The sequence below is a fragment of the Pseudomonas sp. 43mfcvi1.1 genome (genome assembly GCF_900115935.1).
Lineage (GTDB): Bacteria > Pseudomonadota > Gammaproteobacteria > Pseudomonadales > Pseudomonadaceae > Aquipseudomonas > Aquipseudomonas bijieensis.
In genome coordinates, this window is record NZ_UETT01000012.1 from 170,020 (window position 1) to 216,797 (window position 46,778).

Sequence of the window (46,778 nt, forward strand, 5' to 3'; positions counted from 1 at the left end):
CCTGCCCTGCGCCGATCACTTCGCCAGCGCATTGGCCAGACTGGGCGTCGGAGCCAATAGCCACATCGTGATTTATGACCGCACCGACGGCTTCTGGGCCGCGCGTCTGTGGTGGATGCTACGCAGCGTGGGCATTGCGGCTCAGGTGCTGGACGGCGGTTTCAATGCCTGGCGTGCTGCCGGTTTGCCTCAGCGCCAGGGCAATGAATCACCCGTGCCAATGGCCGAACTGCGGTTGCAGCAAAGCCCGGGGTTCTGGATTGACCGTCAAGGCGTGCAGGCAGTGCTGGCCGGCGAGCGTCCCGGGGTACTGGTCTGCGCCTTGTCCTCAGCCTTGTTCAGCGGTACCGCCCCAAGCCGCTACGCCCGACGCGGGCATATTCCCGGTAGCCTCAATCTGCCGGCCCGTAACCTGCTGGACCCACAGGGCAAATACCTGCCGAGCACGCAACTGAAAGACCAACTGGGTGACGAGCTGCTCAAGACGCCAGCCCCTCTGGTGCTCTATTGCGGCGGCGGTATTTCAGCTGCCGCAGTGGCCCTGGCGATGACACTGGTCGGACGTGACAACGTCCTCTTGTATGATGGCTCGCTTCAAGAGTGGGCCGCGGATTCAAACTTGCCAATGACCACCGGAGCAACTCCGGCCTGACGCCCCCAGGGCACACATCGCTTTTTCCTGTATTAACAGCACGGCTCGTTCCTGGAGCGCGCCTGGGCACCTGTGCCCGGTGTTCGCCTGTCTCGGGATCGCAATCGTCGAGGAGTATTCATGGATATGCTTTACCGGACGTCCCGCGAGGGAGTATCCGCCCCACGATTCACGCTCAATCTTCTGACCCTGAGCCTGCTGCTGGCCAACACGGTGCATACCGCGCAGGCCGCCGACACCGAACTTCCGGCGGTGACCGTAACGGGCGAGGACACCTCTGGCTATCAGGTCAAAAGCGCTTCAGTTGGCGGTTTCGATGCCACGCCATTGCTGGATACACCGGCGTCGATTTCGGTGATCAACGAGACCTTGATCAACGACCAACAGGCTCGCCTGCTCAGTGAAGTTCTGAAGAACGATGCCTCGGTGGGTGAAAGCTACGCGCCGGTTGGCTACTACGAAAACTTCGTCGTACGTGGCTTCTCCCTGAACTCCGCCAGCAGCTACAAGATCAACGGCCGCACCATCACCGGCGAGCAAAACGTCGGGCTGGAAAACAAGCAACAGGTTGAAGTACTCAAGGGGCTTTCCGGCTTGCAGAGCGGCGTCACCGAGCCTGGTGGACTGGTCAATTACGTGACCAAACGGCCGACCGATGTGCGTTCGGTCACGGTGGCCACTGACGATCGCGGCAGCGGCTACCTGGCGACAGACGTGGGAGGATTCTTCGGCAGCGAACAGCAGTTCGGGCTGCGTGCCAACGTGGCTCATGAAGACCTGCATTCCTACGTCGAACATACCAATGGTCAGCGCGACTTCGCCTCCCTGGCCTTTGACTGGAACATCAGCCCCGATGCCCTGCTGCAACTGGATGCCGAGTACCAGACCAAGGAACAACGCTCGGCACCGGGATATCAATTGCTCGGCGGCTCCAGCCTGCCACACCATGCCTCACCGAAAAAACTGCTGGCACACCAGAGCGGCTCGAAGCCCGTTACCACCGATGCACTGAACCTCAACGGCAGCTTCGAATATCGTTTCAGCGACACTTGGAAAGGCAACATCAGTGCAGCGCGCAGCCGTGTGGTGATCGATGACTACAGCTCGTTCGCCTGGGGCTGCTACGGCTCCGCCAGTTGCGCCGGCGCGGCTGTGCCCAACTACTTCAGCCCGGAAGGCGACTACGACATTTACGACTTCCGCAGCCCTGACGATACCCGCCGCAATGACGAGGTACAGGCTGTCCTCAATGGCGCCTTCGACGCCGGTGGCCTTGGTCACGAACTGAGCGTAGGCACCAGCGCGTTTCGTCGCGTGGTGGATAAACGCGACGCCATCAACGTGATGATCGGCAGCGCCAATATCGATAGCGAGCCGGCAGATTTCGCACGCTACGACGGTCCGCTCAACGACTCTTATCGACGCCTGGACAGCCGCCAGTACGGGCTGTTCTTCAATGACCGGATCAGCTTCAACGAACAATGGCAGACCGTGCTCGGCGGGCGCGAAGTGCGTCTGGATGAGGAGACATTCGACAGCCAGGGCGATACCACCCGACACACTCAACGCTACGTGTTCCTGCCCCAGGCTGCACTGATCTACAAGCCGGTGCAGAACCTGTCGCTGTATACCCGCTACAGCAAGGGCCTGTCACTGGGCGGTGAAGCGGCGTGGTTCACCACCAACGCCTATGAAATCCTCGCGCCCACCGTATCCCGGCAGATCGAGGCGGGCATCAAGTATGACTGGCAACGTATCAGCCTGACCGCAGCGCTGTACCAGATCCGCCAGGCATACCAGTACTCCCGGCCGAATGACGACGGCACGTTCACCTTCACCCAGCAGGGTGAACAGAAAAACACCGGACTGGAACTCTCGGCCAATGGCTGGGCCAGTCAGCGCCTGCAGATTTCGGCCAGTGTCGCGGCGATCCGTGCACGGGTCAGCGACAGCGGCACACCGGCCTATGAAGGTCACCAAGCGATCAACGTGCCGACACTGCGCGCCAGTCTCTACGGTGACTACGCCCTGCCCTGGGTCGAGGGGCTTGCCCTGCTCGGCGGTGTGCAATACAGCGGCAGCAAATACGCCAATCGCCAGGGCGAGGTCGAGACTGGCGCCTATGCCATCTTCAACGTTGGCAGCCGCTACAGCACCCGTATCGACGGTTACGACACCGTGTTTCGACTGACCGTCGACAACCTGTTCGACAAACGCTACTGGCGTGACGCCGGTGAATACATGGGCGATGGCTACCTGTTTCAGGGCGCACCACTGACCGCCCGCTTGAGTGCCTCGATCAACATCTGATAGCTCCCCTTATCGCTTCAGTTGAGGAACACGTTATGTCCGATCTTGAAATCATCGCCGTCGTGCTCAACATCCTCGGCGTCTGGTTGACCGCCCGACGCATCCGCTGGTGCTGGCCTGTCAGTGTGCTGGCGGTGTTGCTGTATGCCTGGATTTTCTATCAGGCCAAGCTCTACTCCGACACGCTGTTGCAGGGCATCTTCGCCCTGCTGCAAGGCTACGGCTGGTGGCGCTGGAGCCAGGGCGGCCTGACCCATGGCAAGGTCCGGGTGGCCAGGCTGCCCTTGCGTGAGGGATTGCTCGGCCTGCTTTTCGGCGCGCTCGGTGCCGTGTTGCTCGGCGCCCTGATGTACGGCTTCACCGACGCCGCAGTGCCCTGGCTCGACGCGCTGCTGACCGCCTTCAGCCTGGTGGCGAGTGTCTGGGCGGCACGCAAGTACGTGGTCAGTTGGTGGCTGTGGATCGTCCTCGACTGCCTGTATGTCGGCCTGTTCCTGTTCAAGGACTTGCGCCTGACGGCCGCGCTGTACGCAGGCTTTGTGCTGCTGGCGGTGTATGGTCTGCGGACCTGGCAACGGGATCTGGCGCGCCAGGGGCTGCAACCGGATGCCGGTGACAGTGTGCTCGCAGACAGCTCGACGGCTGGCGAGCCGATTCGTTAGTGTAAGCAGCTTATCGATGGCGTCCACGGACGCCCTCCCTCATCGATCCGCCAACGGACGCACTACCGAATGCCTTTCGATCCTCTTTCACCACACTACCAGCGGATTCGCGAGCAGATCGCCTACGACATCGCCACAGGTACGCCCCAGGCCGATGAAAAATTTCCCTCCGAGCGGGAAATGATCGAACGCTTCGGTTGTACCCGGGTGACCTTGCGCCAGGCGCTGCAACAGCTGGAAGCCGAAGGTTTGGTGTACCGGGAAAACCGTCGCGGCTGGTTCGTCAGCCCGCGGCGAATACGATACGACCCCACGCGAATCAGCGGCTTCATGGACTATGTCAGTGCCCAAGGCCGTACACCGCGAACCGAATGTCTGCAGGCCGAACTGCGCCCTGCCGGCGCCTGGCTGGCCAGACGCATGAGCCTGAGTTCGGAAGATGAGCCGGTATTTTTCCTCCAACGTCGACGCTGGATTGATCGGCGCCCGGTGCTGCTGGAGTTCAACGCACTGCTGGCGAGCTGGTGTCCGGGCTTGCTCGACGCTGATTTGAACACCTCCCTGACTCGGGTCCTGCGCGAGCGCTTTTCGCGGGTGCAATCACGCTGCGAGCTGGAGATGCACATTGGCACCGTCAACGAGGATCAGGCAGAACTGCTGCAACTTTCCCCAGGCTCGACCAGCGTCTACCTGGAACGCCTGAACTTCGGCGAAGAGGACCAGGCCGTGGAGTTCGACCAGGAATTCTGGCGCCCCGACGCACTGTCGATCGTGATGGAGACCCGTTATCCAGGGAAGACTTGACTCAACAGGCAAGCCGCACGGCCAGGAATGCGCGCGGGATCGCCCTGATTGATCGCGGCACGCGCGTTCCTGTGGTGCAACCTACGAAGGTCCACTTCGATGTAGTGAACACGGTGAGGGACTTTCGCAGCGTCAGCGCCTGACAGGGAATGCCTAGCGAGCCAGGTATTCGGGGGGGATGATCTCGACACTCGCTGTCATACCTGCCGCCAGCTCAACGCCTGGTGGCACCCTATCGATGTGGATACGAACCGGAATCCGTTGCGCAAGACGCCCCCAGGTAAATGTCGCCGCCAAAGCTACCCGAGGAGTGCTGCACGCTGTCCATCTCCCCAATGATCCGGGAAATGGTTAACCGGTTGGCTCGTGAGCCTGCCGATTATCCTTCGGTTGGCCATGCCGCCAGGCTTGCACGAGTGATCCTCGACGAACTGGTCGAAATGCCGCGTGAGCGCTTCAACCTACCCATCTCCGGCAATCCTAAAATTCGTGCGATAGCAAATGCACTGACGCTCGAGCCTTCCGACCGCAGTACGTCAGCCGAATGGGCGAAACGCGTGGCGATGAGCGAAAGGTCGCTGTCGCGATTGATGATTCGTGAGACGGGCCTCACGTTTGGACGCTGGCGGCAGCAGTTGCACCTTGTCGTTGCACTGCGAGAATTGGCCAGTGGTGCGAAGGTGCAGAACGTTGCGGCCGAGCTGGGCTATAGCTCGGTCAACGCCTTTATCACAATGTTCAAAAAAGGCACTAGGGAACACGCCCGCACGGTTGAGCAACTGCACTGCAACTAGTAGCGGAGTCGTACCACCTTAACTGAGAGGCTCGAGGAAAGCGTCTGCCCGTTGTTGCACCGACTCTTTCTGCCTGAACATTTGCTGCCAGGCGAGCTGCGCCTGGACAATGGCGACCGCCTCCAGGACTTTCTGCGTCCAGCGGTCATCCTCCGGATGCACCACGACAACGCGAAACCCATGATCGTTTCCTTCAATCTGCACACCCTCGGAATCATCGACATGCAAATCGATATCGAACGCCGGCGGATATTTCGAAGGCGCATTCAACATCCCATGCACCGTCAGGGCACGGTTGTGCAGCACGCTGTTGACCACGCCGTCGACGCGGATGCCATACAGCAATAACCAACGCCGGATATAGGACGGCGTGCGCCCGGACGACGTGTAGACCCAGATACTGCAGCCCTGGCGGCGCAGCTCTCGGATCAGGGAGCGTGTGCCCATGCGCAACGGCTCACCCAACCAACGATGAACACAGGCCGGCAGCCTGCTCTGCTCGACGGCACAATGGTGAAGTTGGCAGGCGAGCGTGTCATCGATATCGAATGAAATTCGTATGCGTTGCCGCTTGAACAACCGCGTCGGCATAACGCGGCGGATGGCCCGCCCTACCCGGCTGCCGAAGGTTTTGCACCTGGCGAACGCTGGATACCCGCTCATCAATGGCCACCTTGATAAATGGGCAAGGACTTGTCCTTGAGAAAAAACTTCATGGGATCGGGCGCCTGTTCTTCTAAAAAAGCTGCGTATTTTTTCTTGATCTTGGGCAATTCGTACAATGCCTTGACGCCGTGCTTGGCGGAGTTGCGTATGACTGATGACGGATTGAAGTAGCCCTTTGCGTTTTCCAGCGTCAACACGAAAGGAGGCAAACCCGCACGCATGAGCAAATAGCTGACGATGAGCGAGCCACTGCGGTTGTTACCTTCGATGAACAGCTGCGGCTTGCTGAGAATGCGTACATAGACGCCGGCCGCACGCTTCCAGACTGATTCGCTGCGATACGCGCAGTACCAGTTGTACAAGTCCTTGATGCCTCCCTCAACATTGTTGAAGAAATGCGCCTCGGTGGCTGCCAGGTGCTGGGCGTATTCCAACCGGCGCGCCGGATCTCGGCCACACAGCACCGTGGCATTGATCTCCAGCATCAGGTTCAGTTGCTGAAGATCGAACAGGTCGACGCCGCGGGCAACATAGTCGTCAACCAACGCATAACCTTCAAGCACATTCTGCAGCACTTCGTCAGTCAAGGGGTCGCGTGGCTCGGTGAAGTACCGGCTCAGCTCGACGAAGCGGCCCTGAACTTCACGCAGTGCGCGTTCAATTGCAGGTAAATCAAGGCGGTGCGTAACAGGCATTGGTGCTCCTTGAAAACGTTTGGCAAATGTCTACCGGATGCCGCCAAATCCGTTTGGCTTCTGCAGGTATGCGGCCTTGACCGGATGTGATGCTTAGCTGAACTTGCCGCTGATGTAGTCTCCCGTCATCTGTTCACGCGGGTTGTCGAAAATCTGCGTGGTCGGGCCCATTTCCACCAGATAGCCGGTTCGCGTGCCCTGGGAAATGTCCACCGAGAAGAAAGCCGTGGTGTCGGCGACGCGGATGGCTTGCTGCATGTTGTGGGTGACCAGCGCGATGGTGTAGTCCTTCTTCAACTCCACCATCAGTTCCTCGACCCTCCGGGTAGCGATCGGGTCGAGCGCCGAACACGGCTCATCCAGCAGCAGGACTTCCGGCTCGGTGGCGATGGCGCGGGCAATGCACAGTCGTTGTTGCTGGCCACCGGAGAGCGACAGGCCGCTGACCTTGAGCTTGTCCTTGACTTCGTCCCACAGCGCGGCGCCTTGCAGCGCATGCTTGACCCGGTCGCCGATGTCGCCTTTGTAGCGATTGAGGCGCAGACCAAACGCGACGTTGTCGAAAATGCTCATCGAAAACGGGTTCGGCTGCTGAAACACCATGCCGATGTAGCGGCGCACGACCACCGGATCAACGCCCTTGCCGTAGACGTCCTGTCCGAGAAAATGCACGTGGCCCTCGAAACGGAACCCCTTCACCAGGTCATTCATCCGGTTGAGGCTACGCAACACGGTGCTCTTGCCACAGCCGGAAGGACCGATGAACCCGGTGATCTTGTTTTTTTCGATCGGCACATGGCTGTCACGTACCGCCATGAAGTTGCCATAGAAAATCTTGTCCAGTTTGCAGTCCATGACTACAGGCGCCTGGGTGACAAACGGAGCGGCTATTTGCGCAGTGGATACGTTCAAGATCAGATGCTCCCGTTCTTAATATTTGGGCTTGCCGAAAATACGGCTGATGATGTTCACGAACAGCACGATCATCACCAGCACCAGTGAGGCCGCCCACGCGAGTTCAAGTTGGTTGTCGAAAGGCATCCCGGAGAAGTTGTAGATCAGCACCGCCAGCGAGGCGGTCGGGTTCATGACCTCGAGATTGCCTTGGTGGTAAATCCAATAGTTGCTGAACAGCGCGGTAAACAGCAGCGGCGCCGTCTCGCCCGCGGCACGTGCCACAGCGAGCATGACCCCGGTCAGGATGGCCGGCATGCCGGTCGGCAAGATGATTTTCCAGATCACCTGCGAACGGGTGCAGCCCATGCCATAGGCGGCATCCTTCATGATCTTGGGCACCATCCGCATCGACTCTTCCGCCGTCAGCACGACGATTGGCAGCATCAGGACCGCCAGCGCCACGCCACCCGCCGGCGCCGAATACGTACCGGTGGTCATCACCACCAGGGCGTAGGCAAACACCCCGGCCAGGATCGACGGCAGGCCCGTGAGCATCTTGGCGGCAAAACGCGCTGCGTTCCCCAGCTTGCTGTCCGGTCCCAGCTCAGCCAGGAAGATTGCCGCCATGATGCCGACCGGCACCGCGATCGCCGCCGCGATACCGACCATCACGAAGGTCCCTGCCATCGCGTTGCCGAAACCGCCACCCATCTCGAAGCCCGTCGGCGGCAGTTCGGTAAAGACTTCCAGGTTGAGACGCGCGCCGCCGCGGGTAATCAGCATGTAGAGCACGGAGATCAGCGGCACACTGGCCAGTAGCGCACCAGCCCAGACCAGGGTGGTCAAGATCAGGCTTCGCAGGGCACGGCCTTCGAACTTGCGCTGCAGGCTGGGCATCGCGCCTGCTGGAGACGTCAGGTCTGTTGCAGCAGTGAGATCAGTCATCACTTATTACCCCGTTGGGCGTACATCATGATCATCGAACCGAAAATGTTCACGATCAGCGTAATCAACATCAACACCAGGGCGGCATACATCAACACCTCGATCTCGTTCGGCCCGGCTTCGGGGAAGTTCAACGCCAGTAGGGCGGCGAGCGTGTTGGCCGGTGCAAACAGCGAGAGGGAAATGTTGTTGGCATTGCCGACCAGCATGGCCAGCGCCATCGTTTCACCCAGGGCGCGCCCCAGGCCCAGCACCAGAGAACCGAAGATGCCAGTGGCGGCGGAAGGCACCATCACCTTGAGAATCGCTTCCCAATGAGTAGTCCCCATGCCATAGGCGGCCTGCTTGGTTTTCATCGGCACAGCCGTGAGCGCGTCCTGCGAAACGGCGGCAATGGTCGGCAGAATCATGATGGCGAGTACCAGCGCCGCGGGTAACAGGCCTGGACCGCTCAGGGTCGTGCCGAAAAAGGGTACCCAGCCGAGTTCGCTGTTCAACCAGGTTGTCAGCGGCCGAATCGCCGGGATCACCACGTAGATCCCCCACAGGCCATAAACCACGCTGGGAATGGCCGCGAGCAGTTCGACGATGGTACGGAAGATGGCGGCGAGCTTGGGCGGCAGGAAATCCTGGGTCAGGAAAATCGCCATGCTGACGCCGAAAAAACCAGCGATCAGCAATGCGATAAAGGCGCTGTAGAGCGTGCCCCAGATAGCCGGCAGGATGCCGTATTTGCCTTGGTTAACGTCCCAGACGCTGCCCAAAAGCACATCAAAGCCGTGCTTCTCCATGCCGGGAAGTGCCTTGCGTCCCACCTCGAACACCAGCGCAAATACCAACGCCAGAATCAGTACCACGCCGATACGCGCAAGCGCACGAAAGGTGCGATCAACCAGGAAATCCTTCCTCGAAGGTGGTTGGCAGGCAGAGTCCGGATTAACCGGTACGACAAAAGGTTTGTTCATGGGCTGAGTCCGGAACAAGGGGGAAAACTCTCCCGGCGTGGCGCAGACGCACACTCCGAGAGAGACCTCACGGCGTTACTGGATGTTGGCGGACGCTTTGCGAACCTGTTCGACGACCGATTGCGGCAATGGGATATAACCCATCGAATCGGCAATCTTCTGTCCCTCGGCCAGGCTGTATTCGACCATTTCACGCATGGCCTTGGCCTTGGCCGGATTGCCGTTGTCCTTGCGGAAAATCATCCAGGTGTAGGACGTGATCGGGTAGGACTTGGCACCGTCCGGATCAGGCAACCAGGCCACCAGGTTTTCCGGCATCTTCACCGCCGCCAGGGCCTCGGCACCGCTTTCGGCGTTTGGCACGACGTACTGACCGGCCTTGTTCTGCAGTTGAGCGAAGTCAACCTTGGCGAGCTTGGCGAAGCCGTATTCGATATACCCGATCGCGCCCGGGGTTTGGCGCACAGTGGCCGTGACACCATCGTTCTTCGGCGACTTGATGAACTTGTCGCTCGCCGGCCAGTTGACGGTATTGCCCTCTCCCAACGCCTGCTTGAACTCCGGATTGATTGTCGCCAGGTGCTTAGTGAATACCGCAGTCGTGCCGCTGGAGTCTGCACGCACAACAACCGTGATCGGCGTATCGGAGAGTTTCAGATCCGGGTTGGCGGCGACGATCTTCGGATCGTTCCAGCGGGTGATTTTGCCCAGAAAAATGTTGGAATACACATCTCGGGGCAGTTTGAGCCCCTTCGGATTGCCCGGCAGGTTATAAGCCAGCACGATTTCACCTGCGGTCATCGGCAACAACTGCACGCCTTCGGCGACCTTGGCGATATCTTCCTCTTTCATCGCCGAGTCACTGGCGGCGAAATCAACCGTTTTGTTCAGAAAGTCCTGTACACCCGCGCCACTACCCTTGGATTGGTAATCCACAGTGACACCGTCAGATTTCTTGCTGAAATCCTTGAACCAAGTGAGGTAGATCGGTGCAGGGAAACTCGCCCCGGACCCCGTCAGACGGACACTCTCTGCAGCGTAGGACGCCGAGGTGGCACAAAGAGAAACCGCAATGGCGAGCGCAGCAGACTTCATCAAACTTTTCATTAGGGGAACACCTTGTGATTACGGGCTCCCGAACTCTGCACCAGTTTTGTTACGCTCTCGTGAAAGTTGAATGGCAGCAGCACGCTCATTCTCTATATGGCCCAGCACAGGATTTAATGTAATTGGTTCGTAACAAATTACGCCTAACACTTTGCCATCCACCCTCGCGCGAGCCTCCCTCCTATGTCTCCCAGAGAAGCCACCTTAATCCAGCGCGTCCACCGTGAACTGCTTGATCACAGTGATGAAGAGCTGGAATTGGAATTATCCGAAGACGGTCATGACCTGAACGCGCTGTTCGATGAGCACGTAGAGGAAGGTACCGAGAAGGATGCTCGCAGGACCTATTTCAGCGAACTGTTCCGCCTGCAAGGCGAACTGGTAAAGCTGCAAAGCTGGGTGGTCAAGACGGGCCACAAAGTCGTGATCCTGTTCGAAGGGCGTGATGCAGCCGGAAAAGGCGGTGTGATCAAACGTATCACCCAACGCCTGAATCCCAGGGTCTGCCGGGTCGCCGCCCTACCCGCCCCCAACGACCGGGAACGTACTCAGTGGTACTTCCAGCGCTATGTCTCGCACCTGCCGGCGGCGGGCGAAATCGTGCTGTTTGACCGTAGTTGGTACAACCGTGCCGGGGTGGAACAAGTGATGGGGTTTTGCAACGAAGATCAGTACGAGGAGTTCTTCCGTACTGTACCGGAGTTCGAACGTATGCTCGCCCGCTCCGGCATCCAGTTGATCAAATACTGGTTCTCCATTTCCGACCAGGAACAGCATCTGCGCTTTCTCAGTCGCATCCATGATCCGCTCAAGCAATGGAAACTCAGCCCCATGGATCTGGAGTCCCGTCGGCGTTGGGAAGCCTATACCAAGGCCAAGGAAATCATGCTTGAACGCACCCACATCGCCGAAGCGCCGTGGTGGGTGGTACAAGCTGATGACAAAAAGAAAGCCAGGCTCAACTGCATCCATCACCTTCTCGGGCAGATGCCCTACGAAGAGGTGGAAATGCCGGTAATCGAACTGCCGCAACGCGTCAGGCAGGAGGATTATTCCCGCAGCCCCACGCCGCCGGAACTCATCGTGCCTCAGGTCTATTAAGGTCAGCCAAATGGGGGCACGCCGTTAAGGGCTTACGTGCGACTCACAAAACCCAAAGGCGCGATGAGGGGCCCGAAGAGCTGCCGATCTGCTGGACCGGCCTGGACGAGCAGAACCCAACCGGGCGGAATCAGTTATTTAAATTAACCATTGCTCCATGAATCAAATCGACATCTGCTCGCTAGGAGAAAAGTCACCGAGCAACTCAATGAAGGACTGACGCAACCAACGATTAGCCGGGTCATGATGAAAGCGCGTATGCCAATACAGGTGTATGTCATATCCGCAGATAGCCCAAGGCAGCGGGACCAGGCGCACATTGGTAATTTCGGAGAACCGCCGGCCGACTGCCAGTGGGACGGTGGCGATCATGTCGGACTCGGCCACCAGGAACGGCACGCCCATGAACCGTGGCAGGCTGAACCGCACCCGTCGCGTTACGCCGTGGGAGGCCAGCTCCTTATCCAGCACACCCATGCCGCGCCCCTCGGCCTGGACGGCGACATGCACGGCAGCCTGGTATTGCTCGGCGCTTATGGTGTCGCCGATGGTGGGATGATCGCTGCGCACTATGCACACGAAAGAGTGGCTGTACAGCGCCCGATGCCGGATCGAGGTGTTGAGCAAACGAGGGAAATAGCCAATGGCCGCGTCGACCTCGCCAGCGTCCAAGCCCTCTTCCAATTGCTCGGAGGACAACGCCTGAGTGCGAATTCTCAGCTTCGGCGCCGTTTTGTCGAGCATGCGCATCAGCCGTGGCAGGAACACCATTTCACCGATATCCGACATGCACAACACTAACTGGCGATCCGAGTGTTCGGCGACGAATCCCGTGGACGGCAGTACCTCGCTGCTGACCATCTCCAGAATGCGTTGCACCGGCTCGGCGATCTGCAAGGCTCTCGCGGTGGGCTGCATACCATGGGAGGTACGGATGAACAAAGGATCGTCGAATAGCGTTCGTAACTTGCCCAGGGCGAAACTCATGGCAGGTTGACTGAGCCCCATGAGATCCCCGGCCAGGGTCACGCTTTGCTTTTTGCGCAACGCATCGAAGACTTTCAACAGGTTGAGGTCGACGTCCTTGATATCCATATTTTGGATTTTATCTATAAGTGAAATAAGGTTTTCGGATTCTAGGCCGACGCCTAGACTCGGTACAAGATGGTTAACGCGATTAACCGGATTGGCATTCTTATAACAATAACGGAGCACCCCATGCCCAAGAAGCTGCGCAGCAATTTCCCTTACGGGTCCTATTTGTGGGCTGTGCGCGCCGCCCAGTGGCGCGCCTTGGGGATCGATGAGAGCGAGCTGGAGAAACCCAAGATCGCTATCGTGAACTCGTCGTCCAACCTGGCGATCTGTTTCAGCCATCTGGATGGCATCGCCAATGCCCTCAAGCAATCGATACGCGATGCCGGCGCCCTGCCCTTCGAAATTCGTACTGCCGCTCCCAGTGACTTCATCACCGGCGCTGGTGCCGGGGGTGCCTATATGCTCGCTGCCCGCGACCTCATCACCAATGATATCGAAGTCGCGGTCGAAGGCGCTCAACTCGACGGCATGATCTGCCTGGCCTCCTGCGACAAGACCGTACCCGGCCAACTGATGGCCGCCGCCCGCCTGAACATTCCGACGCTGGTGGTGGTCTGTGGCTACCAGCCGAGTGGCGAATACAACGGTAAGCATGTCGATATCGAAGACGTGTTCATCAGTTCCATGCACGTGGTCACAGGCAAGCTACCGGTCGAGGAGTTGGCCGGCATGGCCCGCAATGCCATCAAAGGCCCTGGGGTCTGCTCGGGGATGGGCACCGCCAACTCGATGCACCTGGTGTGTGAAGCCCTTGGCATGGCTTTGCCCGGCAGCGCGCCCATCGCGGCCAACAGCCGGCAGATGTTCGACTTCGTGCACCAAGCCGGCCAACGCATTGTGGAAATGGTCGAAGAAGACCTCAAACCTCGCGATATCCTCACCCCAGAGGCCTTCGCCAATGCAGTGGCGACCATTCTCGCCGCGGGCGGCTCCGTCAATACCATCAAGCATATGCAGGCGGTGGCAGCCGAAGGCGGAGTCGACGTGGACGTCTACCAGCTCTTCAGGGACCTGGGCAAACAGGTGCCTGTGCTGGTTGGCGTACGGCCGGTGGGTGAACATAGCATCGAGCAAATGGAAGCCGCAGGCGGTGGGCGTGGGCTGCTCAAGCGCCTGGAGCCCTTGCTGCATGGCGATGCATTGACGGTCACCGGCAAAACCCTGAGGCAGAACCTGCACGGGGTGATCGTCAGCGACGATGCAGTGATCCGCCCGCTGGACAACCCCTTCGCCACCCAGCCAGCCATCGTGATGCTGCGCGGCAATATCGCGCCCCAGGCAGGCATCGTCAAATACGGCATTGACCCGCAGAAGATGCGCCGCTTCGAGGGGCCTGCGATCTGTTTCGAACGCTCCGCCGATGCCATCGAAGCCTTGCAGGACGGGCGCATCCAGCCCGGCCATGTAGTGGTCATGCGCGGTGCCGGCGTGCGCGGCGGGCCGGCCATGGGCGGCGGCGCCTCGAAAGTGGTGTTCGCCATTGACGGCGCCGGGTTGGGCGACCACGTGGCCATGCTGACTGACGGTCATCTTTCAGGGTTGGTGTGCAAGGGCCTGGTCGTGGCTGAAGTCGCTCCTGAAGCGGCCGTCGGCGGACCTTTGGCGCTGGTCGAGGACGGCGACATTGTCACCATCGACCTGGACCTCAACACCCTCGATGCCAATATCAGCGAAACCGAGATGCAAGCACGGCGGGCCCGCTGGCGGCCTTTGGCGCCACAGTTCGGCGGCGGCTGGCTGGACATCTACCGCAATAACGTGTCGTCCATGGAGCACGGTGCGGTCCTGATCAAACCGCTCGACATCAGCCGTTCGGGAGAACAGCCGCAATGAGATTGCGCGACGACGAGAAAGCCATGCTCGCCGGCGACCAAGGTCCGGCGGTGCAAAAAGCCATGGATTTGCTGGTGCGTTATGGCGAGGCCCTGGACGCAGAATGTCTGGTGGACACGCGCAATGTGGCCGGAACCATCGGTGCCACCACCCCGTTCCTGCGTCAGTACGCCGAGCGCGAGGGTGGCATGGACGCGGTGTTCAGCGAGTTCAATCTCGACAGCGCCGAGGTGGTCAAAATCCCCAAGGTCAAGGTCTTCAGCAGTCACCTGCAGCAAGGCATCGACCCTCGGCATGCCGAACGCCAAGGCATCTCGCCGGATGTGGTGCGCATTTATGAAACCGGCCAGGCCTACAGCAGCGGCCTGGGTGTGCAACCGTTGAATACCTGCACGCCCTATCAAGTCGGCAACGTACCGGTGAAAGGCGAGCACTGCGCGTGGATGGAATCCTCCGCCGTGATCTACATCAACTCGGTACTCGGCGCGCGCACCAATGCCGAGGGCCGCGAAAGCACCGGCGCAGCGATGCTGACCGGCAAGATTCCCTATTGGGGACTGCACCTGGACGAGAACCGTCGCGGTACCCACCTGATCCAGTTGGATATAGACGTGAGCACCACGGCCGACTGGGGACTGCTCGGCTACTGGGTCGGTGAACAGGTGCAGGATTGCATCCCGGTCATCGAAGGCGTGAGCCATCAGCCCAACCTGGCGCGTCTCAAGCACTTTGGCGCGGCGGCGGCTTCCAGCGGTGGCGTGGAAATGTACCACCTGGTCGGGGTCACACCTGAGGCCCGCACTCGCGAGCAAGCGTTCGGCGCCTCCCGGCCTTCAGCCACGTTGCGCTTTGGTGAAGCCGAACGGCGCTGGGCCTACGAGCAAGTCAACGTCACGGCGCGCGATGCACAAGTCGATTTCGTCATGCTCGGCTGCCCGCATTACAGCCTCGAACAAATCTGGGAAGTCTGCCAACTGCTGGAAGGCCAGCGCCTGAGTGCGAACACCGAGCTCTGGATATTTACCGCCGCGTCGATCAAGCAACTGGCAGACGTGGCCGGTTACACCCACATCATTGAGCAGGCAGGTGGGCATGTGATGACCGATACCTGCTCGGCAATCGGCAAGGTGCTGCCCAAGGGCACGCGCGTGGCGGCCGTGGACTCGGCCAAGCAGGCCCATTACCTGCCGGCGATCATGGGCATCCAGGCGTGGTTCGGCACCACCGCAGAATGCGTCCAGGCGGCCATCGATGGCCGTTGGAAAGGAGTACTGAAATGAGCGCAACCTTTACGCTCCGAGGCCGCAAGGTTGTCGGCGGCTGCTTCGAAGGCGAAGCCTTGGTGACCCGTGACCGCATCTCCGGCTGGGGTGGCATCGACCCGCGCAGCGGCACTGTCATCGAGACGCGCCACGAGCTCAAGGGCATCAGTTTCGCCGGCAAGGTCCTCGTGTTTCCCGGCGCCAAGGGGTCTTCCGGCTGGTCCTCGCAGTTCCATGTCGCCCGTCTCGCTGGCGTCGCGCCTGGCGCCATGTTGTTCAATGAAATGACGGCGAAAATGGGCCTTGGTGCCGTTGTCGTCCATGCACCAGCCATGACCGACTTCAACGAGGACCCGCTGAACCGGATTCGCACCGGGGATTGGGTCCGCGTCGATGCCGACGCCGGGACCGTCGAAGTGATCCCGCGTCAATCGCGTACCGATCTATCCACACAGCCACGGCCGCCCGGCCTGGAACGAACGCGAAACCCGTCGTAACCCGAATATGACTGCCGAAACACCTGCTCCCGTGGCCCTCGGTCAACGGGCTCGGGCTCGGCTACCCTGTTGACACCTCAAAGGTAGTTTTATGGCTCATGTTATTCGCACGGTACGCCGTACCAGCGCCCCCACCGCCCAACGCTTGCAGGCCGACGTCTGCATCGCCGGGGCCGGTATCTCCGGTATTTCAGCCGCCCTCGAGGCCGCCGCGCTCGGCAAGCGCGTGGTGCTGTTCGACGCCCTGCCGATGCTCGGCGGCCAAGCGGTCGGCTCGATCATCGGCACCTTCTGCGGACTGTTCTCCAATGGTCCGAACCGCCAACTGCTGACCCATGGCATTGCCGACGGTATCCTTCGCGACCTGGGTGCCTCGGGAGACTTGCACCAGGCCATCGGGCCATTGACCACAGTGGTTTACTACGACGAAGTCGCCCTCGGTCGCTGGATTGGCCAAAAGGTGCTCGACGCAGGCATCACCGTAGTGCTCGGTGCGGTGTTACGTGATGTAGTGCGCGAAGGCACGCGGGTCCAGGAAGTGGAGTTGGCCACACGCTATGGCGACGTGCGCGTGGCGGCCAACGGTTTCATCGATGCCAGTGGTGATGCGGCACTGGTGTGGAACGCGGGACTCGCCTGTCGCGAGCCGGATACGCCAATCTATGGCACCCAAATGTTCGTCCTTGAACATATCAACGAAGCCCACTTGCCCACCCGTGCGCAATTCACCGAACGGGTCAAGCAAAAGGCCAAGAGCTACGGGATCGAACGCGATGACGGCTTGTTCTTCCAATTTCCTGGACGCGGCACGGCGGCCTTCAACATGACACACATCGAAACGCCCCTGGACCCCGTCGCCGCCTCTCACGTCGCCATCGCCGGGCGCCAGCAGGTGGACCAAGTGATCCACTTCCTCCAATCGGAGTACCCCGAGGCTTATGGCAAGGCCAAAGTGCGGGCGTATGCGTTGCCAGGCATTCGCCAGACTCGCTGGATCGTCGGACACCACCATCTGACAACTGACGAAGTGCGGGCTGCGACGATATTCCCGGATGCGGTAGCACGTACCTCCTGGCCGGTGGAATTACACGGCAATACCAGCGGTTACCAGTGGGAGCCCTTTGGTGACGATCACATCCACAGCGTGCCGCTGCGCAGCATGCTTCCCCAAGGCAGCGATAACCTGGTCGTCGCCGGCCGCTGCATAGACGCCGATGCAGCCGCGCTGTCGAGCGTCCGCGTGATGGGGCCGTGTATCGCGATGGGGGCCGCCGCCGCTCATGCGCTGGATCTCGCAGGCCCCGACGGCAGGTTGAGTGACATACCCGCCCAGGCATTGCATGAGAGGCTGGCGTTCAATCTGGAATAGTTTCAAGCGGTTCGACGCGCCCGCCGTGCAGAGCGGGCGCCACTCCAACAACAATAAAAAATGCAGTGGAGAACGCACATGTCACAGCCCCGTACCCTGGATGTCGCGGCACTTATAGAAGGCCGCAAGTTGTCACGCTTCAACTACGTGGTGATTCTGGTCTCGGTATTGATCACCTTCCTCGACGGCTTCGATTTGCTGGTGCTCTCGCACACCGCCTCCTACATCGCCGATGAGGTCGGCCTGGACAAGATCCAACTGGGTGAAATCTTCTCCATCGGCCTGTTGGGCATGATGCTGGGCGGTTTTTTCTTCGGTTATCTGGGTGATCGCATCGGACGGCGTCCCACGATTCTGTTCTCCACGTGCTCGTTCGGCCTGTTGACGCTGCTGTTTGTCATGGCCGACAGCTACGAATCGCTGATGGTCCTGCGTTTTTTCAATGGCTTCGCCCTGGGCGCCATGCTGCCATTGTGCTGGGCCCTGAACATCGAGTTCGTCCCCAAGCGTTATCGCTCCACAGTGGTCACTGTCATCATGGTCGGGTTCAGCCTCGGCAGCGCGATGGCCGGCCCGCTGACGGTGTGGCTGGCGCCGCATATCGGCTGGCAGGGCGTGTTCGTGTTCGGCGGCGTGGTCACGCTGTTCGCCTGGGTGCTGTTGTGGTTCACCCTGCCTGAATCAGTTCGTTTCCTGGCCAGCAAGCGTAAGGCACCGGAGAAAATCGCGGCGATTCTCAAGCGCATGGATCCGCAGCTGGATGTGCGCCCCACTGACCAGTTCGTCCTGTTGGACGAGCCGGATATCGGTCGCCAGGCATTTCGAGTCAGCCAGTTGTTCATCGGTCGCTTGAAATGGATCACACCCATGATCTGGCTAGGCTACTCCGCCAGTTCCATGGCCATGTACTTCCTCGCCTCCTGGAGCCCTCTGGTCTATCAATACGCCGGATTCGATCGCGCGACAGCGTCGTGGGTCAGCTCCATAGCCTCGTTCAGCGGCGCGATGGCGGGCCTGGCGATGATGCGCTTCGTCGATACCCGTGGACCGTACATGGTGATGATCTATCCGCTGCTGGCCTTGCCCTTCCTGCTGGTACTGGGCATCACCGGCATGCAGGGCACCGCGTTCCTGATGCTGAGCCTGGTCGGCGGCGTGTTCGTCAAAGGCTCCCACTATGGAATCCTCAGCATTGCCGGGATCTTCTACCCCAGTGCCATTCGCGCCAATGGCGCCGGCTGGGCCACCTCCATCGCCAAAATCGGCTCGATCCTAGGTCCATTGCTGGGCGCTTATGTACTTAACAGCGGCCTGCCGGTGGTCAAGAGTTTCCTGGTCCTGGCGATCTGCCCTGCCGTGCTGGCAGCCTGCGCGTTTGTCATCGGTCACCTGACTCGCCGCCACCCGGCAGCAGCCCCGTTGCCCGCCTCATCACAAACCTGAACGTCCCCGGCTGATTCACAACGCCTGAAGCAGGCAGCCCTTACCGCGTCGTCATCGGCGCGGTCAGGCAACGCTCGTCCTGAATAAACCTACTTATCCTGAGACCAATAAAAATGAACAGGAATCTCGCCCTCGCCACAGCCCTGATGCTCTGCGGCCAAGTCACCTACGCCCATGCGGATTTCATCAAAGACAGCAGCGCGACGCTGACGACGCGCAACTTTTATCTGAATCGCGACTTCCGCCAGAGCGGTGCCCCTCAGGCCAAGGCCGAAGAATGGACTCAGGGCTTCATCGCCGAACTTCAGTCTGGATACACCGACGGCACCGTTGGCTTCGGGCTCGATGCCCTGGGTGAACTGGGGATCAAGCTCGACTCCGGCCCGGGCCGTCGCGGCACCGGTCTGCTGCCCTATGGCCCTGATAGCAACCAACCCGTGGACGATTACAGCGAACTGGGCCTGACGGCAAAAATGCGCGCGTCAAAGACCCAGCTCAAAGTGGGGACCCTGATGCCGATTCATCCGCTGGCGTATTACAGCGATACCCGACTGTTGCCCTCGACCTTCACTGGCGCCTACCTGACGTCCGGTGAACTCGACAACCTGACTGTCACCGCAGCGAGACTGACCAAAGCCAACGGCCGCGACTCAGCCGGTAACGACGACATCGGCTATTCCGGCCAAAGCAGCGATCACCTGGACCTGCTCGGCGGCGATTACACCATTGGCAAACAGCTGACCCTGCGCTACCACCACGGCGAGCTGCAGGACATCTACCGTCAGCAGTTCGCTGGCCTGATACATGTACTGCCCCTGGGCGAGGGCGTAAGCCTGCGCTCCGACCTGCGCTATGTCGACAGCAATGACATTGGCGTCGGGAAAGCCGGGAAGATCGACAACCGCAACTTCAACGGCCTGTTCACCTTGACCGTCGGGGCCCAGCGCTTCTCCGCAGCGTTCCAGCGCCTGTCGGGCGAAAGTGCGTTTCCTGTCATCGATACCGGCACCCCCTATGTGGTGAACCTGGTCACCTACAACTCTTTCATCAAGGCCAACGAGAAATCCTGGCAGTTGCGTTACGAATATGACTTCGCCGCACTCGGCATACCCGGCCTGACGTTCATGACCCGTTACGTGAAAGGCGACGATATCCGCACGCGCGCCGTCACTGACGGCAGTGAATGGGAACGTGACACCGACCTGACTTACGTCTTCCAGAGCGGTGCCCTGGAAGGCCTGAACGTGCGTTGGCGCAACCTCACCTTCCGCTCCGGAGATGGCCTGACCCAGCAGCTCGACGAGAATCGCCTCATCGTGGCTTACACCTGGAAACTGTGGTGAGTCCCATCCTTGGGAGCCTGCTCGCTTGCGTCTTACTGTGTGGAGATCACTCATGACTTCGTCACGCGCAATTGATGTCGCCGCCCTGATCGAGGGGCGCAAACTGTCGAGTTTCAACTATCTGATTATCTGTGTGTCAGTGCTGATCACGTTCCTCGATGGCTTTGATTTGTTGATGCTATCCCATACCGCCGCCTATATGGCCGACGAAATCGGCCTGGACAAACTGCAACTGGGCAACATTTTTTCCATCGGGTTGTTCGGCATGATGCTGGGGGGATTCTTTTTCGGTTATCTCGGCGACCGGATCGGCCGCCGCCCAACCATCATTCTGTCCACCAGTGCCTTTGGTGTACTGACGCTGCTGTTCACCTTTGCCGACAGCTACGCCTCGCTGCTGGTGCTGCGTTTTCTCAACGGCTTTGCCCTGGGCGCCATGCTGCCGTTGTGTTGGGCACTGAACATCGAATTCGTGCCCAAGCGCTACCGTGCCAGCGTGATCACCATCATCATGGTCGGCTTCAGCCTGGGGGGCGCGGCAGCCGGTCCACTGACCGTATGGCTCGCACCTCAGTACGGCTGGGCCAGTGTGTTCGTACTGGGCGGCATCGCCACGCTGTTGTCCAGCGCCCTGTTGTTTTTCACCCTGCCGGAATCAGTGCGGTTTCTGGTGAGCAAGCAGAAGCAACCGAAAACCGTGGTGCGAATCCTCAGGCGTCTGGATCCCGACATCGATTGGCGTGCTGGGGACCGCTATTTTCTGGCCGATGAAATCGACATCGGCCGCCAACCATTTCGGGTCGGACAGCTGTTCATCGGCAAACTGAAATGGATCACGCCCATGATCTGGATCGGCTTTGGTGCAAGCTCCATGGCCATGTACTTCCTCGCCTCATGGAGCCCTCTGGTGTATCAGTATGCGGGCTTCGACCGGGCTACCGCGTCCTGGGTGAGTTCCTTCGCGTCCTTCAGCGGCGCCATGGCCGGGCTTGTGTTGATGCGAGTGGTCGACACCCGGGGGCCTTATGCGGTGATGATTTATCCCCTGCTTTCATTACCCTTCCTGCTGGTGCTGGGCATTGGCGACCCGCAGGGCAACGTCTTCATTGTACTGAGCATGGTCGGCGCCATTTTCGTCAAGGGCAGTCACTACGGCATCACCAGCATCGCCGGGATTTTCTACCCCAGTGCCATTCGCGGCAACGGCGCTGGCTGGGCGGCCTCCATGGGCAAGTTCGGGTCGATTTGCGGGCCGCTACTGGGTGCCTATGTGCTCAACAGCGGGATGCCCGTAGTGAAGAGCTTTGCGGTATTGGCCTTGTGCCCGGCGGTGCTTGGAGTATGTGCCTTTACCGTAGCGCGCATCGATAAGCACGCGACCCGCGCCGGGACGCTCAATGCTGATGAGGATGTCTGCGAGTTTTCGGGCACAAAAAAACCACTCATCTGAGTGGCTTTTTTGTAAATCCTGGAGAGGGAGACGAGACGAGCGATCCGGGCTTCCAACTTTTGGTCATGGACACCTCAAGGCTGCTACACGATATCGCCATCATCCTGAGCAGGCGGACGCGCGGGCGCTGAGGACGATGCTTGACCCTGCGTAACCGCGAGCGGCTGCATGGGCATGCTCTGACCATGAGCGGTTTGGCTTTGAGAGGTGGCCGCGGCGCGTTGCCTCAGGGCTCCAATGCTTTTGTCCCAGGCCGATTGGGAGGTGCTGCCAATGGCACCGGCAACGCTAATGACGCCATCCCCTGCCGCTTGAGCTGCACTTTTTGTGTGATGGGTCGCTGAAACAGCTGTCTCTTTGACAAATCTGGCACCGGTGAGCGATGTCTTGAGTGCAAGCTCACCGCCCTTGACCGCCACCCTGCCAGCGGCATCTGCGCCCCCTTCGACTGCTTTTGGTACATGGGCATCGACAGCAGCGATGGCTTTTTTCGGCACTGACCCACCTAGCGAGGCGCCAGCTGCCCATAGCCCGAAAGCCAGGGTACCCAATACGTTTTTTACACCCTCCGAGGCAGCGGTAGCCGCCATTTTTCCCAGCTCCTTAGACTTGGCCAAGTTAGCTGTGGCGGTTGTAGCCGCGCCCATTGCAGAAAAACCGCCAATCAGGAGGCCATTTCCTACAACACTGACCGGGTCCAGTATCTCTTTCAAGGCGTCGCCGCTGATGACCGCATTCAGAGCCGTAGCCGCGCCTTCACCAAGCCGCGCGGAAACCATCTTAACCAGGGCAGTGGCATCGAGATCCTTCAAAGTCTCGAAGTCATCCAGCCATTCGGTATCTTGATCAATAGGCTTATGAGGCTGCCCTTGCGGTACAGCATCCCGACGACCATAGAGCATTGCAGGGTCAGCTAAATGGTTAGTGCGATCGCGGCTTACATTGTAATGCTCAATTGCTATACCCACGATGATAGCCGTGACCGGTCGTAAAGCGGGTTGCAGGATTGCATCCAGGTTCTCTTTGCCAGCAGCCGTCATGGCAAGCGTTGATGCGTACATTGCCGTATTACGCACGGCAAACCCGGTGAGCCACTTATTGGCTTCGTCGAAGGCATTACGCAATGGCCCCTTGTCCAACGCCAGCAGCTTTTCCGCCACTGATGCTTGAAGCGCCGGGTGCAGTGTATCGCTCTCGGGTTTGAGGTAATAACCAGGCTTAAAGCCTGCAATCATCTTGTTACCGGCAGCATCCGCCATACCGGCATACAAGCATGACATGGCGTTCTCTATCGCCGCTTCGCGCACTGTATTGCCATGCTTGCCCGCGACCTGAAGGATGGACGGCTCGAAATTACCGGCCTCGGTAAGCGCCGCAAAGGGCGTCCCGCCCATTCCTGACTTTATCGACGCAAACAGTCTGTCGGCTCTGGCTGCGTTTTTTTCCGCCTTCTCCATGTCATGGACGTTATAGCCCCCCGCCTCTAACCGTTGAGCACGGTCATCGCGAATGGCGTTCAGCTCCGCGTTGCGGGCGCTTGAAGCAGAGGCAGCGGGTTGATCGGAGCCAGCCTCTGTTTCAAGGTGAGCCTCGAAATGGTTTTGAAGCCGCACGCTCATCGCTAACCCGATAGCGCCGAGGTCAGGCGAGTGAGAGGCCTGTTGCGTTGCTTCCTGCTGTATCTCATCAGGTACACGAGTCAGCTCGCGGCTTGCACGTACATTAGGCGTATCCATGGCGTTATCACTCTTAGTGATCGGCAGATAGAAGAATGCAAATGACCCCGCTATGAGCGGCGACATCCTTGCACCTGAGTGGCCGTGCCGGAAAAAGCGTTCCAAAGGATTTGATAAAAATGAACACTAAGCGGCTACTGGATAACACGCGCACTCGCCGTGCGTACCAAAATGACCTGCAAGACTTTTGAAATCTGTCGGCCCCCTGACTTGGCGCCCCCAAACGAGGAACAGGATCTTGCGGTTTTCCAATCTGGACCTCAGCCGTTTTATCCACTGATACAGACCGTCAACCCATCATGCCTTAGATCAGCGCCCCGCCTGACACTCATCCCAAACACCACGCATCAGTTCCTTCAGCATCAGCGCCTCGCCCCAGCGATCCGTTATATCGCGCCCATCACTCCCCGTGATCGCATAGGGTGGCGGCCCAAGCTCGCAGGTGAAGGACAGGCTCGCGGGTGTGTTCGGTCGCGCCAGCCAATCCTTGATTCCGTAACGCCACCAGCCCAGAAACCGGTCCAACCAAGGGCGATGCTGGGCGAAGGTCAAGGGCACCTGGACCTGTTCACTATTAGCGACCCGCCCGTGAAAACCCCAACTGTGTCGCAAGATGGTGTGAATCTGTTCGTCGTCTTCGGCAGTGGCCGACTCAGGCAGTTCGCGGCCCACAACGTAATGGGACAAGTCAGCCAACAATTTGAGGTCGGGCATCTGCGCGAGCAAGTCGAGGGTGAACAACAGGTCACTGGTGAGACGATAGCGGTGGGTTTCCAGCAGGATCGGAAAGTCCACCTGCTCGGCCAGACGCTGCCAGCCCTCGATCAGAGTGATCGCCTGAGCCAGCGTGCGCGGCCGGACGTCGGCTTGCAGCGTGAGGTGGTGGCAGCCGTAGCGGGAGGCAACCTCAAGCGCTTGCGCCAAGTCACTCACGGTGCGGGGAAACAGTTGACCTTCGATTTGCAGGCCTTGCGCCTTGGCAGCGGCATGCAGACGTTCGGCCTGTGGCGCAATCCAGAAGTGGTCGGTGATCCCATCGAAGCCAGCGGCGGCAATCTTCTCCACCTGCGCCTCAAGGGAAAGATCACATTGACCACGGTGATCTTGCATGGCCCACAGGGACTGAAATACCAGGAATTCACGCATGTCAGGGCCTTAGCAGATGTTTGAGCGACACATCGGCGTCGGCCAATGCGTCCACAGAGAGTGGGGTCAAGTTGGCAATCAGCCGTTCACACAACTTGATGTCCTTGGCAACGCTGTTGCCCTGCCCCCAACCGCAGGCGCCTTGCAAACGTTGCTCGGTATCCAGGTAGAACAGCAGCAGACCACCGTCCGCCAGGGTGCGAATGGCCGAAGGTGGTGTCGGTGAGATCACGCCCACCGTCTGCAAGCCCCAGTCGTACTGATCAGACCAGAAGCCGGGAACTCCCTCGAACGGCAACTCGCCGCCCAACAGATTCAATGCCGCGTGACGGCCCTGGGTCTCGGCATTGCGCCAGGTTTCCTGGCGTTGGAATAACGCGTCGGCGTGCAGGCGAAACTCGCACACATCGCCGGCGGCAAAGATGTCTGGCGCGCTGGTGCGCAACTGGGCATCGACTCGAATTCCCTGGTCCACCTCAAGCCCCGCCGCCGCGGCCAATTCGATGTTGGGTTGCATGCCGATACCGACCACCACCCAGTCACAGGGCAGCACCTGGCCGTCCACCAATTGCACCGCCTCAGCGCGTTCAATGCCTTGTACAAATTCGAGCGCTACGTTCAGCCGCACGTCCACGCCCTGTTGCCGATGCAACTCCAACAAGGCCTGGGATATGGCTTCAGGCAAGACTCGCCCGGCCAGTCGTGGCCCGGCCTCCAGCAACGTCACCTGACAGCCCAGGGTTCGAGCCGTTGCCGCGACTTCGAGGCCGATAAAGCCACCGCCGACAATCACCAGGCGCGTGCCGGGCCTCAATGCGCTGCGCAGGGCCAGGGCTTCGTCATGGGTGCGCAGGTAAAGCACGTTGGCCAGAGATTCAGGCACCTGGGGCAAGCGACGCGCTCTCCCTCCGGTCGCCAGCAGTAATCGGCTGTAGGACAGCCAACGTCCGTCGCTCAATTGCAGGCGGTGGTGCTGCGGATCCAGACTTTTTACCGGGTTGCCCGCCAGGTGTTCGATGTTCAGTTCAGTGAGCCGGCTCTCCTCCCACAGGCTGCAATCGTCCAGGTCCATCGTGCCCTGCAGCAAGCCCTTGGACAGCGGAGGACGCTCGTACGGCCGATGGCGTTCATCGCCGATCAGGATCAGCCGACCGGTATAACCCTGCTCGCGCAAGGTCAGCGCCGCGCGGCCACCGGCATGGCCGGCGCCGACGATAATCAGTGGAGCATTCATGGCGTGCACTCCTGGCGGTCAAGCCGAAATGGCGAGCAGAACCCGTCCCGCGTCGACCCGTACCGGATAGGTCTTGAGATTGACGCACACTGGCGCCCCCAAGGCTTTGCCGTTGCGATAGTCAAAGCGCCCGTTGTGCTTGGGGCACTCGATGACGTGGTCCATCACCAGGCCGTCAGCCAGGTGGATCGACTCGTGAGTACACAGGCCAGCAGTGGCGAAAAACTCGTTGTCAGCAGAGCGGTAGATGGCATAGGTATGCGGACCGTGGTCGAAACGAATGACGTCTTCTTCATTGATTTCGCCCACGGCGCATACATCGATCCATTGATCGTTCATGGCGTTTTCTCTTGTTCGGGATACAGCCGGAAGGTGTCAGCCCAGCGTGGCTTCAGCCTGTGGATGGGCGTCGGTGGCAGGCCTTGAACTACCGACGGGGCGTCGCACGAAATACGTCGGGTCCTTACGCTGCTTCAAGAGGGTCGGAATGATTTCCCTGAAGGCCTCGCCGATGTTGGCGTAAGGCGGCGGGCAATCGTGGCGGATCTCTTCATGGAGTTGCGCCAGGGCGTGGTACGGCACCATCGGGTACATGTGGTGCTCAAGGTGATAATTCATGTTCATGTACAGAAAGCGCAGCACCCGGTTCATATAGATGGTGCGGCAGTTGCTGCGGTGGTCCAGCACGTCTTCCGCCAGGCCCACATGTTGGGTGAGGCCAAACAGGTAGGACAACCAGCCGCCATACAGGATGGGCAGGCCGATATACATCAGCGGCAACCAGCTGTGCAGGTAAAGCGCCGCGCCAAAGACAACGGCGTAAATCACGAGCCAGATACGGGCCGCCAGGAACACCTTGGACCATTCGGACTCAGGAATGAACGTCTGTTCCTGGGCATCCATTTTGCCAACCGCGTGCCGGCACACGCCTCCCATCGTCTTCAGCAGCAACGGGATCTGGAACAGGCTCAGCAGCATCATGAACAAGCTCGGTGGACGCGGTTCGACGATTTCCGGATCGCGGCCGACGACGATGGTGTCGGTATGGTGCCGGGCATGGCTCCAGCGCCACACATGGGGCTCGAACATGCACATGAAGCTCGCCACCTGGTAGAGCGCATCATTCATCCAGCGGGTCTTGAAGGCGGTGCCGTGACCGGCTTCATGCCAGCGCGGGTTGGAGGCGGTGGCGTACAAAACCCCATACGCAAGGAAAAACGGCACACAAGCCCAAGTGCCCCAGAACCAGTAGCCGCCGAAGCCGGTGATCACCAGGGTCAGCAGCCAGATGGCGGTGTCGAGCAAGGCCGGGCCGTCGCGGCGCTGCATCAGTTGCTTCATGCGTTGACGGGAAATGGGCGACTGGTACCAACTGGCCGATACAAGACCTTTTTCGGCCGCGCGGGCGGCTTCAGGGCCGGTCAGGCGATAGTCCCGGGGAGAGGCTGTGTTGTCTTGAGGCATTGTTATTGTTCTCCGCAAGCGTGAGAGGTCAGGTGCTTTGCGTAAAAAAATATAGAGAGCGTGGAAGGTACCCTCAAGGTCTTGAATACATTCCCTATCAAGCTATCATCCAGTTCCTGCAGGGCTTGATAGTTTTCTATCAAGACGCTTTGAAGGCTCATCATGAATAACAATAAACGCCCCACCATCGCCACGGTCGCCCAACACGCGGGGTTAAGTGTCGCCACCGTCGACCGCGTGCTCAACGCTCGCGCCCCGGTTAATCCAGCCACTGCCGAACAGGTGCTTCAGGCCGCCGAAGCCGTGGGCTATTTTGCTGCGCGGCTGATCGGCCAGCGCATTCTCGAACGCCGCCCCACGTACCGTTTCGGCATCCTGCTGCTGGGCACCGCCCAGGCGTTCTACGCCAACCTGGCCCAAGCCATCACCGAGGCCGCGCAGCGCCAGGCCGGGGCCAACCTGACCTGCCAATTCGAATACGTTTTTGATCGCACCCCCAGCGCCATCATTGCCCAGATCGAACAGTTGGCGGTGCAGTGCGACGGCCTGGCGGTGGTCAGCTTCGCCCACCCGCAGATCAACGCCGCCCTTGCCCAGATTCGCGAGGCCGGCGTGCCCGTGGTGGCACTGCTGTCGGGCATTCATGAGGCGGCGGCCGAGCCCTATGTCGGCCAAGACAATCAGGTAGTCGGGCGCACGATGGGCTGGCTGCTGGCCCGCACCTGTGGCGCGCGCAAAGGCAGCATCGGCATTCTGCTCGGAGGTCATCGCTTTCTTGGCCACCAGGCGCGGGTCGAAGGCTTGCACAGTTACTTGGCCGAACACGCACCTGGGCTGCGCCCGCTGGAGCCGCTGATCAATCTGGACAACTGCGACATCACCGAAGAAGCAACCCTCGACCTGCTGGCTCGGCATGACGATTTGCGCGGGCTATGCGTGGTAGGTGGCGGTGGCGACGGGATCATCAACGCGTTGGCGCAACTGCCCAAGCGCCCGACGCTGTGCTGCATTTTGCAGGAGTCCACCGAGCTGTCACGCCAAGCCCTGGCCCAGGGCTTGGTCGACGTGGTGATCGACTCTCAACCGCGCCAGACTGCAACGGCGCTAGTGGATCTACTGGTGGAATTGCAGACAGCGGAGCAGTTCGATCCTGTGCGTCACCGGGTGCATGTTCCGCTGCAGATTGTGACATCGGAGAATTCTCAAAGCTGATGGGCTGGCGGCACAACCTTAATGGTTGCAGGCACGCTCATTGTGCTCAGGCAGGTCCAGCAACGTGTTGATACAGGAAAACCACCCCCGATGATCACGACCTCAGCCTCGATATCGCCTTCAAGGTCCCGATAGTGCAGGTCGTATTTACGGGTTTGGTTGGCATACGTGCACCTCTTCAGCATGTTATGCCCGAACACAAAATTTCCCAGATCAATACCAAGCACCACCCCGGCGCACTACGCACGAATCGATGCACAATCTGCATAAGCGGCGGAAATTGGTTCAGTCATCCACGAACCAATCCTCTTTAATCCCCTGAACCAACCCGACGAACCCTTGCTTATCGGCCCCCGCCGCCGCTGCTCCTGAGTAATAGCTAAGCACATAGCGCTAATCCCGAGGCGAACCAATTTCAATTGGCATCGCGCTTGCACTCACCCTTTTGCCTCGATCTCCTGCCCACAGTCAGCTCGGAGCCGTTTTTCATACTCTGGCGCGAGTACCACGATGCAAAGGTTCGACCCTGACACACCCATCGACAACACTTCGAAACTAGCGCTGGATGCCTTGCGGCAGATGGTTGCGCAACATGCTGCCTTCCCGCACCGGGCATTGCCGACCGAGCGGGATCTGGCCGCCGATTTTGGCCTCAGTCGCCGGGCCATCCGGCGGGCGCTAGCGGTGCTGGAAGCCGAAGGGCAGATCTGGCGGCGCCAGGGCAAAGGAACCTTCCTCGGCCCTACGCCACCGAGTGCGGCCATGAGCTTTGCCCGGTTGTCCGGGCGGACCAACTTCAGCGAGGTTATGGAAGCGCGCCTGCATCTGGAACCGGCACTGGCGTCCCTGGCGGCGGTTCGAGCCAACGGCGACCAGATAGCAATTTTGCGCCGCCTTGCCGAACGCACCAGACACCAACAGGCCGCCGAGCCTGCCGATGCCGAGGGCATTGAGCTGTGGGACAGCGCCCTGCATCGCGGGATCGCCGAGGCCGCAGGTAACCGCCTGATGCTGGATATCTTTGAAATGCTCGATGCGATCCGGCTCGACCCGGCCTGGCGTGACCTGCGTCAGCGGGCTCGCAACGCCGATCGCCTCGACACCTACAGCCACGACCACAACGACATTGTCGACGCTATCGAAAACCGTGATCCGATCAAGGCCGCCACGGCCATGCGTGGCCATTTGCGCGCGCTGCAACAAGCGCTGGACAACGTCATCAATCAAGATCTGGAGGCAAGTTCATGAGCACCACAACTCAGGCCACCGACACGGTATTGAGTGTCAGCAACTTGACCGTGTGCTTTGCAGGCGCACCCGCCAATGTCGTGGACGGCGTCTCGTTCTCGGTCCAGCGCGGCAAGACCCTGGCCATCGTCGGAGAGTCCGGATGTGGTAAAAGCGTTACGTCCATGGCGCTGATGGGCTTGCTACCCGACACCGCCAAGATCGCCGCCCGTACGTCCGCCCTGCTCGATGAAGCCTTGCTGGGCATGCCCGACGAGCGCTTGCTGGATGTGCGCGGCAACCGCATGGCGATGATTTTTCAAGAGCCCATGACCTCCTTGAACCCGGTCTTCACCATTGGCGAGCAGATCGCCGAAAGCGTGATCCGCCATCAGGGTCTGTCGGCCAGGGACGCCCGTCAGCGCGCCCTGCAAATGCTCGAAAAGGTCCGCGTGCCTGACGCCGCGCAACGCCTGGACGCCTACCCCCATGAACTGTCCGGCGGCATGCGGCAGCGGGCAATGATTGCCATGGCCCTGGCCAACGATCCGGCGCTGATCATTGCCGACGAACCCACCACTGCTCTGGACGTGACCATTCAGGCGCAGATCCTGTCGCTGATCGCCAATCTGCAGGCTGAAACCGGCACGGCCATGATCCTGATCACCCATGATCTGGGCGTGGTCGCCGAAGTCGCTGACGACGTGATGGTGATGTACGCCGGACGAGTGGTGGAAAGCGGCCCGGTAAAAACCCTGTTCGATGACCCTCAGCACCCGTACACCATCGGCCTGATGGGTTCGATGCCATCGATTGGCCCGCGTGAAGGTCGCCTGGCAACCATCAATGGTCGCGTCCCGACGCCTGCGCAAATGCCTACCGGTTGCCGATTCGCCGGGCGCTGCCCTTTTGCGATTCAGGCATGTCGCGAGGCGCGCCCGCCGCTACTTGAGCTTTCCCCCGGACATTTCGCCGCGTGCATTCGTGCGCCACTGGAACAGCATATGGGAGTCAGCGCGTGAGCCTTTCTGAACGCCAAATAGTTAAGCGTGCAAGCCCTGAAATCATTCTCGACGGCATCGGCCTAAGCAAACACTTCGGGGTGGAAAGCGGCTTGTTCCAGCGCAAGAAGCCGCCGGTGCAAGCGGTCAATCAGGTCAATCTGTCGGTGCGCAAAGGGGAAACCCTGGCGCTGGTGGGCGAGTCCGGCTCGGGTAAATCAACCCTCGGCCGTCTACTGCTCAACCTGCTCAAACCTACGGCGGGCGACATCATTTATGAAGGCCGCAACCTGGCCAATCTGACCCCGGAAAAGCTGCGCCAGGTGCGGCGTGATTTGCAGATCATCTTTCAGGATCCGTTTGCCTCGCTCAATCCGCGCATGACTGTGGAATCCATCGTCGGTGAACCTATCTGGCTGCACAGCGATGCCAGCCGCAGCGACCGCCAGGCCAAAGTCGCCGAGTTGCTGCGCACCGTGGGCCTGGCGCCCGAGCACGGCGGCCGCCACCCTCACGAGTTCTCCGGTGGCCAGCGTCAGCGCATCGGCATTGCGAGAGCCCTGGCGTCTGACCCGCGTTTGATTCTGGGTGACGAACCCGTGTCCGCGCTGGACGTTTCGGTACAGGCGCAAGTGGTCAACCTGCTGGAAGACCTCAAGCATCAATTCGGTCTGACCCTGGTGATTGTCGCCCACGGCCTGGCCGTGATCCGCCACATGAGCGACCGGGTAGCCGTGATGTACTTGGGGGAAATCGTCGAACTGGCGCCGGTCAACGGCCTGTTTGAAAACCCTCTGCACCCTTACACCCAGGCGCTTATGGCCGCCGTGCCGGTCAGCCACCCGGACCTGCGCCGGCCGCGCCCATTGCTGGGCGGCGACATGCCGAGCCCGAGCCGCCCGCCATCGGGTTGCCGCTTCCATACCCGCTGCCCGCACGCCCGGGCGCTGTGCAAAGAAGTGGTGCCAGTGATGGAAACCGTCGAGGCCGAGCGTCAGGTGGCGTGCCACTTCTGGCGTGAAATCGCCAATGCCGGTGCAGGCACCCTGATTTTGCCGACATCCAGCGCTGCCTACACCCAGCGCCTGAATCTGTTCAAGAACCATCAATCCCTTGCAGTGGAGAGCCAGCCATGAAAATTGCACGCGTCATGACAGGAACCTTGTTATTGCTGGCCGCCAACGCCGCCTTTGCCGAATCCACCCTGCGCATCGGCATTCAGGACGATCCTGATGGGCTCGACCCGCATCGTTCGCGTACCTATTCGGGCCGTCTGGTCTATACCGCACTGTGCGACAAGCTGGTGGATGTGAACCCGGACCTGACCTACGCCCCACAACTGGCCACTGCCTGGAACTGGAGCGAAGACGGCAAGACCCTGACCATGACTCTGCGCGAAGGCGTGACTTATCACGACGGCGAAGCGTTCGATGCTGCCTCGGTGAAGTTCAACCTGGACCGCGCTCGCACCCTGCCCGACTCCCTGCGCAAGAGCGAGCTGGCCTCGGTGGACAGTGTTGAAGTGATCGACGCCAAAACCGTTGCCATCAAACTCAAGCAAGCGGACGCCACCCTGGTCTCCCAACTCTCGGACCGCGCCGGAATGATGCTTGCGCCGAAGGCCGCCCAGGGTGAGTTCGCCTCCAAACCGGTGTGCTCCGGCCCTTACAAATTCGTCCAGCGCGTGCAGCAAGATCGCATTGTACTGGAGCGCTTCGACAACTATTGGAACAAGCAGGCTTATCACTTCGACAAGGTGATTTTCCTGCCGATTCCGGACACCTCGGTGCGTCTGGCCAACCTGCGTTCCGGCGACCTGGACATCATCGAACGGGTTGCCCCCACCGACGTGAAAACCGCCAAGGCGGACAGCAAGCTGGCGGTCTATAACACGCCTGGGCTTGGCTACATGCAGTTGATGTTCAACATTAACAACGGCGAAAAGGCTAACTCGCCGATGGGCAAAGACAAGCGCGTGCGCAAGGCATTCGAGCTGTCCATCGACCGTGATGCGATCAACCAGGTGGTGTTCGAAGGCCTGTATGCGCCGAGCGCCCAGCCATTTCCGAAAAACAGCCCGTACTACGACAAGGATCTGCCGATCCCGACCCGCGATGTGGAAAAGAGCAAGGCCTTGCTGGCCGAAGCAGGCGTGAAGCTGCCACTGGCAGTGGACCTGAAAGTCGCCAACAACCCTATCGCACAACAGGTCGGGCAGATCATTCAGGCCATGGCTGAAGAAGCGGGTTTCAAGGTCAATCTGATTGCCACTGAATACGCCACCATGCTTAGCGAACAGCAAAGCGGCAACTTCCAGATCGGCATGAGCGCCTGGTCGGGCCGTCCTGATCCGGATGGCGACATTCACCAGTTCGTGACCTGCAAGGGCGGCCAGAACGACGGCAAATACTGCAACGCCAAACTCGACGAGCTGTTGGACAAGGCCCGCACTGTCAACGATGTTGCCCAGCGCCAGGCCCTGTACAACGAAGCCCTGCGTTTGCTGGCTGACGAAGTGCCGACCGCGTATCTGTATTTCGATCCGCGAATCATGGCCATGCGTAACAACGTGACTGGTTTCGTGCCGAGCCCGGATGGCCTGATTCGTCTGAACAGCGTCGCGTTCAAGCCATGACTGTGAATGATCACCGCAAAAACGAGGGTCCGGCATGCTGATGTTTATCCTGCGACGCCTGCTCAGTGCGATCCCGACACTGATCCTGGTTTCGCTCTTCGTCTTCACCCTGCAGAAACTGTTGCCGGGTGACCCGGTGCTGGCCATGGCCGGTGAAGAGCGCGATCCGGCGGTGATGGAATACCTGCGCGACAAGTATCGGCTCAACGATCCGATCCCCGTGCAGTACCTGAGCTGGGTCGGCAATGTGCTGACCGGCGACTTCGGCACTTCGCTGCGCACCGAACAACCGGTGACCACGCTGTTGGCGTCCAAGTTGCCGGTAACCCTGGAGCTGGCAGTGCTGGCCTTGTTGATCGCACTGCTGATCGGCATCCCCACTGGAATTATCTCGGCCGTGCGCAAAGGCACCGTCGTGGATTACGGGGCCAATGTCATCGCGCTGTCGGGGATCTCGATTCCGCACTTCTGGCTGGGGATCCTGCTGATCATGGTCTTCGCCGTGAAACTGCAATGGCTGCCGGCCTCGGGTTTCGTGCCCGTGGGCGAGGACTTCGGGCAAAACCTGAAGACCTTGATCCTGCCGGCCTTCGTGCTCGGCGCAGGGTTGTCGGGGATTCTCATGCGCCATACCCGCAGCGCCATGCTTGAAGTGTTGCGCACCGACTACGTGCGCACCGCCCGGGCCAAGGGCCTGCGCCCGCGCACGGTGATCCTCAGGCATGCCCTGCGCAATGCATTGATGCCTATTGTGACCCTGACAACCCTGCTGTTTGGTGAACTGCTCGGCGGCGCAGTGCTGACCGAGCAAGTCTTCAGCATCCCTGGCTTCGGCAAGATGATTGTCGACGCCGTGTTCAACCGTGATTACGCCGTGGTGCAGGGCGTGGTGCTGTGCATCGCAATTGGCTTCCTGCTGCTGAACCTGCTCGCCGACGTGCTGTACCGGATGATTAATCCGCGTCTGAGGACTGCTTCATGACCGCTATTTCCAGCCTCCCTCACAGCGTGATCGCCCCCCGCAGCCGCTCACCGTTCGTGAAGAAATTCCTCGCCAACAAAGGCGCGGTACTCGGCGCGGCGGTGTTGCTGCTGTTTATCCTGGCGGCCTTGCTGGCGCCCTGGATTGCGCCCCATGACCCGCTGAAAGCCAACTTTCTCGCGGTCCGCAAGGCACCATCGCTGATCTACTGGATGGGCACTGACGAACTGGGTCGCGATCTGTTTTCCCGCCTGCTCTGGGGCGCACGCAGTTCGTTGCTGGCCGGTGGTGTTTCGGTGGTCATCGCCATGGCCATCGGCGTGCCTTTGGGCCTGTTGGGCGGTTATTTCGGCGGCAAACTCGAAGCGATGATTTCCCGTGTCATGGACGCGCTGTTGTCCTGCCCGTTTCTGGTATTGGCAATTGCGCTGGGCGCCTTCCTCGGCCCGAGCCTGACCAACGCAATGATCGCCATCGGCCTGTCAGCCATGCCGATCTTTGCCCGACTGACCCGTGGTCAGGTGCTGGCCATCAAACACGAAGATTACCTGGAAGGTGCTCGTGCCATTGGCTTGCCGGATCGCTGGATCATCCTGCGCTACGTGCTGCCCAACGTGATGTCGCCATTGGTTGTGCAAGCCACCTTGACCATCGCCTCGGCGATTCTGGCTGAAGCCAGTCTGTCGTTCCTCGGTCTGGGCCAGCAACCGCCCTCGCCTTCCTGGGGATCGATGCTCAACACCGCGAAAAACTTTATGGAGCAGGCACCCTGGATGTCGATTGCGCCTGGCGTGGCGATCTACATTACGGTCCTGTGTTTCAACCTGCTGGGGGATGGTTTGCGTGATGCGCTGGACCCCAAGGGCTAACTTTTCTGCCAAAGAGAAACGCTAATGTTTGATGATCTGGATTACAGCCAACCCTACGCTTCGGCACGCTCGCCAGTGATGGGCAGTAACATGGTCGCCTGCTCCCAGCCATTGGCCGCCCAGGCCGGGCTGGACATGCTGCGCAAGGGCGGCAACGCCGTCGACGCGGCCATCGCAGCCGCCATGGTCCTGACCGTGGTCGAGCCCACCGGTTGCGGGATCGGCAGCGACGCTTTCGCTATCGTCTGGGACGGCAGCAAGTTGCAGGGCCTGAATGCTTCCGGTCGCGCACCGCAAGCCTGGACCCCTGAGTTTTTCGCCGGGCAGAGCAAAATGCCCCAGCGCGGCTGGCCAGCGGTGACTGTGCCGGGGGCGGTTTCGGCCTGGGTCGAGCTGTCCGAGCGTTACGGAAAACTGCCTTTCGCCAGCCTGGCTGAACCGGCCATCGGCTATGCTCGGGATGGCTACCAAGTCACCCCGATCATAGCCCAGCTGTGGAAGCTCGGCGCTGAACGGCTCAAGGATCAGCCGGGTTTTGCCGAGTGCTTCCTGCCCGACGGGCAAGCACCACAGGCCGGGGAGAAAATCCGGCTCAAGGATCACGCCCGCACCCTGGAGCTGATCGCCCAAACCAAAGGCGAAGCGTTCTATCGCGGCGAACTGGCCCAAGCCATCATCGCCCATGCCAACGCCAATGGCAGCGTCATGAGCCTCGACGATCTGGCGACCCACACTGTGGACTGGATCGACACCCTGTCGGTGCCCTACGCCGGCGCCGTCGTTCATGAATTGCCACCTAATGGCCAGGGCATCGCTACCCTGTCCGGCCTGACTATGCTCGAAGCATTGGGCGTCGGCGAGCATCCAGTGGACAGCCTGGAAACCGTGCACCCAGTGTTGGAAGCCATGAAGCTGGCCCTTGCCGACCTGGACGAACACGTGGCGGATAACGACCACATGCGCGTGCCTTCCGAGCATCTGCTGGACAAAAACTACCTGATGGAGCGCGCCGGCCTCGTCACCGACAAGGCCGCCAATCCGGGGCATGGCTCGCCTAAACCGGGCGGCACCGTTTACCTGTCGGCGGCCGATGAAAGCGGCATGATGATCTCGTTCATCCAGTCCAATTACATGGGCTTCGGCTCAGGTGTTGTGGTGCCTGGCACCGGCATCAGCCTGCAAAACCGTGGCGCGGGCTTCTCCCTGGATCCGCAGCACGTCAACTACGTTGCACCGCGCAAACGTCCGTTCCACACCATAATCCCCGGCTTTGTGATGAACGCCGACGGCACGCCGTTGATGTCCTTCGGCCTGATGGGCGGCCCGATGCAGGCACAGGGTCACTTACAGATGATGATGCGCATCCTGCGCTACAAGCAGAACCCGCAAGCCGCCGCAGACGCACCGCGCTGGAGGCTCGAATCTGGCCTGAAAGTCGCAGTGGAACGTGCATTCGACCCACAGGTGGTCAAAGCCTTGCGTGCCAAAGGCCACGACATAGTTATCGAAGAACCTAACGGCGTATTCGCCTTTGGCGGCGCGCAGATTATCCAGCGCACCACTCATGGTTATGTGGGTGGCACTGATCCCCGGAAGGATGGTCTGGTGGCCGCGTACTGAAAGTACGAAGATCCTAGGCGCAACTGAGTTGCGCGTAGGATTATTCTCTGAAAACCGCTAATTCTCATCCCACCGCAAGCTATTGCCAACATGCTTTGCCGCCCAGGACTCAGAACTGTGGCGAGCTTGCATTGGGTCTGTATTTCACAGGCACAAAAAAAGCCACTCATCTGAGTGGCTTTTTTGTGAATCTTGGAGCGGGAAACGAGACTCGTATCTGGTGTCCGACTCGTTGAAATTTAAGGGGTTTCTTTTCTAGCCGGAGCAGGAAAAGACTTGATTCTGGACTTGTTTCTAGAGCACATCAAGCGGTCATGGTGCCAGTGTGAGGCATGCTTTCGCACCGCGGACCTGCCGCCGATGATCCGGGCTGCCCGCATCATCGACGATTGACTTTATTGTCCGTTTTTAACCCGACTCCAAACACGCGTGCGCAGCCGGTCGGTCTCCAGCGGCATCGCTTCCAGCACAAAGAGTTTCTTCATCACGCTTTCAGGCGGGTACACCATCGGGTCGTTGAGAATGGCCTTGTCGACCATGCCTTCAGCGGCAGCATTGCCGTTGGCATAGTGCACGTGGTTGCTGATGTCAGCCATGACGTTGGGGTCCAGCAGGTAATTCAGAAACGCGTAACCGGCAGCTTCATTCGGAGCATCGGCAGGCATGGCGACCATGTCGAACCACATGGGTGAGCCTTCCTTGGGGATGGCGTAGGCAATCTGTTGGCCATTGCCGGCCTCATTGGCTCTGGCGGCCGCCTGCATCACGTCGCCAGAGAACCCGACGACCAGACACACGTCTCCCGTTGCAAGATCGCTGGTGTACTTGGAGTTGTGGAAGTAATTCACATAGGGCCGCACTTTGAGTAGCAGCGCCTGGGCCTTCTCGTAGTCGGCCTTGTCCTTGCTGTGATGCCCAAGCCCCAGGTAGTTCAAGGCGATGGGAAGGATCTCGGGGCCGTTGTCGAGCATGGCTACGCCGCATCGGGCGAGTTTTTTCATGTTCTCCGGCTTGAAGATGATGTCCCATGAGTCTATCGGTACATCGCCCAGGACTGCCTTGACCTTGGCGACGTTGTAGCCGATGCCGGTGCTGCCCCACAGGTACGGGAAACCGTATCGGTTGCCCGGATCGTTGGCCTCCAGAACTTTCATCAGCGTCGGGTTGAGGTTCTGCCAGTTCGGCAGTTTGCTACGGTCCAGCGGTTTCAGCGCACCGGCCTTGATCTGCCGGGCCATGAAGTGGTTGGAGGGAAACACCACGTCATACCCGGAACGGCCGGCCATCAGTTTGGCGTCGAGGACCTCGTTGCTGTCGTACACGTCATACTGAGTCGGGTGCCCGGTATGGCTGGTAAAGTTTTGCAGGGTATCTGGGGCAATGTAACTGCTCCAGTTGTAGATCCTGACGGTGTCTGCCGCCTGAGCGGTGGACGCGATCAACAGTAGCGGAACGATCGATTTCAACATACGAGACCTCAACCTTTGTTCTAAGCGTTATGGATGAAGGCAGTTCAGAAAATCAGCACATAGCTTTTGCGAACGGTTTCTTGTATGTCCCAGACTCCCGTGGTGTTCGCAGGCAACATCAATGCGTCGCCGGCCTGGATATAAAGAGCCTCACCGCCATCCGGGGTGAAGGTGCAGCGTCCCTGGATGAAATGGCAGAACTCCTGTTGCACGATCTGGCGCCGCCAGCGGCCGGGGGTGCATTCCCACACGCCGGCTTCGACGCCGTCATCGCGTTCAACGCTTGTCGTGGCAACCTGTGAAACCGGCTCACCCAGCGGTACGCCGACAGCGCCCGATTCCCCGAGAGACAAGTGCGGGGTGTCGCGAAAATGATCGATCTTCATGGGAACGGCTCCTTGGACTTCATCAATCGTTCCATGCAACCCGCCAGACCCTCGGCCATCCGGCGACGCCAGCGCGGTACATGGAGGTTGGCCAATATCCGATCCTCGTGAACAAAGCTCTGGATAATGGCGTTGTAACCCAGCCAGCGCAGGGGCTCTGGCTCCCAGCGTGGCAACGAGGCCAGCGGACGGTCGGCCCACACCCAAGGCTGGCGGGTCAGTTCGTTGTCCTGACCAAGAATCAGCGCGGCCACGGTGCGACCACCCAGGTTGCTGGCGCCTACGCCTTCGCCGCCATAGCCACCGGCGAGTGCAATTTTCTGGCGGCGGTCGGCCAGCATGTGCGGGTGAAAGCGCCGCGCGACGCCCAAGTTGCCGCCCCAGGCATGAGTCAGGCGAACATCGCGCAACATCGGAAATAGCTCGCTGAACAGGTACTGGCGCAACTCACGTTCGGCCTGACTGAGGTTGAAGTCACTGCGCAGGCGACCTCCAAAGCGATAGCCTCCTCGGGCACCAAATACCAAGCGGTCATCGCGGCTGCGCTGACCGTAGGTGACCTGTCGGCTGTTTTCGCTGAAAGCCTGGCCACGGCTAAGTCCAATTTCGGCCCACACATCGGCCGGGAGCGGCTCAGTTGCAACGATCAGGCTCTGGGCGGCCAGTTGATATTTGTTTAACGGGGGCAAGGCACTGGCATATCCCTCGACTGCCGGCACCACCCAATCGGCGCTCACCCGACCGTGCTCGGTTCGAACTTGGCCTGCCGTCCAGTCGAGCACAGCGCTTTGCTCGAAAATCCGCACACCCATGCGTTCCACGACATCGGCTAGCCCCCGTACCAACCGGGCAGGTTGAAGGGTCGCGCAGTGAGGTGAATACAGGGCGCCGTACGCCTGGGCCACATTCAATTGTTCGCACAAGGCCTGAGCGCTCAACCAGCGATAATCGTCCTCACCCAGGCCTTGGGCATGGGCGGCAGCGAGTTGTTCGCGCAGGCGCCGTTCTTGCTCGGGATACCGCGCCGCGCAGTACAGCACGCCACCTTTACGCAGTTCGCAATCGATGCTTTCGACGTGGCACACCCGCGCCACTTCATCGGGGATTCCGTGCAGCAGTTGATATCCTGCATGACGTTGGGCGGCGGGCAAGGGCCCCAGGAGTCGGTCTTCGCCGAGCAGATTCCCCATCAACCAGCCGCCATTGCGGCCGGAGGCGCCGAAACCGGCAATCTGTGCTTCAACTATGACGATATCCAGGTGCGGTGCTTGCTGCTTGAGGTAATAGGCCGTCCAAAGGCCGCTGTAGCCGGCACCGATGATCACCACATCGGCTCGCAGATCCTGATGCAACGCCGGACGCGGTGTCAGCGCCTCGTCGACTTGCTCCATCCACAAACTCACACCACCCCAACCAGCCATTACCTGCTCCATCGTTTGATTGCCGACAGAGCTTAATGCGCAGCGAAGGGGCCTGTGTTATCTGCGGGTACGCGCGCAATTGGCCTTCAACCAGGCTTTTGGTGTGCAGCCGGTATGGCTGCGGAAAGCCTTGTAGAACGCCGAGGTGGAATTGAATCCGGCAGCCACTGCGAGGGCATCGATGGGTGCGTTTTCGTCGTAACTGGCGAGGCGTTCAAGGAGGTAGGCCAAGCGAGCCTGAGTCACGTAGCGATAGAAGCTTTGCCCGAGCACTTGATTCAATAGGTAAGACAACTGATTACGGCTGTACCCGGTGGCGCTGGCGATCCGAGCAAGATCCAGGTCAGGATCCAGGAATGGCTGTTGGCGGGTAAAGTAATCGGCCAAGTCTCGCGCCATGAAACTCAACTGGCGCGCCGAGAGCCCTAGCTTACTGATGGCGGGGGCGCGACGCCCGGCGTGGGGCTCGCCGTCGCGCACGAGTGACGCGTATTCGTTGACACGCAGGATCTGACCCTCACATACGGTGATTGCTTCGCTGGTGCGAAAAACCACCCGCTCGCCACTGCCCTTCAGAGCGGTCTGGTACTGGATGAATGCCGTGCAGCCGTCAGCGCGGATGCGGTCATTGTGCTCAAGATATTCATCGGGATGGCGCGGCAACGTGCCGGTGATGTAGGCGCGCAGCTCGGTCAGGCCCATGCTGCGGTTCTGGAAAAAATCGTTGTATTGCACTTGCGGGTGATAGAGCGCGAGTATCGCCTCCAGGTCGCGGTGCTTCCAGGCCATGTGATAGCGCAGCACCACCTCAAGGGTGAGTTTTGTCTGTTCGGCGGTATCTGACGGGACGAGAAGCATGGGTTGACGGGCCTTATGACTGGGCGGCACCAGTCTAGTCCTTGAGTGGTTGAGCGAACAAATTCAGGCACGCGCAGGTGCACATGATTGAGCGAGCGGGGCCTCTAGCTGCCTGTGGCTCTGCCATGCTTGCCACCCAGCACCAACGCAACGCCGCCCAGTACAGCAATGGATGCCAACACCATCCTTACGCTCAGGCTTTCCCCCAGAAAAACGATGCCCGCCAGCGAAGCCAGGATGGGCACGCTCAACTGCACCGTCGCGGCTTGAAACGCTGCCAGATGACGCACCGCGACGTACCAGACCGCGTAGCCGACGCCTGACGCTAGCGCGCCGGAAAGAACCGCATAAAGTATCCCCTGCGGATCCCAACGCAACGCTGAGAGAAACGGCACGCTTGCCATCAAGACCAGGGGAATCGAGCGCAGGAAATTGCCGGTTGTGGTTGCCAAGGGATCGGCGACAGTTTTGCCAAGCAGTGAGTAGATCCCCCATGCCACCCCCGATAACAGCATCGTGAGTGCGCTAACGCGGTCAGGTGCTGCGGCACCTGGAAGCAGCAGGCTAACCAAGCCAACAATCGCCAGCACAAACCCAACGACTGCCAACGTGTGCATCCGCTCGCCTTTGAACACGCCGTACAGAACCATGCTCAGTTGAACCGCGCCAAACAACAGCAGCGCCCCCGTCCCGGTCTCCAAATGACGGTACGCGAAAGAAAAAGCAAAGACGTAAACGAACAAGGCTGCGGCGCCCTTCCAACTGCCTTTGATCGTGCTGGAGGACCGTCTCAAGGCACATATCAGCCATAACACCAAGGCCCCGCTGGCCAGCCGGACCACGCTGAAACTCGCGGCATCGATGTTGGTGTGCTTAAGCGCCAGGCGGCACAGCAGCGAGTTCGCGGCAAAGGCGAGCATGGCGAAACAGATCATCGCGATCAATCTTGCCGAAGCTGACGAGCTGGACGCCTTCGTTACGGAGTTGCTTATTGTCATGGTCGATCCCAATGCCCAGGCAGGCTCTCAGAACACTCGACGCCACCGCGCCCTTGAAAATACGTTAAGCGCCTCTGTACCGATCGGTCAATACAACCATCTTCCTGCAACCATGGTATGAGCTTCTCCCGTCTGTATCCTTCAGCACGCACGCATGGGTATGATTGACGTTCAACCGGTTGGAATCGACCCATGGGAAAAAAGAACGCCGTCGTCGCTGCCGAACCTGCTGAAACAAGCACCAAGGAGCGAATACTGAAAATCGCCGCGCAGTTGTTTTCGACGCGCGGGTTTCACGCGACCGGCATGGCTGAGTTGGAAAAAGCCACTGGCCTGGCTCGAGGCGCGCTGTATTACCACATCGGTAGCAAGGAAGAATTGCTGTTCGAAATCACCAGCCGGTATCTGCGGGTGCTCATCGCAGAAGGCACGCCCCTGTGCGAGAGCGACCAGCCTGCAGAAGATAAATTTCGCCAATTCTCGGCCATCGTGATGCGCACGATTGTCACCCACCTGGCCGAAATGACGGTGTGTTTTCGAGAAGTGTATTCGGTCATTGGCGAGCGCCAGACTGAATTGCTCGACCTGCACCGGCAGTATGAAAAGCTCTGGTCGAATATCCTCAAGGCTGGCGTGAGCGAGGGGACCTTCCGCACATCTGACTCGTTAGCCGTGAAGGCTATTCTTGGTATCCACCACTACAGCTACTTGTGGATCAAGCCCGGTGGCCCGCGCTCTCCGGAATCCATCGCGACGTTCTTTTGCGACACCCTCCTGCCCGGACTGAAGGTTGAGCCGCGCCCGGCTTGACTGTCATCAGCGGCGCTTCAAGTGCGCCGCTTTCCTCGCTCCCCTCATTCACGTGCCATCACCGATGGTCGTCCTTGCGACTGGACCACGCGCGTTTTTCGTTCTAGGCTTACCTACAGACCGACCGATCGGTCTATAGACTCGCCGTTGGGTCCAGCCCGACAAAGGAATCAGAGGGAACAACAATGACAAAAAAATCCATGGTCCCCGCCAAGCAAGACATGCCTCAAACATCTTTGGCTCGCAGGGATTTCTTGATTAAAAGCGGGGCCGTTATCGGTACTGCTGCCTTTGCTCTGGGCGATAGCGACTTGGTCAGCGCAGAGACGACCAACGTCGCCCCTCTTGATCCGAACCTGCCCCTTGAAGTCCCGCAATGGACCCGTAGCCTTGGCGCTCCCACTGCAAGCCCTTATGGCAAACCTTCAACGTTCGAAACCAAAGCCGTCAGGAATCTATATCCCGGCCTGAAGGACACGATGTCCGCCTACAGCACCTCCCCACTTCAAGAGCTGGACGGCATCATTACACCGAACGGCCTGTTCTATGAGCGCCACCACGCAGGTGTCCCGCAAATCGATCCGGCGCAACACCGGCTGGTGATCCATGGCCTCACCGAAAACGCCTTGATCTTTACCGTGGACGAGATACGCCAGTTCCCCGCCGTGTCACGAGTGCACTTCATGGAGTGTTCGGGCAACCCATCGTTTCTACCTCCGTGGGGCAAAACCGCCGCCGAAGTCAGTGGCCTGGTCAGCTGTGCTGAGTGGACTGGCGTTACCTTGAAGACACTGCTGGATGAAACCGGGCTCAAACCGCAAGCCAAGTGGATCATTGCCGAAGGTGCGGACGGCGCGGCAATGACGCGCAGCATTCCCATCGAGAAATGCCTGGACGATGTGATGGTGGTCTACAGCCAGAACGGCGAGCGTCTAAGGCCGGAACAGGGCTACCCGCTGCGGCTGTTTGTCCCCGGCTACGAGGGCAACACCCACATCAAATGGCTGCGCCGACTTCATATCACCGATGCGCCCGCCTACAGCCGGGAAGAAACCGCCAAATACACCGACTTGATGGCGGACGGCAAAGCTCGGAAGTTTTCCTTCGTCATGGAGTGCAAATCGCTGGTGACCTACCCTTCCGGCACCCAGAAACTGACACGCAAGGGCCTGCATGAGATGCGTGGCATTGCCTGGAGCGGCCACGGAAAAATCACCCGTGTCGATGTCTCCGTCGACGGCGGCAATAACTGGACGCAAGCCAAATTACAAGAACCCATTCTGACCAAGGCGCTGACTGTCTTCAGGGCGCCTTTCGAATGGAACGGCCAGGAATTGATGATCATGAGCCGCGCCATCGACGAGACCGGCTATGTTCAGCCGATGCTGGAACAGTTGATTGATGAACGTGGCAAGGTCTCTTTCTACCACAACAATTCGGTGCAACCGTGGCGTGTTTCCAGCAATGGGGAGGTGACCAATGGACGGGCTTAAAGGTGGATCGTTTCTCATCGGTTTGCTGTGCGCCTGTGCGCTGACTCATGCCTCGGCACAATCCCAATACGGTTTGGGCACCAAGGCTACCGAAGCGCAGATCGCCAGTTGGAACATCGACGTGGCGCCCGACGGCAAGGCCTTGCCTCCAGGGCGCGCAACGGTGGCTGATGGGGAAAAGGTCTACATGAGCAGCTGCGTCAGTTGCCATGGCGTGAAGCTCGAAGGTGGCATCGGCCCCGCGTTGGCGGGGGGCGCAGGAACGCTGACGACTGACAAACCGCTCAAGACAGTCGGCAGCTATTGGCCCTATGCAACGACGCTTTTCGACTACATCCGCAGAGCCATGCCCTTCCAGGCGCCACAGTCATTGTCCAACGAACAAGTCTATGCGGTGACCGGCTACATCCTGCACATGAACAAGCTGCTGGACGCCAACGCGACCGTGGATGCATCGACCTTGGCGGATGTAAAGATGCCGAATCGAGACGGTTTTTATACCGACGACAGACCGGACAGCAAGGCGGTTGCCTGTATGTCGAACTGTTTAAAAGCTCACTGACGGATCAAAAAATGTAAAATCCGCTCGCCGATAAACCGTTCCTTCTCAACGAGCTTTGCTGATGAAGCTGGCCAGCCGCGAAAAATCGATGATTGCCTGGGTGCTGTACTTCAGCATCCTGTTCGGTTCGTTGCTGTGCGCGATGGGCCATGGACAAATGGCCGGCTTGCGATTGAGCGGTTTGGACGGCGGACTGTTTTGCTCTACTGACGGCGGGGCAATATTCGAGGGCCTGCAGGATGTGCCCGCCCCTTCGCTGCCCGTCGTCGCTGATTGCGTCATTGCGAGCCTGTTCGGTGCGATCCTGCTGGCGGCGTTTTTCGGGCTGCTCGCCCTGCTTGCCGGCGAGCCAGCCAAGCCCTTGCCCGCACAACCGACCCGTTGCCTACCCAGGCAGCGATGGCCCTTGATCAATCCTCGCGCCTCCCCCGCCTTGCTTCCCGCGCTCTGACATCTTCACCACCCGCCGCTGCATCAAGCGCGGCGGGGTGTGTGCTCATCGAATTAAGCCAGGAAGCTCTTCATGTTTCGCTTGACCACTTTAGCGCTGCTCGCGGGCAGCACCTGCGCGTGGGCGCAAGACACTGCCCTGAACTTACCCACCAGTTACATCAATGCCTCGGCCGACCAGCCGAAACCGGCCACCCGCCTGGACCTGGATACCCCCATCGAAAGCGGGTCGCGCCTGAATCTCAGTGCCCGGGAAAATCCCGCCTCTGTAAGCGTGGCCGATCGCAAGACGATGGAACGTATCGGCGCACGCAACTTTCAAGACGCGGCGAACGCTCTGCCTGGGGTTAACGCTTCTGCGCCGCCCGGCTGGGGCGGCTATGTATCGTACCGCGGCTTCAACGGCGCCCAGATCAGCCAGTTGTTCAACGGCATCAATCTGCAATACGGCGGCGCAGCACGTCCGGTCGGCGCCTGGATTTATGACCGGGTGGAATTGCTCGGCGGCCCGTCCTCGTTCCTCAACGGCAGCGGTGCCGTGGGTGGCAGCCTGAACGTGATCACCAAGCTTGCCAACCGCGAGGAAGATACCTTCGAAGGCCGGATGAGCTACGGTCGCTACGACACCTGGGAAACCGCGGTCGGCTTCAATAAAGCGCTCAACAGCGGCGATGGCCCGCGCCACTATGCGCGCCTCGACTACAGCCACACCAGCAGCAACGGCTACATAGATCGCCAGGAGAACGGTGCGGGCAACCTGGCCTTCTCGCTGCTCAGCGACATCAACGACCGACTCTCCCATACGCTGGCGATCGAGTACCTGGAGGAGAAGGAAGACAGTCCCTACTGGGGCACGCCGGTGCTGCAACCGCTGACCGGCAAGCTGCAGATCGACAAGCGCAACCGCTTCAACAACTACAACGTCGAGGACGGTCGCTACGAGCAGCGCACCCGCTGGATACGCTCGATCACGGACTACCAGCTGGACGACAATACCCAATTGCGCAATACCTTCTACCACTACGATGGCCAGCGCGATTACCGCAACCTTGAGGTCTACCGCTACAACAGCGACAACAGCGCCATCGCCCGCTCCGGCGGTTACCGCCAGCGGCACGACCAGGAGGTCAACGGTGACCGCATCGAGCTGACTCACCAGGCTCAACTGTTCGGCCTGGCTAGCGATTGGGCGCTGGGCGTGGATTACAACACCAACCAGCAAACCAACTACCCGTTGTCCAAAGGCGCCTTCGACACCATCGATCCAGATGGCTTCGAGCCGGGCCACTTCCTGGACATTCCGGGGATGGAT

The 46,778-nt window shown here is 59.9% G+C and carries 44 protein-coding genes and 1 pseudogene (1 of these 45 running past the window's edge); 27 read left to right on the forward strand and 18 right to left on the reverse strand.

Going from position 1 to position 46,778, the window contains the following annotated elements:
* The 4 genes from DTP52_RS22275 to DTP52_RS22290 form a co-directional block, all read left to right on the forward strand.
* Positions 1 to 652, forward strand: partial view of a sulfurtransferase gene (locus DTP52_RS22275; protein ID WP_109755271.1) — the 3' portion only. It extends 233 nt beyond the left edge of the window; 652 of the gene's 885 nt are visible here — the last part of the coding sequence; its start codon lies off the left edge, out of view; the stop codon is at positions 650 to 652.
* A gap of 120 nt (positions 653 to 772) precedes the next feature.
* Positions 773 to 2,962 (forward strand): TonB-dependent siderophore receptor, encoded by a 2,190-nt coding sequence (locus tag DTP52_RS22280; protein WP_109755272.1) that lies wholly within the window; start codon positions 773 to 775, stop codon positions 2,960 to 2,962.
* Between the two features lie 35 nt (positions 2,963 to 2,997).
* A complete protein-coding gene (pnuC, locus tag DTP52_RS22285) occupies positions 2,998 to 3,624 on the forward strand; it encodes a nicotinamide riboside transporter PnuC (protein WP_109755273.1) in 627 nt (208 codons plus the stop codon).
* Positions 3,625 to 3,693: 69 nt separating this feature from the next.
* Positions 3,694 to 4,428, forward strand: coding sequence for a UTRA domain-containing protein (locus DTP52_RS22290; protein ID WP_109755274.1), 735 nt, complete (start codon positions 3,694 to 3,696; stop codon positions 4,426 to 4,428).
* Positions 4,429 to 4,581: 153 nt separating this feature from the next.
* Here the strand turns inward: DTP52_RS22290 and DTP52_RS31415 are convergent.
* Positions 4,582 to 4,722 (reverse strand): annotated as a pseudogene (locus DTP52_RS31415) (efflux transporter periplasmic adaptor subunit); the annotation flags it as partial.
* A 53-nt stretch (positions 4,723 to 4,775) separates the two neighbouring features.
* Between DTP52_RS31415 and DTP52_RS22305 the strand changes: the two are divergent.
* Complete coding sequence (locus DTP52_RS22305) at positions 4,776 to 5,222, forward strand: helix-turn-helix domain-containing protein (RefSeq protein ID WP_240337728.1); 447 nt, start codon at positions 4,776 to 4,778, stop codon at positions 5,220 to 5,222.
* 18 nt (positions 5,223 to 5,240) lie between these two features.
* Here the strand turns inward: DTP52_RS22305 and DTP52_RS22310 are convergent, their stop codons facing one another.
* The 6 genes from DTP52_RS22310 to pstS all read right to left on the reverse strand — a co-directional run bounded on the left by DTP52_RS22310 (position 5,241) and on the right by pstS (position 10,497).
* Positions 5,241 to 5,885 (reverse strand): hypothetical protein, encoded by a 645-nt coding sequence (locus tag DTP52_RS22310; protein WP_371925616.1) that lies wholly within the window; start codon positions 5,883 to 5,885, stop codon positions 5,241 to 5,243.
* On the reverse strand, positions 5,885 to 6,583 hold the full coding sequence (locus tag DTP52_RS22315; protein WP_109755275.1) for a hypothetical protein: 699 nt from the start codon (positions 6,581 to 6,583) through the stop codon (positions 5,885 to 5,887). The genes DTP52_RS22310 and DTP52_RS22315 overlap by 1 nt, the downstream gene beginning before the upstream one ends.
* A 93-nt stretch (positions 6,584 to 6,676) precedes the next feature.
* The gene (gene pstB, locus DTP52_RS22320) at positions 6,677 to 7,438 is read right to left on the reverse strand and encodes a phosphate ABC transporter ATP-binding protein PstB (RefSeq protein WP_025214260.1); all 762 of its coding nucleotides are present in this window, start codon (positions 7,436 to 7,438) and stop codon (positions 6,677 to 6,679) included.
* A gap of 75 nt (positions 7,439 to 7,513) precedes the next feature.
* The gene (gene pstA / locus DTP52_RS22325; RefSeq protein ID WP_109755276.1) at positions 7,514 to 8,425 is read right to left on the reverse strand and encodes a phosphate ABC transporter permease PstA; all 912 of its coding nucleotides are present in this window, start codon (positions 8,423 to 8,425) and stop codon (positions 7,514 to 7,516) included.
* A complete protein-coding gene (pstC, locus tag DTP52_RS22330) occupies positions 8,425 to 9,390 on the reverse strand; it encodes a phosphate ABC transporter permease subunit PstC (RefSeq protein ID WP_109755277.1) in 966 nt (321 codons plus the stop codon). Before pstC ends, pstA begins: the two co-directional genes overlap by 1 nt.
* 75 nt (positions 9,391 to 9,465) lie before the next feature.
* Positions 9,466 to 10,497, reverse strand: a complete 1,032-nt coding sequence (gene pstS, locus DTP52_RS22335; protein WP_109755278.1) for a phosphate ABC transporter substrate-binding protein PstS — start codon at positions 10,495 to 10,497, stop codon at positions 9,466 to 9,468.
* 183 nt (positions 10,498 to 10,680) lie between these two features.
* Here pstS and ppk2 point away from each other — a divergent pair, with 183 nt between their 5' ends.
* On the forward strand, positions 10,681 to 11,598 hold the full coding sequence (gene ppk2 / locus DTP52_RS22340; protein WP_109755279.1) for a polyphosphate kinase 2: 918 nt from the start codon (positions 10,681 to 10,683) through the stop codon (positions 11,596 to 11,598).
* A gap of 162 nt (positions 11,599 to 11,760) precedes the next feature.
* Here ppk2 and DTP52_RS22345 read toward each other — a convergent pair whose 3' ends face one another.
* On the reverse strand, positions 11,761 to 12,693 hold the full coding sequence (locus DTP52_RS22345; RefSeq protein WP_109755280.1) for a LysR family transcriptional regulator: 933 nt from the start codon (positions 12,691 to 12,693) through the stop codon (positions 11,761 to 11,763).
* A gap of 123 nt (positions 12,694 to 12,816) precedes the next feature.
* Between DTP52_RS22345 and DTP52_RS22350 the strand changes: the two genes are divergently transcribed.
* The 7 genes from DTP52_RS22350 (at position 12,817) to DTP52_RS22380 (ending at position 21,893) form a co-directional block, all read left to right on the forward strand.
* A complete protein-coding gene (locus DTP52_RS22350; protein ID WP_212802259.1) occupies positions 12,817 to 14,529 on the forward strand; it encodes a dihydroxy-acid dehydratase in 1,713 nt (570 codons plus the stop codon).
* On the forward strand, positions 14,526 to 15,809 hold the full coding sequence (locus DTP52_RS22355; RefSeq protein ID WP_109755281.1) for an aconitase X catalytic domain-containing protein: 1,284 nt from the start codon (positions 14,526 to 14,528) through the stop codon (positions 15,807 to 15,809). The genes DTP52_RS22350 and DTP52_RS22355 overlap by 4 nt, the downstream gene beginning before the upstream one ends.
* Positions 15,806 to 16,288: an aconitase X swivel domain-containing protein gene (locus tag DTP52_RS22360; RefSeq protein WP_109755282.1), complete on the forward strand. Its 483-nt coding sequence runs from the start codon at positions 15,806 to 15,808 to the stop codon at positions 16,286 to 16,288. The genes DTP52_RS22355 and DTP52_RS22360 overlap by 4 nt, the downstream gene beginning before the upstream one ends.
* A 91-nt stretch (positions 16,289 to 16,379) precedes the next feature.
* Positions 16,380 to 17,657: an FAD-dependent oxidoreductase gene (locus tag DTP52_RS22365; protein WP_109755283.1), complete on the forward strand. Its 1,278-nt coding sequence runs from the start codon at positions 16,380 to 16,382 to the stop codon at positions 17,655 to 17,657.
* A 78-nt stretch (positions 17,658 to 17,735) separates the two neighbouring features.
* Positions 17,736 to 19,100 carry an MFS transporter gene (locus DTP52_RS22370; RefSeq protein ID WP_109755284.1) on the forward strand — a complete coding sequence of 455 codons (1,365 nt, stop codon included), beginning with the start codon at positions 17,736 to 17,738 and terminating at the stop codon, positions 19,098 to 19,100.
* Between the two features lie 113 nt (positions 19,101 to 19,213).
* Positions 19,214 to 20,443: an OprD family porin gene (locus tag DTP52_RS22375; protein WP_109755285.1), complete on the forward strand. Its 1,230-nt coding sequence runs from the start codon at positions 19,214 to 19,216 to the stop codon at positions 20,441 to 20,443.
* A 52-nt stretch (positions 20,444 to 20,495) separates the two neighbouring features.
* On the forward strand, positions 20,496 to 21,893 hold the full coding sequence (locus DTP52_RS22380) for an MFS transporter (RefSeq protein WP_109755286.1): 1,398 nt from the start codon (positions 20,496 to 20,498) through the stop codon (positions 21,891 to 21,893).
* An 83-nt stretch (positions 21,894 to 21,976) separates the two neighbouring features.
* Here the strand turns inward: DTP52_RS22380 and DTP52_RS22385 are convergent, their stop codons facing one another.
* The 5 genes from DTP52_RS22385 to DTP52_RS22405 all read right to left on the reverse strand — a co-directional run bounded on the left by DTP52_RS22385 (position 21,977) and on the right by DTP52_RS22405 (position 27,473).
* A complete protein-coding gene (locus DTP52_RS22385; protein ID WP_233459533.1) occupies positions 21,977 to 23,695 on the reverse strand; it encodes a RopAA-2 in 1,719 nt (572 codons plus the stop codon).
* 243 nt (positions 23,696 to 23,938) lie between these two features.
* A complete protein-coding gene (locus DTP52_RS22390) occupies positions 23,939 to 24,775 on the reverse strand; it encodes a sugar phosphate isomerase/epimerase (RefSeq protein WP_053178882.1) in 837 nt (278 codons plus the stop codon).
* 1 nt (position 24,776) lies between these two features.
* Complete coding sequence (locus tag DTP52_RS22395; RefSeq protein ID WP_109755287.1) at positions 24,777 to 26,018, reverse strand: NAD(P)/FAD-dependent oxidoreductase; 1,242 nt, start codon at positions 26,016 to 26,018, stop codon at positions 24,777 to 24,779.
* A 9-nt stretch (positions 26,019 to 26,027) separates the two neighbouring features.
* Positions 26,028 to 26,348: a MocE family 2Fe-2S type ferredoxin gene (locus DTP52_RS22400; RefSeq protein ID WP_109755288.1), complete on the reverse strand. Its 321-nt coding sequence runs from the start codon at positions 26,346 to 26,348 to the stop codon at positions 26,028 to 26,030.
* A 36-nt stretch (positions 26,349 to 26,384) separates the two neighbouring features.
* Positions 26,385 to 27,473, reverse strand: coding sequence for a fatty acid desaturase family protein (locus tag DTP52_RS22405; RefSeq protein ID WP_109755289.1), 1,089 nt, complete (start codon positions 27,471 to 27,473; stop codon positions 26,385 to 26,387).
* A gap of 162 nt (positions 27,474 to 27,635) precedes the next feature.
* Between DTP52_RS22405 and DTP52_RS22410 the strand changes: the two genes are divergently transcribed.
* The 8 genes from DTP52_RS22410 (at position 27,636) to DTP52_RS22450 (ending at position 37,019) form a co-directional block, all read left to right on the forward strand.
* Complete coding sequence (locus tag DTP52_RS22410; RefSeq protein ID WP_109755290.1) at positions 27,636 to 28,685, forward strand: LacI family DNA-binding transcriptional regulator; 1,050 nt, start codon at positions 27,636 to 27,638, stop codon at positions 28,683 to 28,685.
* A gap of 510 nt (positions 28,686 to 29,195) precedes the next feature.
* Complete coding sequence (locus DTP52_RS22420; RefSeq protein ID WP_109755292.1) at positions 29,196 to 29,933, forward strand: FadR/GntR family transcriptional regulator; 738 nt, start codon at positions 29,196 to 29,198, stop codon at positions 29,931 to 29,933.
* Complete coding sequence (locus DTP52_RS22425; protein WP_109755293.1) at positions 29,930 to 30,934, forward strand: ABC transporter ATP-binding protein; 1,005 nt, start codon at positions 29,930 to 29,932, stop codon at positions 30,932 to 30,934. Before DTP52_RS22420 ends, DTP52_RS22425 begins: the two co-directional genes overlap by 4 nt.
* Positions 30,931 to 32,049, forward strand: coding sequence for an ABC transporter ATP-binding protein (locus tag DTP52_RS22430; RefSeq protein ID WP_109755294.1), 1,119 nt, complete (start codon positions 30,931 to 30,933; stop codon positions 32,047 to 32,049). The genes DTP52_RS22425 and DTP52_RS22430 overlap by 4 nt, the downstream gene beginning before the upstream one ends.
* On the forward strand, positions 32,046 to 33,548 hold the full coding sequence (locus tag DTP52_RS22435; RefSeq protein WP_109755295.1) for an ABC transporter substrate-binding protein: 1,503 nt from the start codon (positions 32,046 to 32,048) through the stop codon (positions 33,546 to 33,548). The genes DTP52_RS22430 and DTP52_RS22435 overlap by 4 nt, the downstream gene beginning before the upstream one ends.
* A 34-nt stretch (positions 33,549 to 33,582) precedes the next feature.
* A complete protein-coding gene (locus DTP52_RS22440) occupies positions 33,583 to 34,530 on the forward strand; it encodes an ABC transporter permease (protein ID WP_109755296.1) in 948 nt (315 codons plus the stop codon).
* Entirely contained in the window at positions 34,527 to 35,399 is an 873-nt protein-coding gene (locus DTP52_RS22445) for an ABC transporter permease (RefSeq protein WP_076384070.1), read from the forward strand. Before DTP52_RS22440 ends, DTP52_RS22445 begins: the two co-directional genes overlap by 4 nt.
* A 24-nt stretch (positions 35,400 to 35,423) precedes the next feature.
* Positions 35,424 to 37,019 (forward strand): gamma-glutamyltransferase family protein, encoded by a 1,596-nt coding sequence (locus tag DTP52_RS22450; RefSeq protein WP_109755297.1) that lies wholly within the window; start codon positions 35,424 to 35,426, stop codon positions 37,017 to 37,019.
* Between the two features lie 395 nt (positions 37,020 to 37,414).
* On the opposite strand, the gene DTP52_RS22455 is transcribed toward DTP52_RS22450, so the two are convergent.
* The 5 genes from DTP52_RS22455 to DTP52_RS22475 all read right to left on the reverse strand — a co-directional run bounded on the left by DTP52_RS22455 (position 37,415) and on the right by DTP52_RS22475 (position 42,073).
* Positions 37,415 to 38,488 carry a polyamine ABC transporter substrate-binding protein gene (locus DTP52_RS22455; RefSeq protein ID WP_109755298.1) on the reverse strand — a complete coding sequence of 358 codons (1,074 nt, stop codon included), beginning with the start codon at positions 38,486 to 38,488 and terminating at the stop codon, positions 37,415 to 37,417.
* 44 nt (positions 38,489 to 38,532) lie between these two features.
* On the reverse strand, positions 38,533 to 38,874 hold the full coding sequence (locus DTP52_RS22460; protein ID WP_027912458.1) for a cupin domain-containing protein: 342 nt from the start codon (positions 38,872 to 38,874) through the stop codon (positions 38,533 to 38,535).
* Positions 38,871 to 40,295: an FAD-binding oxidoreductase gene (locus tag DTP52_RS22465; protein WP_027912459.1), complete on the reverse strand. Its 1,425-nt coding sequence runs from the start codon at positions 40,293 to 40,295 to the stop codon at positions 38,871 to 38,873. The genes DTP52_RS22460 and DTP52_RS22465 overlap by 4 nt, the downstream gene beginning before the upstream one ends.
* A gap of 57 nt (positions 40,296 to 40,352) precedes the next feature.
* Complete coding sequence (locus DTP52_RS22470) at positions 40,353 to 41,153, reverse strand: AraC family transcriptional regulator (protein ID WP_030141819.1); 801 nt, start codon at positions 41,151 to 41,153, stop codon at positions 40,353 to 40,355.
* 104 nt (positions 41,154 to 41,257) lie between these two features.
* Entirely contained in the window at positions 41,258 to 42,073 is an 816-nt protein-coding gene (locus DTP52_RS22475) for a DMT family transporter (RefSeq protein WP_256594272.1), read from the reverse strand.
* Between DTP52_RS22475 and DTP52_RS31225 the strand changes: the two genes are divergently transcribed.
* From DTP52_RS31225 to DTP52_RS22500, 6 genes are all read left to right on the forward strand, one after another.
* On the forward strand, positions 42,072 to 42,272 hold the full coding sequence (locus DTP52_RS31225; protein ID WP_162492173.1) for a hypothetical protein: 201 nt from the start codon (positions 42,072 to 42,074) through the stop codon (positions 42,270 to 42,272). The two genes, DTP52_RS22475 and DTP52_RS31225, sit on opposite strands and share 2 nt — an antisense overlap.
* Before the next feature lie 71 nt (positions 42,273 to 42,343).
* The gene (locus DTP52_RS22480) at positions 42,344 to 42,961 is read left to right on the forward strand and encodes a TetR/AcrR family transcriptional regulator (protein WP_025214418.1); all 618 of its coding nucleotides are present in this window, start codon (positions 42,344 to 42,346) and stop codon (positions 42,959 to 42,961) included.
* Between the two features lie 185 nt (positions 42,962 to 43,146).
* Positions 43,147 to 44,454 (forward strand): sulfite dehydrogenase, encoded by a 1,308-nt coding sequence (gene soxC, locus DTP52_RS22485; RefSeq protein WP_256594273.1) that lies wholly within the window; start codon positions 43,147 to 43,149, stop codon positions 44,452 to 44,454.
* The gene (locus DTP52_RS22490) at positions 44,441 to 45,016 is read left to right on the forward strand and encodes a c-type cytochrome (protein WP_052239506.1); all 576 of its coding nucleotides are present in this window, start codon (positions 44,441 to 44,443) and stop codon (positions 45,014 to 45,016) included. The genes soxC and DTP52_RS22490 overlap by 14 nt, the downstream gene beginning before the upstream one ends.
* 61 nt (positions 45,017 to 45,077) lie before the next feature.
* Entirely contained in the window at positions 45,078 to 45,467 is a 390-nt protein-coding gene (locus DTP52_RS22495) for a DUF2946 family protein (protein ID WP_041020387.1), read from the forward strand.
* Between the two features lie 72 nt (positions 45,468 to 45,539).
* On the forward strand, positions 45,540 to 46,778 hold a 1,239-nt coding region (locus tag DTP52_RS22500), incomplete at its 3' end, for a TonB-dependent siderophore receptor (protein ID WP_158285174.1).

What these genes read in the sequence shown, in the direction of transcription:
- DTP52_RS22280 (WP_109755272.1), top strand. Translation starts at nt 773, where the DNA reads ATGGATATGCTTTACCGGACGTCCCGCGAGGGAGTATCCGCCCCACGA.
- pnuC (WP_109755273.1), top strand. Translation starts at nt 2,998, where the DNA reads ATGTCCGATCTTGAAATCATCGCCGTCGTGCTCAACATCCTCGGCGTC.
- DTP52_RS22290 (WP_109755274.1), top strand. Translation starts at nt 3,694, where the DNA reads ATGCCTTTCGATCCTCTTTCACCACACTACCAGCGGATTCGCGAGCAG.
- DTP52_RS22305 (WP_240337728.1), top strand. Translation starts at nt 4,776, where the DNA reads ATGGTTAACCGGTTGGCTCGTGAGCCTGCCGATTATCCTTCGGTTGGC.
- DTP52_RS22310 (WP_371925616.1), bottom strand. Translation starts at nt 5,885, where the DNA reads ATGAGCGGGTATCCAGCGTTCGCCAGGTGCAAAACCTTCGGCAGCCGG.
- DTP52_RS22315 (WP_109755275.1), bottom strand. Translation starts at nt 6,583, where the DNA reads ATGCCTGTTACGCACCGCCTTGATTTACCTGCAATTGAACGCGCACTG.
- pstB (WP_025214260.1), bottom strand. Translation starts at nt 7,438, where the DNA reads ATGGACTGCAAACTGGACAAGATTTTCTATGGCAACTTCATGGCGGTA.
- pstA (WP_109755276.1), bottom strand. Translation starts at nt 8,425, where the DNA reads ATGACTGATCTCACTGCTGCAACAGACCTGACGTCTCCAGCAGGCGCG.
- pstC (WP_109755277.1), bottom strand. Translation starts at nt 9,390, where the DNA reads ATGAACAAACCTTTTGTCGTACCGGTTAATCCGGACTCTGCCTGCCAA.
- pstS (WP_109755278.1), bottom strand. Translation starts at nt 10,497, where the DNA reads ATGAAAAGTTTGATGAAGTCTGCTGCGCTCGCCATTGCGGTTTCTCTT.
- ppk2 (WP_109755279.1), top strand. Translation starts at nt 10,681, where the DNA reads ATGTCTCCCAGAGAAGCCACCTTAATCCAGCGCGTCCACCGTGAACTG.
- DTP52_RS22345 (WP_109755280.1), bottom strand. Translation starts at nt 12,693, where the DNA reads ATGGATATCAAGGACGTCGACCTCAACCTGTTGAAAGTCTTCGATGCG.
- DTP52_RS22350 (WP_212802259.1), top strand. Translation starts at nt 12,817, where the DNA reads ATGCCCAAGAAGCTGCGCAGCAATTTCCCTTACGGGTCCTATTTGTGG.
- DTP52_RS22355 (WP_109755281.1), top strand. Translation starts at nt 14,526, where the DNA reads ATGAGATTGCGCGACGACGAGAAAGCCATGCTCGCCGGCGACCAAGGT.
- DTP52_RS22360 (WP_109755282.1), top strand. Translation starts at nt 15,806, where the DNA reads ATGAGCGCAACCTTTACGCTCCGAGGCCGCAAGGTTGTCGGCGGCTGC.
- DTP52_RS22365 (WP_109755283.1), top strand. Translation starts at nt 16,380, where the DNA reads ATGGCTCATGTTATTCGCACGGTACGCCGTACCAGCGCCCCCACCGCC.
- DTP52_RS22370 (WP_109755284.1), top strand. Translation starts at nt 17,736, where the DNA reads ATGTCACAGCCCCGTACCCTGGATGTCGCGGCACTTATAGAAGGCCGC.
- DTP52_RS22375 (WP_109755285.1), top strand. Translation starts at nt 19,214, where the DNA reads ATGAACAGGAATCTCGCCCTCGCCACAGCCCTGATGCTCTGCGGCCAA.
- DTP52_RS22380 (WP_109755286.1), top strand. Translation starts at nt 20,496, where the DNA reads ATGACTTCGTCACGCGCAATTGATGTCGCCGCCCTGATCGAGGGGCGC.
- DTP52_RS22385 (WP_233459533.1), bottom strand. Translation starts at nt 23,695, where the DNA reads ATGTCGCCGCTCATAGCGGGGTCATTTGCATTCTTCTATCTGCCGATC.
- DTP52_RS22390 (WP_053178882.1), bottom strand. Translation starts at nt 24,775, where the DNA reads ATGCGTGAATTCCTGGTATTTCAGTCCCTGTGGGCCATGCAAGATCAC.
- DTP52_RS22400 (WP_109755288.1), bottom strand. Translation starts at nt 26,348, where the DNA reads ATGAACGATCAATGGATCGATGTATGCGCCGTGGGCGAAATCAATGAA.
- DTP52_RS22405 (WP_109755289.1), bottom strand. Translation starts at nt 27,473, where the DNA reads ATGCCTCAAGACAACACAGCCTCTCCCCGGGACTATCGCCTGACCGGC.
- DTP52_RS22410 (WP_109755290.1), top strand. Translation starts at nt 27,636, where the DNA reads ATGAATAACAATAAACGCCCCACCATCGCCACGGTCGCCCAACACGCG.
- DTP52_RS22420 (WP_109755292.1), top strand. Translation starts at nt 29,196, where the DNA reads ATGCAAAGGTTCGACCCTGACACACCCATCGACAACACTTCGAAACTA.
- DTP52_RS22425 (WP_109755293.1), top strand. Translation starts at nt 29,930, where the DNA reads ATGAGCACCACAACTCAGGCCACCGACACGGTATTGAGTGTCAGCAAC.
- DTP52_RS22435 (WP_109755295.1), top strand. Translation starts at nt 32,046, where the DNA reads ATGAAAATTGCACGCGTCATGACAGGAACCTTGTTATTGCTGGCCGCC.
- DTP52_RS22440 (WP_109755296.1), top strand. Translation starts at nt 33,583, where the DNA reads ATGCTGATGTTTATCCTGCGACGCCTGCTCAGTGCGATCCCGACACTG.
- DTP52_RS22445 (WP_076384070.1), top strand. Translation starts at nt 34,527, where the DNA reads ATGACCGCTATTTCCAGCCTCCCTCACAGCGTGATCGCCCCCCGCAGC.
- DTP52_RS22450 (WP_109755297.1), top strand. Translation starts at nt 35,424, where the DNA reads ATGTTTGATGATCTGGATTACAGCCAACCCTACGCTTCGGCACGCTCG.
- DTP52_RS22455 (WP_109755298.1), bottom strand. Translation starts at nt 38,488, where the DNA reads ATGTTGAAATCGATCGTTCCGCTACTGTTGATCGCGTCCACCGCTCAG.
- DTP52_RS22460 (WP_027912458.1), bottom strand. Translation starts at nt 38,874, where the DNA reads ATGAAGATCGATCATTTTCGCGACACCCCGCACTTGTCTCTCGGGGAA.
- DTP52_RS22465 (WP_027912459.1), bottom strand. Translation starts at nt 40,295, where the DNA reads ATGGCTGGTTGGGGTGGTGTGAGTTTGTGGATGGAGCAAGTCGACGAG.
- DTP52_RS22470 (WP_030141819.1), bottom strand. Translation starts at nt 41,153, where the DNA reads ATGCTTCTCGTCCCGTCAGATACCGCCGAACAGACAAAACTCACCCTT.
- DTP52_RS31225 (WP_162492173.1), top strand. Translation starts at nt 42,072, where the DNA reads ATGGCGAAACAGATCATCGCGATCAATCTTGCCGAAGCTGACGAGCTG.
- DTP52_RS22475 (WP_256594272.1), bottom strand. Translation starts at nt 42,073, where the DNA reads ATGCTCGCCTTTGCCGCGAACTCGCTGCTGTGCCGCCTGGCGCTTAAG.
- DTP52_RS22480 (WP_025214418.1), top strand. Translation starts at nt 42,344, where the DNA reads ATGGGAAAAAAGAACGCCGTCGTCGCTGCCGAACCTGCTGAAACAAGC.
- soxC (WP_256594273.1), top strand. Translation starts at nt 43,147, where the DNA reads ATGACAAAAAAATCCATGGTCCCCGCCAAGCAAGACATGCCTCAAACA.
- DTP52_RS22490 (WP_052239506.1), top strand. Translation starts at nt 44,441, where the DNA reads ATGGACGGGCTTAAAGGTGGATCGTTTCTCATCGGTTTGCTGTGCGCC.
- DTP52_RS22495 (WP_041020387.1), top strand. Translation starts at nt 45,078, where the DNA reads ATGAAGCTGGCCAGCCGCGAAAAATCGATGATTGCCTGGGTGCTGTAC.